Origin of the sequence: Haloferula sp. A504, assembly GCF_044385805.1 — a bacterium.
In the GTDB taxonomy this organism is placed as follows: Bacteria; Verrucomicrobiota; Verrucomicrobiia; order Verrucomicrobiales; family Akkermansiaceae; genus Haloferula.
The window spans coordinates 1-55,720 of record NZ_JBISBU010000007.1 but is presented as its reverse complement, the minus strand read 5'-3'; the positions used below and the strand labels follow the sequence as shown (position 1 = coordinate 55,720).

The 55,720-nt window shown below is 64.8% G+C and carries 51 protein-coding genes and 1 tRNA gene (2 of these 52 running past the window's edge); 26 read left to right on the top strand and 26 right to left on the bottom strand.

Features of this window, described 5'->3' with window-relative positions:
• Window positions 1-13 carry the 3' end of a deoxycytidylate deaminase gene (locus tag ACG2LG_RS05510; protein WP_396257056.1) on the top strand. 428 nt of this gene lie to the left of the window's left edge, so only the last 13 of its 441 coding nucleotides appear in the window; its start codon lies beyond the left edge, outside the window; its stop codon occupies window positions 11-13.
• Here the strand turns inward: ACG2LG_RS05510 and ACG2LG_RS05505 are convergent.
• The 5 genes from ACG2LG_RS05505 to ACG2LG_RS05485 all read right to left on the bottom strand — a co-directional run.
• Window positions 1-749, bottom strand: partial view of a tetratricopeptide repeat protein gene (locus ACG2LG_RS05505; protein ID WP_396257055.1) — the 5' portion only. It extends 4 nt beyond the left edge of the window; only the first 749 of its 753 coding nucleotides appear in the window; its start codon is at window positions 747-749; the stop codon falls past the left edge of the window. The genes ACG2LG_RS05510 and ACG2LG_RS05505 overlap by 17 nt on opposite strands.
• Window positions 750-812: 63 nt before the next feature.
• Window positions 813-1,388, bottom strand: coding sequence for a nicotinate (nicotinamide) nucleotide adenylyltransferase (gene nadD / locus ACG2LG_RS05500; RefSeq protein WP_396257053.1), 576 nt, complete (start codon window positions 1,386-1,388; stop codon window positions 813-815).
• 494 nt (window positions 1,389-1,882) lie between these two features.
• On the bottom strand, window positions 1,883-3,283 hold the full coding sequence (gene uxaC / locus ACG2LG_RS05495) for a glucuronate isomerase (protein ID WP_396257051.1): 1,401 nt from the start codon (window positions 3,281-3,283) through the stop codon (window positions 1,883-1,885).
• 62 nt (window positions 3,284-3,345) lie between these two features.
• Window positions 3,346-5,004 (bottom strand): arylsulfatase, encoded by a 1,659-nt coding sequence (locus ACG2LG_RS05490; protein ID WP_396257049.1) that lies wholly within the window; start codon window positions 5,002-5,004, stop codon window positions 3,346-3,348.
• Window positions 5,005-5,074: 70 nt separating this feature from the next.
• On the bottom strand, window positions 5,075-8,383 hold the full coding sequence (locus ACG2LG_RS05485; RefSeq protein ID WP_396257047.1) for a choice-of-anchor D domain-containing protein: 3,309 nt from the start codon (window positions 8,381-8,383) through the stop codon (window positions 5,075-5,077).
• 513 nt (window positions 8,384-8,896) lie between these two features.
• On the opposite strand from ACG2LG_RS05485, the gene ACG2LG_RS05480 reads away from it, so the two are divergent.
• On the top strand, window positions 8,897-10,465 hold the full coding sequence (locus ACG2LG_RS05480) for a putative Na+/H+ antiporter (RefSeq protein ID WP_396257045.1): 1,569 nt from the start codon (window positions 8,897-8,899) through the stop codon (window positions 10,463-10,465).
• Between the two features lie 85 nt (window positions 10,466-10,550).
• Here the strand turns inward: ACG2LG_RS05480 and ACG2LG_RS05475 are convergent, their stop codons facing one another.
• Window positions 10,551-14,027, bottom strand: a complete 3,477-nt coding sequence (locus ACG2LG_RS05475; RefSeq protein ID WP_396257044.1) for a pyruvate carboxylase — start codon at window positions 14,025-14,027, stop codon at window positions 10,551-10,553.
• 206 nt (window positions 14,028-14,233) lie between these two features.
• Window positions 14,234-14,464 (bottom strand): hypothetical protein, encoded by a 231-nt coding sequence (locus ACG2LG_RS05470; RefSeq protein WP_396257042.1) that lies wholly within the window; start codon window positions 14,462-14,464, stop codon window positions 14,234-14,236.
• Window positions 14,465-14,591: 127 nt separating this feature from the next.
• Here ACG2LG_RS05470 and ACG2LG_RS05465 point away from each other — a divergent pair, with 127 nt between their 5' ends.
• The 5 genes from ACG2LG_RS05465 (at window position 14,592) to ACG2LG_RS05445 (ending at window position 18,586) form a co-directional block, all read left to right on the top strand.
• On the top strand, window positions 14,592-15,020 hold the full coding sequence (locus ACG2LG_RS05465; protein ID WP_396257040.1) for a hypothetical protein: 429 nt from the start codon (window positions 14,592-14,594) through the stop codon (window positions 15,018-15,020).
• A 78-nt stretch (window positions 15,021-15,098) separates the two neighbouring features.
• A complete protein-coding gene (locus ACG2LG_RS05460; protein ID WP_396257039.1) occupies window positions 15,099-15,965 on the top strand; it encodes a prephenate dehydrogenase in 867 nt (288 codons plus the stop codon).
• Window positions 15,958-17,322: a 3-phosphoshikimate 1-carboxyvinyltransferase gene (aroA, locus tag ACG2LG_RS05455; RefSeq protein ID WP_396257037.1), complete on the top strand. Its 1,365-nt coding sequence runs from the start codon at window positions 15,958-15,960 to the stop codon at window positions 17,320-17,322. The genes ACG2LG_RS05460 and aroA overlap by 8 nt, the downstream gene beginning before the upstream one ends.
• The gene (gene cmk / locus ACG2LG_RS05450; protein WP_396257035.1) at window positions 17,319-17,978 is read left to right on the top strand and encodes a (d)CMP kinase; all 660 of its coding nucleotides are present in this window, start codon (window positions 17,319-17,321) and stop codon (window positions 17,976-17,978) included. Before aroA ends, cmk begins: the two co-directional genes overlap by 4 nt.
• Window positions 17,975-18,586: a lysophospholipid acyltransferase family protein gene (locus ACG2LG_RS05445; protein WP_396257033.1), complete on the top strand. Its 612-nt coding sequence runs from the start codon at window positions 17,975-17,977 to the stop codon at window positions 18,584-18,586. Before cmk ends, ACG2LG_RS05445 begins: the two co-directional genes overlap by 4 nt.
• A 4-nt stretch (window positions 18,587-18,590) precedes the next feature.
• Here ACG2LG_RS05445 and ACG2LG_RS05440 read toward each other — a convergent pair whose 3' ends face one another.
• From ACG2LG_RS05440 to rplM, 3 genes are all read right to left on the bottom strand, one after another.
• Window positions 18,591-19,352, bottom strand: coding sequence for an exodeoxyribonuclease III (locus ACG2LG_RS05440; protein WP_396257032.1), 762 nt, complete (start codon window positions 19,350-19,352; stop codon window positions 18,591-18,593).
• Between the two features lie 138 nt (window positions 19,353-19,490).
• Window positions 19,491-19,895 (bottom strand): 30S ribosomal protein S9, encoded by a 405-nt coding sequence (gene rpsI / locus ACG2LG_RS05435; protein ID WP_396257030.1) that lies wholly within the window; start codon window positions 19,893-19,895, stop codon window positions 19,491-19,493.
• Between the two features lie 38 nt (window positions 19,896-19,933).
• Window positions 19,934-20,365, bottom strand: coding sequence for a 50S ribosomal protein L13 (gene rplM / locus ACG2LG_RS05430; protein WP_396257028.1), 432 nt, complete (start codon window positions 20,363-20,365; stop codon window positions 19,934-19,936).
• A gap of 237 nt (window positions 20,366-20,602) precedes the next feature.
• On the opposite strand from rplM, the gene infA reads away from it, so the two are divergent.
• Complete coding sequence (gene infA, locus ACG2LG_RS05425; RefSeq protein WP_396257027.1) at window positions 20,603-20,914, top strand: translation initiation factor IF-1; 312 nt, start codon at window positions 20,603-20,605, stop codon at window positions 20,912-20,914.
• Window positions 20,915-20,935: 21 nt separating this feature from the next.
• Here infA and ACG2LG_RS05420 read toward each other — a convergent pair whose 3' ends face one another.
• Window positions 20,936-21,709, bottom strand: coding sequence for a segregation and condensation protein A (locus ACG2LG_RS05420; protein WP_396257025.1), 774 nt, complete (start codon window positions 21,707-21,709; stop codon window positions 20,936-20,938).
• Window positions 21,710-21,805: 96 nt separating this feature from the next.
• On the opposite strand from ACG2LG_RS05420, the gene ACG2LG_RS05415 reads away from it, so the two are divergent.
• Window positions 21,806-23,425: a hypothetical protein gene (locus ACG2LG_RS05415; protein WP_396257023.1), complete on the top strand. Its 1,620-nt coding sequence runs from the start codon at window positions 21,806-21,808 to the stop codon at window positions 23,423-23,425.
• Between the two features lie 37 nt (window positions 23,426-23,462).
• Here ACG2LG_RS05415 and metF read toward each other — a convergent pair whose 3' ends face one another.
• Entirely contained in the window at window positions 23,463-24,377 is a 915-nt protein-coding gene (gene metF / locus ACG2LG_RS05410) for a methylenetetrahydrofolate reductase [NAD(P)H] (RefSeq protein ID WP_396257021.1), read from the bottom strand.
• A 129-nt stretch (window positions 24,378-24,506) separates the two neighbouring features.
• Here metF and ACG2LG_RS05405 point away from each other — a divergent pair, with 129 nt between their 5' ends.
• The gene (locus tag ACG2LG_RS05405; protein WP_396257019.1) at window positions 24,507-25,328 is read left to right on the top strand and encodes an EF-hand domain-containing protein; all 822 of its coding nucleotides are present in this window, start codon (window positions 24,507-24,509) and stop codon (window positions 25,326-25,328) included.
• Between the two features lie 15 nt (window positions 25,329-25,343).
• Here the strand turns inward: ACG2LG_RS05405 and ACG2LG_RS05400 are convergent, their stop codons facing one another.
• From ACG2LG_RS05400 to ACG2LG_RS05390, 3 genes are all read right to left on the bottom strand, one after another.
• Window positions 25,344-27,314 (bottom strand): fumarate reductase/succinate dehydrogenase flavoprotein subunit, encoded by a 1,971-nt coding sequence (locus tag ACG2LG_RS05400; RefSeq protein WP_396257239.1) that lies wholly within the window; start codon window positions 27,312-27,314, stop codon window positions 25,344-25,346.
• A 12-nt stretch (window positions 27,315-27,326) separates the two neighbouring features.
• On the bottom strand, window positions 27,327-28,058 hold the full coding sequence (locus ACG2LG_RS05395) for a succinate dehydrogenase cytochrome b subunit (protein WP_396257017.1): 732 nt from the start codon (window positions 28,056-28,058) through the stop codon (window positions 27,327-27,329).
• Window positions 28,059-28,190: 132 nt separating this feature from the next.
• Window positions 28,191-28,535 carry a hypothetical protein gene (locus ACG2LG_RS05390; protein ID WP_396257016.1) on the bottom strand — a complete coding sequence of 115 codons (345 nt, stop codon included), beginning with the start codon at window positions 28,533-28,535 and terminating at the stop codon, window positions 28,191-28,193.
• 159 nt (window positions 28,536-28,694) lie between these two features.
• Between ACG2LG_RS05390 and ACG2LG_RS05385 the strand changes: the two genes are divergently transcribed.
• Window positions 28,695-28,771 (top strand) — tRNA-Asp (locus ACG2LG_RS05385).
• Between the two features lie 282 nt (window positions 28,772-29,053).
• On the top strand, window positions 29,054-29,314 hold the full coding sequence (locus ACG2LG_RS05380; RefSeq protein ID WP_396257015.1) for a hypothetical protein: 261 nt from the start codon (window positions 29,054-29,056) through the stop codon (window positions 29,312-29,314).
• Window positions 29,315-29,321: 7 nt separating this feature from the next.
• Here ACG2LG_RS05380 and ACG2LG_RS05375 read toward each other — a convergent pair whose 3' ends face one another.
• Window positions 29,322-30,872: a glycogen synthase gene (locus ACG2LG_RS05375; RefSeq protein WP_396257013.1), complete on the bottom strand. Its 1,551-nt coding sequence runs from the start codon at window positions 30,870-30,872 to the stop codon at window positions 29,322-29,324.
• A 120-nt stretch (window positions 30,873-30,992) separates the two neighbouring features.
• Between ACG2LG_RS05375 and ACG2LG_RS05370 the strand changes: the two genes are divergently transcribed.
• The 4 genes from ACG2LG_RS05370 to ACG2LG_RS05355 are packed head-to-tail and all read left to right on the top strand — an operon-like array spanning window position 30,993 to window position 36,063.
• Window positions 30,993-32,336 carry a dipeptidase gene (locus tag ACG2LG_RS05370; RefSeq protein ID WP_396257011.1) on the top strand — a complete coding sequence of 448 codons (1,344 nt, stop codon included), beginning with the start codon at window positions 30,993-30,995 and terminating at the stop codon, window positions 32,334-32,336.
• The gene (locus ACG2LG_RS05365; RefSeq protein WP_396257009.1) at window positions 32,329-34,008 is read left to right on the top strand and encodes a glutamine--tRNA ligase/YqeY domain fusion protein; all 1,680 of its coding nucleotides are present in this window, start codon (window positions 32,329-32,331) and stop codon (window positions 34,006-34,008) included. Before ACG2LG_RS05370 ends, ACG2LG_RS05365 begins: the two co-directional genes overlap by 8 nt.
• 2 nt (window positions 34,009-34,010) lie before the next feature.
• Window positions 34,011-34,373, top strand: a complete 363-nt coding sequence (locus ACG2LG_RS05360; RefSeq protein ID WP_396257007.1) for a (2Fe-2S) ferredoxin domain-containing protein — start codon at window positions 34,011-34,013, stop codon at window positions 34,371-34,373.
• A gap of 37 nt (window positions 34,374-34,410) precedes the next feature.
• On the top strand, window positions 34,411-36,063 hold the full coding sequence (locus ACG2LG_RS05355) for an NAD+ synthase (protein ID WP_396257005.1): 1,653 nt from the start codon (window positions 34,411-34,413) through the stop codon (window positions 36,061-36,063).
• Between the two features lie 97 nt (window positions 36,064-36,160).
• On the opposite strand, the gene ACG2LG_RS05350 is transcribed toward ACG2LG_RS05355, so the two are convergent.
• The 4 genes from ACG2LG_RS05350 to ACG2LG_RS05335 all read right to left on the bottom strand — a co-directional run bounded on the left by ACG2LG_RS05350 (window position 36,161) and on the right by ACG2LG_RS05335 (window position 40,086).
• The gene (locus ACG2LG_RS05350; RefSeq protein ID WP_396257004.1) at window positions 36,161-37,255 is read right to left on the bottom strand and encodes a glycoside hydrolase family 3 N-terminal domain-containing protein; all 1,095 of its coding nucleotides are present in this window, start codon (window positions 37,253-37,255) and stop codon (window positions 36,161-36,163) included.
• 74 nt (window positions 37,256-37,329) lie between these two features.
• Entirely contained in the window at window positions 37,330-37,716 is a 387-nt protein-coding gene (locus ACG2LG_RS05345; protein ID WP_396257002.1) for a DUF3293 domain-containing protein, read from the bottom strand.
• Window positions 37,713-38,705: an aldo/keto reductase gene (locus ACG2LG_RS05340; RefSeq protein ID WP_396257001.1), complete on the bottom strand. Its 993-nt coding sequence runs from the start codon at window positions 38,703-38,705 to the stop codon at window positions 37,713-37,715. Before ACG2LG_RS05340 ends, ACG2LG_RS05345 begins: the two co-directional genes overlap by 4 nt.
• 124 nt (window positions 38,706-38,829) lie before the next feature.
• Entirely contained in the window at window positions 38,830-40,086 is a 1,257-nt protein-coding gene (locus tag ACG2LG_RS05335) for a M48 family metallopeptidase (RefSeq protein ID WP_396257000.1), read from the bottom strand.
• 82 nt (window positions 40,087-40,168) lie between these two features.
• On the opposite strand from ACG2LG_RS05335, the gene ACG2LG_RS05330 reads away from it, so the two are divergent.
• The 4 genes from ACG2LG_RS05330 (at window position 40,169) to ACG2LG_RS05315 (ending at window position 44,132) form a co-directional block, all read left to right on the top strand.
• Window positions 40,169-40,783: a hypothetical protein gene (locus tag ACG2LG_RS05330; protein WP_396256999.1), complete on the top strand. Its 615-nt coding sequence runs from the start codon at window positions 40,169-40,171 to the stop codon at window positions 40,781-40,783.
• Between the two features lie 37 nt (window positions 40,784-40,820).
• Complete coding sequence (locus ACG2LG_RS05325) at window positions 40,821-42,812, top strand: penicillin-binding transpeptidase domain-containing protein (RefSeq protein ID WP_396256998.1); 1,992 nt, start codon at window positions 40,821-40,823, stop codon at window positions 42,810-42,812.
• A gap of 107 nt (window positions 42,813-42,919) precedes the next feature.
• Window positions 42,920-43,330, top strand: a complete 411-nt coding sequence (locus tag ACG2LG_RS05320; protein ID WP_396256996.1) for a DUF6941 family protein — start codon at window positions 42,920-42,922, stop codon at window positions 43,328-43,330.
• 4 nt (window positions 43,331-43,334) lie between these two features.
• Window positions 43,335-44,132 carry an SDR family NAD(P)-dependent oxidoreductase gene (locus ACG2LG_RS05315; RefSeq protein ID WP_396256994.1) on the top strand — a complete coding sequence of 266 codons (798 nt, stop codon included), beginning with the start codon at window positions 43,335-43,337 and terminating at the stop codon, window positions 44,130-44,132.
• Here the strand turns inward: ACG2LG_RS05315 and ACG2LG_RS05310 are convergent.
• From ACG2LG_RS05310 to ACG2LG_RS05295, 4 genes are all read right to left on the bottom strand, one after another.
• A complete protein-coding gene (locus ACG2LG_RS05310) occupies window positions 44,107-44,919 on the bottom strand; it encodes an MBL fold metallo-hydrolase (RefSeq protein WP_396256993.1) in 813 nt (270 codons plus the stop codon). The genes ACG2LG_RS05315 and ACG2LG_RS05310 overlap by 26 nt on opposite strands.
• Window positions 44,916-45,785 (bottom strand): 4-hydroxythreonine-4-phosphate dehydrogenase PdxA, encoded by an 870-nt coding sequence (gene pdxA / locus ACG2LG_RS05305; protein WP_396256991.1) that lies wholly within the window; start codon window positions 45,783-45,785, stop codon window positions 44,916-44,918. The genes ACG2LG_RS05310 and pdxA overlap by 4 nt, the downstream gene beginning before the upstream one ends.
• Entirely contained in the window at window positions 45,782-46,795 is a 1,014-nt protein-coding gene (locus tag ACG2LG_RS05300) for a peptidylprolyl isomerase (RefSeq protein WP_396256989.1), read from the bottom strand. The genes pdxA and ACG2LG_RS05300 overlap by 4 nt, the downstream gene beginning before the upstream one ends.
• Window positions 46,796-46,913: 118 nt before the next feature.
• Window positions 46,914-47,375, bottom strand: a complete 462-nt coding sequence (locus ACG2LG_RS05295) for a hypothetical protein (protein WP_396256988.1) — start codon at window positions 47,373-47,375, stop codon at window positions 46,914-46,916.
• Window positions 47,376-47,682: 307 nt separating this feature from the next.
• Between ACG2LG_RS05295 and ACG2LG_RS05290 the strand changes: the two genes are divergently transcribed.
• Window positions 47,683-48,678 (top strand): glycosyltransferase, encoded by a 996-nt coding sequence (locus ACG2LG_RS05290; protein WP_396256986.1) that lies wholly within the window; start codon window positions 47,683-47,685, stop codon window positions 48,676-48,678.
• A 244-nt stretch (window positions 48,679-48,922) separates the two neighbouring features.
• Here ACG2LG_RS05290 and ACG2LG_RS05285 read toward each other — a convergent pair whose 3' ends face one another.
• The gene (locus ACG2LG_RS05285; RefSeq protein ID WP_396256984.1) at window positions 48,923-49,765 is read right to left on the bottom strand and encodes a sulfite exporter TauE/SafE family protein; all 843 of its coding nucleotides are present in this window, start codon (window positions 49,763-49,765) and stop codon (window positions 48,923-48,925) included.
• A gap of 168 nt (window positions 49,766-49,933) precedes the next feature.
• A complete protein-coding gene (locus tag ACG2LG_RS05280) occupies window positions 49,934-50,677 on the bottom strand; it encodes a helix-turn-helix domain-containing protein (protein ID WP_396256982.1) in 744 nt (247 codons plus the stop codon).
• Window positions 50,678-50,749: 72 nt separating this feature from the next.
• Between ACG2LG_RS05280 and ACG2LG_RS05275 the strand changes: the two genes are divergently transcribed.
• Genes ACG2LG_RS05275 through ACG2LG_RS05255 form a run of 5 tightly spaced genes read left to right on the top strand, consistent with a single transcriptional unit; the run spans window position 50,750 to window position 55,629 of the window.
• Window positions 50,750-51,553 carry an SDR family NAD(P)-dependent oxidoreductase gene (locus ACG2LG_RS05275; RefSeq protein WP_396256980.1) on the top strand — a complete coding sequence of 268 codons (804 nt, stop codon included), beginning with the start codon at window positions 50,750-50,752 and terminating at the stop codon, window positions 51,551-51,553.
• A gap of 39 nt (window positions 51,554-51,592) precedes the next feature.
• Window positions 51,593-52,372: a sugar isomerase domain-containing protein gene (locus tag ACG2LG_RS05270; RefSeq protein WP_396256978.1), complete on the top strand. Its 780-nt coding sequence runs from the start codon at window positions 51,593-51,595 to the stop codon at window positions 52,370-52,372.
• A 7-nt stretch (window positions 52,373-52,379) separates the two neighbouring features.
• On the top strand, window positions 52,380-53,768 hold the full coding sequence (locus ACG2LG_RS05265) for an FAD-dependent oxidoreductase (protein WP_396256976.1): 1,389 nt from the start codon (window positions 52,380-52,382) through the stop codon (window positions 53,766-53,768).
• Window positions 53,765-54,793 (top strand): methionine synthase, encoded by a 1,029-nt coding sequence (locus ACG2LG_RS05260; RefSeq protein ID WP_396256975.1) that lies wholly within the window; start codon window positions 53,765-53,767, stop codon window positions 54,791-54,793. Before ACG2LG_RS05265 ends, ACG2LG_RS05260 begins: the two co-directional genes overlap by 4 nt.
• A 5-nt stretch (window positions 54,794-54,798) precedes the next feature.
• Window positions 54,799-55,629 carry an MBL fold metallo-hydrolase gene (locus ACG2LG_RS05255; protein WP_396256973.1) on the top strand — a complete coding sequence of 277 codons (831 nt, stop codon included), beginning with the start codon at window positions 54,799-54,801 and terminating at the stop codon, window positions 55,627-55,629.
• Window positions 55,630-55,720: the final 91 nt, after the last annotated feature.

Below are 55,720 nucleotides of genomic sequence, written 5' to 3'. Positions count from 1 at the left end.
TCCTCCTCAATAAGGTCGCCGCCGTAGAAGCTCTTGATGTAGCCGAACTCCATCAGGGTGTCGTGCCACGGGGCCAGCAGTTGCGGATTGCGGAAGACCCGTGAGGCGCGGGCGAGGGCCGCTTCGGCCTTCAGGTCGTCGCCATCGTGGTAGGCAATGGCGGCCTCGGCGTAGAAGGGGAACGGGGTGTCGACCATGAAGTCGTACTTGCCGACCATCTTGCGTGCTTCATCGAGCTTGCCGCTCTTGATCATGCACAGCATGAGCTTGAACTCGGTCAGGTGGTAGAGCGCCTTCTGCTTTTCGTCGTCTTCGACGAGGGCCAGGACCCGCTCGAAGTTGCGCTCGGCCTCGGTCCAGTTCTTGGTGACGAAGTGGACTTCCGCGATGTTGAAGAGCACGCTGGCATTCCCGGGTGACAGCGAGTTGGCGCGGTCGAAGTGCTCCATCGCCTTGTCGAAGGCACGGAACTCGACCTGGCAGGCGCCGAGCATGTTTTCGACGTCGGGGGAGTCGGCGAAGATCTTCTCGGCGGCCTTCAGTTCCTCGATGGTTTCAAAGATCCGCTTCTGTCCGAACAGCTCGCGTGCCTTGTTGATGCGTTCGGCGAACTCCTTGCGGCGATCTTCCGGAAGGTTGAGAAAGTCCTCTTCCCAGCCCTGGAGTCTTTTCTCGGGCTTGTCGTTGTCTTGGGCGGCCACCGGCGCGATGGCGGTGAGGAGAATCAGGAGCAGAGGCAGAAGTTTCATGGCTTTTTCGGGAATCGCTGGCGGGACTGTAGATGGCTGTGGCGAAAACCGCAAGAAGTGGCTTCAGGTGTAGAGACGGTGCCTGCGGACGTAATCGAGCACGCCTTGCGGAAGCCACGGCGGGATCTCGTCGCCCTGCCTCAGGGCCTCACGGATCCGGGTCGCCGAGGCCGGGTGGTCGCCGGCAACCCGCTGCATCCGCCAGCCCGGGCGTGGCACCGGAACCCCCTCCCGCGAAAAGACGAGGAACTCGAGGTGCGCGGCGAGGATCTCGGGATCGCGCCACTGTGGCAGGGCCAGCCACTGGTCCAGCCCGACGATCCAGAACAGCCGGGCATCGGGGAATTCCTGCCGCATGTGGAGCACGGTGCGCACCGAGTAGGAGGGTGCCGGGGATCGGAGGTCGAAGTCATCGACCACCGCCCACGGCAGGTCCGCGACGGCGATCTCCAGCATTCGCAGCCGGTCCTGATCGCTGGCCCCGGGCGCGGCCTTTTTGTGGGGCGACTGGCGGCAGGGGAGAAACCGGACCTGATCGAGGCCCGTCGCCTCCACCGAGCGCCGGGCGATTTCCAGGTGCCCGAGATGGACGGGATCGAAGCTGCCGCCGAAGAGGGCGATGGACTGGGGTGGGGTCATCGGCGCTGGTCTCGTGGGTCATCGCGGACGGCGACCGCCGCCCGGAGTCGGCAGGTCGGTTCTACCGCTCAGAGCGAAGCAGCGGCGGACCGCCCCGGCAATGCCGGAGAGGGAAATCGAGTGCCAACCGCTCTTCCTGCGTGGTTCTCTCCCGGGCCGACGCAGGCCGGCAGGGATCCCCGTCTAGACTGCGGCGATTCATCGCCGCTTTGGCGAAGCATTTCAATGCGAGCCGGGCCATTGGCGATGAATTGCCTCCATCAAAGCGGCGATGAATCGCCGCAGTCTAGATTTCCCGGAGGCTCGTCATCCGGGGCGGAATGAAGCGCGCGCTCCCTTCTCCAACCGCTCTGCCCACCACTTTCAGTCACATCGCACCGATCGGTGTTGCCGCGCCCCGACGAGCTGCCATAGTCGGGGTCGCCTCGTCCCGTCGGGGTGCCGGGTGATCTGGGGGGAGAGCCTGGTATGCTGCGGGGCGGGGTCTTTCGCTTTCAGTGGCCGCCGAAGTGTTTTTCGGCGTTACCGCTGCAGATCGCCCGGACCAGTTCCGCCAACAGTTCGAAGTCGTCCGGCAACTCGCCGCGATCCGCCTCGCTTCCGATCAGATTGCAGACAATGCGGCGGAAGTATTCGTGGCGTGGGTAGGAGAGGAACGAGCGTGAATCGGTGAGCATGCCGACAAACCGGGACAGCAGTCCGGTGGCCGACAGCGCGTTGAGCTGCATCTCCATGCCTTCTTTCTGATCCAGGAACCACCAGCCGGATCCGAACTGGATCTTGCCTGCCACCGAACCATCCTGGAAGGACCCGGCAAGCGTGGCGAAGAGGTAGTTGTCCGCCGGGTTGAGGTTGTAGAGGATGACCTTCGGCAGGGACTCCTCCGCTGCGAGGGCTCCAAGGTAGGCGATGATGCCCGGAGCCTGCCGGTAGTCGCCGATGTTGTCATACCCGGCGTCGGGACCGATGCTCTCGAAGCCCTTCGGATTGACGTTCCGTGCGGCACCCAGGTGGAGCTGCTTGGTCCACCCCCTGGCGGCATCGAGGCGGCCCAGGAAGAGCATGAGGTAGAGGGTGAAGCGGGCGCGGTCCTCGGCGGTCGCGGCCTTCCCGCCGCGTGCCTTCTCGAAGATGATCGCGGCATTCGCATCGTCGCAGCCCTCGGCGGGCAGGTTCTCCAGCCCGTGATCCGACAGGCGGCAGCCCGCCTCGTGAAATTCGTCATGACGCCGGCGAAGAGCCGTCAGCAGATCGCCGAGCTGGGAGATGTCGGTATTGGAAATCGCCTCGAGCCGGTCGATCCAGGCGTTGAAGGCGGTGGGTTGGTCGACGCAGAAGGCTTTGTCGGGGCGGAAGGTGGGCCGCACCCGGGTTTCGAGATCGGAGCTGGCGATGTTCAGGTGAGTGTCGAGGGGGTCCACCGGATCATCGGTGGTGCCGACCATGCGGACGTCGAATTTCTTGAGAATGCCGTGCGCGCAGAAGTCCTCGTCGGCAAGGCGCTCGTTGGCCCGCGCCCAGATCTCGTCGGCGGTCTCGGGGCTGATCAGCAGATCGATGTCGAAGTAGCGTTGCAGCTCGATGTGGCACCAGTGGTGGATCGGATTCCGCAGGGACTTGGGGACGGTCGCCGCCCATGCCTGGAACTTCTCTTCCGGTGTCCCGTCGCCGGTGACGTAGCGTTCGTCGACACCGTTGGCCCGCAGCAGGCGCCACTTGTAGTGGTCGCCGCCGAGCCAGATGTCGGCGAGATTGTCCCAGCGCCGGTTCGAGGCGATTTCCGCCGGATCGAGGTGGCAGTGGTAGTCGTAGATCGGGAGACCGTCCGCAACCTCGTGGAAAAGACGCCGGGCGGTGGGCGAGTGGAGCAGGAAATCCTGATCGGGGTAAGGCATGGCAGCGACAGCTTGGACCGGTCGCCCCGCCATCGGCAAGGATCCTTGTCGGCAGCTGCGGGCTACTTGCGCTTGTGCGGGGCGGGGAAGATCCGGGTGCGCCAGGCGTGATACTCCCACAGTTTGGCGAGTTCGGCGGCCTTCCCGCCGAGTTTCCCGCTTAGGTCGTCGAGCTCGCTGCGGTCCTGCTCGATGTCGTAGAGTTCCCACGGTTGGTTGATCCCCGCCCGCACGAGTTTCCATTTGCCCTGGCGGATGGCCGCCCGGCCGAAGTGCTCGAAGAGAAGGATCCGGTCCGGGTTCTCGTCCTTGGTGAAGCTTGGCACCAGGCTCAGTCCCTCGAGCGGCTGGATGCGGCGTCCTTTGAATTTCTGCGGGTAGTTGGCCCCCGAAAGTTCGGCGCAGGTTGCCATGATGTCGATCAGGTGGCCGGGTCGCTGGCGCAGTTCGTTGCGGGCTTTGATTCCCTCCGGCCAGTGGGCGATGAGGGGCGTGGCGATGCCGCCCTCGTGATTCTTCGACTTGTACTCGCGGAACGGGGTGTTGGAAACGTTCGCCCAGCTCTGGCCGTATCCGATGTAGGTCGTCGCCGGCCCGGGCATTTGTCCGGGACCGCTGATCACGGGCTCGCCGGCGCGGGTGTGTGTCGGGTTCATCTGGGTCTGGAGCTCGTCCCGGGCCATCGGTTCACGTGGCTTGGGCGTGTGCTTCGGTTTCTTCCGGCCCATCGCCTCATGACAGCCGCCGTTGTCCTGGAAGTAGAGGATCAGGGTGTTTTCGAAATGCCCCTCGTCCTTCAGCGCCTGAACGATGCGGCCGATGCCCTGGTCCATGTTGTCGACCATGGCCGCATAGACCTCCATGCACCGACTTTCCCACTCGACCTGGTCGTCCGGAACCTCCGACCATCTCCTGGGAGCGGGGCTCAGCGGCCAGTTCCCGATCACGCCGAGTTTCTGCATCTTCTCGTAGCGGGTCTGGCGGATGACCTCGTAGCCGGCAACGTAACGGCCCTTGTATTTCGCAATGTCCTTCTCCAGCGCGTGCATCGGCCAGTGGGCCGCCGTGTACGAGACGTACACGAAGAAGGGGCTTTCTTCCCCGTGCTCGGTGATGAACTTCACCGCGTTGTCGCTGATGGCGTCGGTGTAGTAATACTCCTCGGGTTGGTATTCCGGATCGTTCTCCGTCGTGATGGCCTGGTTGTCCCGGGTAAGCGTCCACGGATCGAAGAAGCTGCCGGCCCCGATGATGGTGCCGTAGAAGCGGTCGAAGCCGCGCTGTCGCGGCCAGTTGGACTTGTCGCCGTCGGGCTTGAGCTGCTTGGTGACATGCCACTTCCCCGACATGTAGGTGCGGTAGCCGGCGGTCTTGAGCAGCTCGGCGATGGTGACCGCGTTGTGGCTGAGGTCTCCGCGGTAGCCGGGCTGTCCGCCGTCGTGGATCATCTGGCCGATGCCGGCCTGGTGGGCGTAGAGCCCCGTGAGCAAGGACGCACGGGTCGGGCAGCAGCGCCCGGTGTTGTAGAACTGGGTGTAGCGCAGGCCCCCGCGGGCGAGCCGGTCGAGCGTGGGAGTGGCGATCTCGCCCCCGTAGCAGCCGATGTCCGAGTAGCCCATGTCATCGGACATGATGAGGAGGATGTTGGGCCGGTCGTCGGCGAGGACGAGGCCCAAGCAGGCGAACAGAACCGCCGGGGCGAGGGCGGGGCAGTGTTTCATGGAGGTGTTTTGCGGTGCCGTTCCAAGCACGACGCTTGCGATGTATGGGTGGGGGAAGTGGCGTTCGCGCTCAATCCACCTCCACCCGGTAGAAGCGGCGGGGATCGGTGACCGGATCCACGGAGAAGCTGAAGGTTGCCGGGTTGCCGTCGCCCGCCACCGGCGAAGTGCCCGGAACCGGTAGCCATGAACCGGGCAACAGGGTGGTTGAACTGGTCAGTGTGTAGGTCTTCCCTGCCTCGGTGGGGATTTGGACGCTGCCGGTGCTGCCGACGATGGAAAAATCCGAAATCGAGGGCGGGGCGGAATCGACCTGCAGGGCGATGGCGAAAGTGTAGGGGTCCTCGTTCGGATCGTTGCTGGCGATCGAGATCACCGCCTGCTGCAGGCCCGGGGTGGCGGGCGAAAAATCGACCGTGAAGCTGTCGGTGTCGCCGGGACGCATGGTGGCGGGCGCACCGGAAATCGAGACGTCCGGATGGCTGCATGTGACCTGAATGGAGGTCAGGTCGCCGCTGCCGATCGGGCCGCCGATGCCGCTGCCGAGGTTGCGCATGTCGAAGGTCCGCGAGACCGAGGCTCCACCGAGGACCGCACTGCCGAAGTCGGTGCCGTCGGCGGTGGCCGGACTGGTGTCGCCACTGCCGATGACGAGTCCGTTCCCTTTGACTTCGAGGTCGGGGGCAACCTGAATCCCCCGGGTGGCGGTGCCGGTCAGGACGAAGGTGAATGGATCTTCGTCCGGATCGCTCGAGTCCACCGAGAAGGTGACGGACCTCGTGCCGGTGCCAATGGGCGAGAAGGTGATGCGCAGGTCGTAGGATTCGCCCGGAGCGAGGGCCTCGTCATTGATCGGGGCGAAGCTGAAGCTCGTGGTGTCGCCGGTAAGTCCGGCGGCTCCCAGGAAAAGCACTGCGTTGCCCTGGTTGGTGATCGGGAACACCCGTGTAATCGAGTCGCCGGCAAGCGTCTGGTCGAAGTCGGTGCCGTTGGCGACGCTGGGCGTGGTGCTTCCGTCGGGGATGTCGATTCCATTTCCTGAAATGGCGATGTCCGGGGCGGTGCCGGTGGCCGCGAGGGTGAAGGTGAAGGGATCCTGGAGCGGATCGTTGGAGTCGAGGGTGAGGGTGGCGGTCTGGTCGCCGTAGGTGCCCGGGTCGAAGGTGACGGTGAAAGTGTCGGAGCCTCCGACGCCCACGCTCCCGCCGGCCCCGGCGGAAACCTGGAAGTCCGGGTTGTCGCTGGCCACGGTGTAGCTCAGCGTCGTGTTGCCCGCGTTTTCGACGTTGAACTCATGGACCCGCGGCGAGCCCACCGCGGTCGGCTGGTAGTTGAGCGCGGCGGAGCCGGTGAGGTGGCTTTCGCCGTTGGTAATCGCCACGGGAGTGTTGCCCGAAGCGGCTCCGGAGACGAGGATCTCGGGGATCGCGACGCCGTTTCCGCGGATCGCGAAGGTGTAGCTGCCTTCGTTGAAGTCGTCGTTGGCGATGGTGACGACGGCGGCGCGGGTGCCGAAGTCGCTGGGGTCGAAGGTCGCGTCGAAGCTCGCCGAGGACCCGGCGGGCACGGAACCGGAGAGAAACCCGGAAAGCGAGAAATCGCCGGGATGCAGGCCGCTGAGGCTGATCGACGACACGTTCAGCGGCTGGCTGCCGCTGTTCTGGATGCTGAAAGTGTGGGTGATGGTGGTGCGATCGACGTAGGCGCTGCCGAAGGAGGTGCCGTTGACCGTCGAGGTGTTGGTGGCCCCGGTGACGATGGGTGAGAGCGGGGTGCCGCCCAAGACGGCGATCTCCGGGCCGAGACCGGTGCCTTCGAGGGTGAAGACGAAGGGGTTCTCGTCGGCGTCGTTGTTGGCGAGGCTGACGGTGCGCGAGGCGAGGCCGCCGCTGAGCGGGATGAAGGTGATGTCGAAGTCATCGCTCTGTCCCGGTGCCAGCGAGGTCCCGAGGCCGGTGATGGCGAAGCCGAAGGCGCTGGAATTTCCCGGCAGGGTGAGGGTGTCGGTGCCGGAATTCGTGATCCGGAAGGGGTGGGTGACGCTGCCTCCGGGTGCCGTGCCGGGAAACAAGGTGCCGAACGGGGCGGACACGGGGGTGGCGCCGCTGGTGAGCGTCTGGTAGGTCACCCCGTCGCTGCTTCCCTCCACGGTGATCTCGGGGTCGCCGGTGGCGAGACCGCCGATGGCGAAGGTGTAGGGGTCCTCGTCCGGGTCGTTGTTTTCGAAAGTGACGGTCGCGGACTTCGGGCCGGCCGTGAGGGGATCGAAGCTGAGCGAAAACGGAACATTTGCTCCCGGGGCGATGGCGGTTCCGGGCGACAGGCCGCTGAGGGAGAAACTGCCGGAGTCCGGGCCGGTCAGCCCGAATTGATCGATGATCAGCGTGGCATTTCCCGAGTTTTCGATGCGGTACTGTCGGGTGAGTGCCGGATCATCGACGTGGACGGTTCCGAAATCCGTGAAGTTCGAGGGGCTCGGGATGGTCTGCCCATCCACAATATTGGTGATGAAGCTCGGCGGTCCGCTCTTGACCGCGATGTCCGGCTCGGTGCCGATGCCGGTGAGGGTGAAGGTGAACGGGTCCTCGTCGAGGTCGTTGTTCTCGATCGTGAAGGTCGCGGTCTTGGTCCCCGGCGTGGTGGGTTGAAAGGTGATGTCGAAGTTGTCGTTGATGCCGACGCTGACGCTCGAGCCGAGACCAAAGAAGCCGAACTGGTCGCTGTCGTCGGAGGCGGAAATCGTCAGCGGCCCGGCACCGATGTTGCGGATGCGGAACTGGTGAAGGCGGGTGGTGCCGGTGGGCACCGAGCCGAAGTCGGTGCCGTTGGCGGTCGAGGTCGAGGTGCTGCCAGCGACGATGTTGAGGTAGGAGGCGGTCGGGCTGGAGCGCCCCTCGACGACGATCTCCGGCGGGTCGATGACGCCTTTTCCGGAAACGGCGAAGGTGAAGGGGCTCTCGCCGCTGACGCCCGAGGTGTTGACGATCCCAATGGTCGCCGAGCGGGTGACCGTGCCGGAGGGATCGAAGGTGATCGTGAAAATGGCGCTTCCGCCGGGAGCAATGGACGGGTTGGTTGGCGGCAGTCCGCTGATGGAGAAATCGGTGGACCCACTGAACGTCGGATTGCCAACGATGAGCAGGTTCTGGTCGCCGTTGTTGCGGATGAGGAAGTTTCGCGCGAGAGGCGGCCCATCCATATCCACGACTCCGAAATCGGTGCCGTCGGCGGTGTTGGTGGTGGCCGCGCCAACGGTGATTTCCACATTCAGCCCGGCACCACCGAAAAGATCGAAGTCGGGCGCGGCCGTGGCCAGGGAGGGAAACAGACAGAGGCAGGCGGCGAGGCGGAAGCGGAGGGGAAGTCTGGGAATGGGCATCGAAACGGGAGGGCTCATTATTTGAGGGAAACTGCTATGGCAGGGATCATCGGAACGGGCCCTGCCGAAAGCCGTTAGTGCAGGCTGAGGGGTAAAAGCATGATTAGGAAAACTCTGAAATTCTGAAAACTCAAACGCTGAAATCGGATTTGTGAGGGATGGTGGCTCAAGGCCGCATGCTCCGAGAGCAACATGACCTGCAGCATGGCAATCGAAACTCGCACCGTCAAGAATGCGCAGAACGCGTGCCAGCTTGTCGGATGATCACGGCGGACCCACACGCCAGGCGGAGCCGGTGGTTTCCGTCGAAAAATCGAAGCACGCCGCTTTTCCGCTCGAAGCGCCACAGTGGGTTGTCAGGCCCGCCCCCGGCCTGGTTCCGTCTGCCCCGTCGGCATGCCGCCGCCCCGGGTGGCGGCGTTTTTCAGTTTGGAATCTCCCGTCCCGAAGATCAGTCTCGGGCCGATGCAACCAGGTCGCGCTCTGTTCGTCGTTCGGATTTCAGTTTGGTTGATGTTTTTCGTGCTCGCGGGCGGATGCCTTGCGGCAACCCATGCCGGAGCCGATGCGGGGAACGCCGTGGATTTTCCGATTTCGGAGATGTCCTATCAGAAGATCGAGGCCGGACACTTCGCCGACGCCGGTCACGATCCCACGCTCCGGGAACGACTGCTGCTCCGCATCGAGGAGGACCCCTTCAACCTGTTCGCCACCATCATCTTCTTCCTTGCGGTCCTTCACACCTTCGTGGCCCCGCGTTTCAACCGCATGGCACACGCCGCCGAGGAAGAGCACCGCCGCCGGTGGGCGGGCTCGGCGTCCGGCGTGCGCGAACCCGTGAGCTTCAAGGCGACGGTGTTTCATTTCCTCGGCGAGGTGGAAGCCATCTTCGGGATCTGGGTGGTGCCCTTGTTCATCGGCATGATCTTCAGCCAGCAGCACGGATGGGGGCACGCCGCCTACTACATCGACTCGCGGAACTTCACCGAACCGATGTTCGTGCTCGTGATCATGGCGATCGCTTCCAGCCGGCCGGTCGTGAGCCTCGCGGGAGGGGCGTTGCGGTTGTTGTCGGGCCTCGGCGGGCGGACGCCCGGAGCCTGGTGGCTGACCATCCTCTGCGTGGCCCCGCTGCTCGGCTCCTTCATCACGGAACCTGCCGCGATGGCCATCGCCGCGATGCTGCTGGGTCAGCAGTTCTACCGGCTCAATCCTTCGAGCGCCCTGAAATACGCGACCCTGGGGCTGCTTTTCGTGAACGTGTCCGTCGGTGGGACCCTGACCCATTTCGCGGCGCCCCCGGTGCTGATGGTCGCAACCGAGTGGCATTGGAACCTGCCCTACATGTTCACCCACTTCGGCTGGCGGGCGATTCTCGGCATCGGGATCTCCAGCCTGATCTATTTCTTCATGTTCCGGAAAGAGTTCCGTCGGCTGAAGGAGAGGGCATCCCGGGAGGAGACCGACTTGGAAGATGAGGATTCCGTCGACCGGGCACCCGCCTGGATCATGATCGTTCATCTGGTCTTTGTCGCCTGGACGGTGCTGACCTTGCATCATCCGGCGTTCTTCGTCGGGGGCTTCCTCTTCTTCATCGCCTTCACCATGGCGACCGAGCACCACCAGTATGAGATCCGCATCAAGGGTCCGCTGATGGTGGGGTTCTTCCTCGCCGGGTTGGTGATTCACGGCGGCCTGCAGGGCTGGTGGATCGCGCCGGTTCTCTCAAGCCTCAGTGAGTTCCCCCTGTTCCTCGGCGCGACCGTGATGACCGCGTTCAACGACAACGCGGCGATCACCTTCCTCGCCGCCCAGGTGCCGGAATTCAGTCCGGAGATCGTCCAGGACGGGGTCATGATCTCGAAGACCGGACTTCTCCTGGAGAGGGCGACGGCGCTGGAATATGCCGTGGTGGCGGGTGCCGTCACCGGCGGCGGGCTCACGGTGATTGCCAACGCGCCCAATCCGGCGGGACGCTCGATCCTCAACTCTCATTTCGAGGACGGGATCACCCCGCTGCGCCTGCTGTTCGGAGCCTTGTTGCCGACGGTGGTGATGGGAGTCGTGTTCATGGGATGGTGAGCGGGTCGACCGTGGGCTCCGCTCCTCATCGTCCGGGACTCCCGCCGGACGCCATTGCCTGATTCGGGCCGTTCGTTTTCCCGGCTTACTCGAGGATCACCAGAAGGTCGTCGCTGTCGACCTGGTCGCCCTTGGTGGCGAGCACCTCCTTGACGGTGCCGTTCTTGCCGGCGCTGACGGTGGTGAGCATCTTCATGGCCTCGAGGACCACGAGTTTTTCGCCTTCGGCGACGACCTGCCCGGGGGAGACGACGACTTCGGTCACCATGCCCGGCATGGGTGCGCAGGCGTGTTCGGGCTTGGAAGGGTTGCCTTTTTTCCTGGCGGGGCCGGCGCTGTGCGAAAGCGAGCGGTCGGCGATGGAGCATTCACGCGGCATGCCGTTCAGCTCGTAGAACAGCGTCCGGTCGCCGTGGGAGTCGGCTTCGCCGATCGAGACCAATTTGATGAAGAGCGTCTTGCCGTGGTCGATGATGACCTCGATCTCCTCGCCGGGCGTGAGGCCGTAGAAGAAGGCCGGGGTGGGGAGGCCGCTGAGGTCGAAGTAGGTCTCGCGGGTCTTGCAGAAGTCCTCGTAGACCTTGGGATACATCAGGTGGGAGTAGAGGGCGTCGTCCGATGCGGGATCGTGGATCTCGGACTTCGGGTAGCGGGAGGCGAGCATTTGCCGGACTTCCTCGAGGTCGACCGGCTCGGCGAGTTCGCCGGGACGCCTGGTGGTGGCCGGCTTGTCGTTGAGCACCACCTTCTGGACATCGGCGGGCCAGCCACCATCGGGCTGGCCGAGGCCGCCGGAGAGCATGTCGATGACGCTCTCCGGCCAGTCGATCGAGCCGGGTTTCAGCTTGGGAACGTCCGACGGCTTGATGCCGCGGGTGATCAGGAACATGGCCATGTCGCCGACGACCTTGGAGGACGGCGTGACCTTGACGATGTCGCCGAAGAGCTGGTTGACCTCGGCGTAGGTGCGGGCGATTTCGCGCCAGCGGTGCCCGAGGTCCATGGCGTTCGCCTGCTCTCGCAGGTTGGTGTACTGGCCACCGGGCATCTCGTGCTCGTAGACCTCGGCGGTGCCGGCGCGGGGCGCGGAGTCGAAGGGTTCGTATTGAAGGAGGGTCTCCTCCCAGTAGTCGGAGAGGTCGTTGAGTGTGTCGAAGTCGAGCCCCGGATCCTGCGGCGAGTTGGCAAGCGCGGCGCAGACCGAGTTGAGGTTCGGCTGCGAGGTCGAGCCGGACATGGCGGCCATCGCGAGATCGACGATGTCGCATCCGGCGCGCGCGGCGGCGATGACCGAGGCGGCGTTGAGGCCCGAGGTGTCGTGGGTGTGGAAGTGGATGGGGATGCCGATCTCCTGTTTCAGGGCGTGGACGAGATCGTAGGCCGCCTGCGGTTTGCACAGCCCGGCCATGTCCTTGATGGCAAGGATGTGGGCGCCCATCTTCTCCAGCTCGCGGGCCTTCTTGATGTAGTAGTCGAGCGTGTATTTCGTGCGACTGCCGTCGAGGATGTCGCCGGTGTAGCAGACGGCGGCTTCGCACAGCACCTTGCCGTGTTCGCGGGCGGCCTCCATGGCGACCTGCATGTTCGGCAGGTAGTTGAGCGAGTCGAAGATGCGGAAGATGTCCATGCCGGAGTCGGCCGAGTGCCTGACGAAGCCGGCGACGACGTTGTCCGGATAGTTCGAGTAGCCGACCGCGTTCGATCCGCGGAAGAGCATCTGGAAAAGGATGTTGGGCACCCGCTCGCGCAACTCGCGGAGGCGTTGCCACGGGCATTCCTTGAGGAAGCGCATGGCGGTGTCGAAGGTCGCGCCGCCCCACATTTCCAGGGAGAACAGGCCGGGCAGTCCGGTGGCGTAGGCTTCGGCGACGTTGAGCATGTCGCGGGTGCGCATGCGGGTGGCGATGAGCGACTGGTGGGCGTCGCGCATCGAGGTGTCGGTGATGAGCAGCCGCTTCTGCTCGAGGATCCACCGGCAGAATTCCTCCGGGCCCTTTTCCAGCAGTAGCTCGCGGGATGAAGGGCCGGAGAAGCGGGTGTCGGGACGGGGGTGGGGGATGCGGGGCAGGTGGATCGTCGACTTCGGCTTCCAGCCCTTGGCGGTCGGGTTGCCGTTGATGGTGACGTCCGACAGGTAGTTGAGCAGCTTGGTCGCGCGGTCGCGGCGCGGCTTGAAGAGCATCAACTCCGGCTTGGTGTCGATCAGCTTGGTGTGGGCCTGGCCGCTGCGGAAGGTGGGATCGGCGATGACGTTCTCGAGGAAGGGAATGTTGGTCTTCACCCCGCGGATCCGGAACTCGCGCAGGGCGCGGTCCATGCGCTGGCAGGCCGTTTCGAAGTTGCGTCCCATGGTGGTCAGCTTGACCAGCATCGAGTCGTAGAAGGGGGTGATCTCCGCACCGGCGTCGCCCGAGCCCGCGTCGAGGCGGACGCCGAAGCCGGCGGCCGAGCGGTAGTTGATGATCCGGCCGTAGTCCGGGGCGAAGTTCCGCTCGGGATCCTCGGTGGTGATGCGCGACTGGATCGCGTAGCCGTTGCACGGGATGTCGTCCTGCTGGGGAATTCCGAGTTCGGTGCCGTGGAGCGATTCGCCTTCCGCGACGAGGATCTGGGAACGGACGAGGTCGATGCCGGTGACGCATTCGGTGACGGTGTGCTCGACCTGGATGCGCGGGTTCATCTCGATGAAGAACCAGTCCTTGAGGTCCATGTCGTAGAGAAACTCGACGGTGCCGGCGTTGTTGTAGCCGATGCCCTTGGCCAGCCGCACCGCCGCGTCGCACAGCTCGCCGCGCACCACCGGATCGAGGTCGATCGACGGGGCGATCTCGACGACCTTCTGATAGCGCCGCTGGACCGAGCAATCGCGCTCGTGGAGGTGGACGACGTTGCCGTGCTGGTCGCCGAGGATCTGCACTTCGATGTGCTTGGCGCGCGAAATGTAGCGCTCGAGGAATACGGCGGGATTGCCGAAAGCCTTCTCGGCTTCGTTCTGGGCCTCACCGAGCAGGCCGGGAAGTTCGGCCGGCTTGTGGACGACCCGCATCCCGCGTCCGCCGCCGCCGAAGGCCGCCTTGATGATGAGGGGGAAACCGATTTCCGCGGCGATCCTGGCGGCCTCGCCCGGATCGGTCACCGGCTCCTCGGTGCCCGGCAGGACGGGAACATCGTAGCGCTTCGCGAGATCGCGGGCGGCGGTCTTGTCGCCCATCTGCTCGAGCAGTTCCGGCGACGGGCCGATGAAGGTGATTCCTTCCCGGGCGCAGGCGCGGGCGAAGTCGGGGTTCTCCGAGAGGAAGCCGTAGCCGGGGTGGATCAGGGTGACCCCCCGCGACTTGGCCAGCGCGACGATTCCCTCGTAGTCGAGGTAGGCGCCGACCGGGCCCTTGTCCTCATCGAGCTTGTAGGCTTCATCGGCCTTGAAGCGATGGCGGGAGAAGCGGTCTTCCTGCGCGTAGATCGAAACGGTGCGGAGGCCCAGTTCGGTGGCGGCGCGGAAAATGCGGATCGCGATCTCGCCGCGGTTCGCGGCCATCAGCTTGTGGAGAGTCATGGGACCCATTTCCTAGAGGGTGGATTCGGCCGGGGCCAAGGGGAATCGTGCCAAGCCGATCCGCTCCGACCACGGAAATTTTCGGGACTTGATCAAATCCGCTTGACCCGGGGGGCGATCGAAGCGAAAGGGGCGGTGTCGCGACACTAGTAGGCGGTCCGACTGAGACTCCCTTGGGTTTTGGGTTTTTCCCGGGGTTTATCGGTCGGGCCGCTTCATTTTCCGGCCTCGGGGTCGATCCGGGCGGTGATCCGGGCCGAGTCGAAGTCGAACGGGGTGAGCTCCAGGTGCACCCGATCGCCCGCCGCAAACGCGTCCGCTTCCCCGGCGAGGGATTTCGCAAGATGGGCGCAGGTGATCTTGCCGTTGGGCAGCCGCGCCCCGTAAACGCCGGGCTTTCTGACCTCGACGAGGGTGGCGACGGCCTTGATCGGGGACTCGTACACGCCGGGAGACTGGCGGGAAAGGGCTCGCGAGGCAAGTGGCGGGCTTGGCTTGACCTCGTCGGCGGGTGTGTGAACATTTCGGCTGCCCGGCGTCGCTGGGTAATCAGGAACCTCCACCGAAAGAATCATGAAACATCTTCTGATACCCGTGCTGATTGGATCGGCCGCCATTTTGCTCCCGACAGCCTGCACCCCTTATCCCGAGGGTCCTCCTCCGACTCCGGGTCCGGATGTCGCCCAGAACAACGCCCAGAAGACTCCTGAGGAACTCAAGGCCGAGGAGGAGCGTCTCAAGCGAGAGCAGGAGTCGCTCGCCAACGAGGGCGGCACCACCGATCGCGGTCCGCAGATTCCGGACACGATGGAGGATCCCGACGTGGCCAAGCCCACGACGAAGCCCTCGACACCGGTGGCCCGGCCGGTTCCCGGCAGGCCCGGCATGGTCTTTAGTCCCTTCAACAACAAGATGATCGATGTGAAGGACATCCCGAGCGGGACTCTCGTGGCGGATCCGACCTATCCCGCCTCGGAGAAGAAATACTTCCGCGTCCCCTGATCCCTTCGCTTTCGGTTCATCATTTTTCATACGAGCCGGACTCCGCGTCCGGCTCGTCCATTTTCAGATTGTCAGCTCATGGGTTTTTCCAAGGTTGCGGTGCTCGGGGGCGGCTTGCTTGGCGGGTCGGTCGCCCTGGCGCTGCGTGATCGCCTGGATTGCGTTCTGTGGGCCCGGCGGGCTGAAACCGTCGGGCAGGCCCGCGACGCCGGTGTGCCCCGTGCGACGACAAACCTGGAAGAGGCGCTGGACGAGGCGGAGCTGGTGATTCTCGCCGTGCCGGTCGGAGCGATGCCGGGCTTGTTGCGGCAGGCGATCGATGCCGGGATTCGGCCGGGGGCGGTGATTTCCGACGTCGGGAGCGTCAAGCAGCGGGTCCACGAGCAACTCGGGCCGATCGCCCGCGGCGGGAACCTGGCTTTCATCGGCGGGCATCCGATGGCGGGGTCCGAGCGCAAGGGTTTCGAAGCCGCCGACGCGGATCTCTTCGAGGGGTCCGTTTGCCTGCTGACGGATGACGAGGGGATCGGTGATCCGGCGGCGGCCCGATTGGAGGCATTCTGGACCTCGCTGGGCTGCCGCGTGACCTGGATGGAGGCCTCCGCGCACGACCAGATCGTCGCCCGGATCAGCCATCTGCCCCACGTCATGGCGGCCGCCACCGCGCGGGTGGCCATGAAGTCACCGGAGGATGCCCGGTTCGGCGGCGGGGGGTTGCGCGACACCACCCGGGTGGCGGGAGGCGATCCGGGGATGTGGGCGGAGATTCTCATGGAGAATGCCCCGGCGTTGCTCGGGCCGGTTCGTGAGGCGAGGGACCGCCTGAGTGAAATGCTTGCCATGATCGAACAGTCCGACCATGAAGCGCTCCGCCAGTGGCTGGAGCTTGCCTGCGAGCGCCACGCGGAGGGGAAGACCCGTCGAGAGAATCAAGGAGATGACTGACGCAGAAGAATTCCGGGTGCAGCGGATCGAGCGCTTCGATGTCGATCTCGAGGTGCCGGGCGACAAGAGCATCTCGCACCGGGTGGCCATGATCGCGGGGCTTGCCCGCGGAGCCTCGAACATCACCGGCTTCCTCCCGAGCGAGGACTGCCTCAACACCCTCAATGCAATGCGGGCCTGCGGGGTTGCCCATGGAGTCCGCGAGGAGATGCTTGGATTCGGGCCGACATCGCTCCGGATCGAAGGTCGTGCGATGCGTCTGGCGGCCCCATCGCAGCCCATCGATTGCGGGAATTCAGGAACCGGCATGCGTCTGCTCGCCGGCTTGCTGGCGGGGCAGTCGTTCGGCTCCGAGTTGTTCGGCGACGCGTCGCTTTCCGGAAGACCGATGGGGCGGATCACGACTCCCCTTCGCGAGATGGGGGCGGAGATCGAGACCCTGGGCGAGAAGGACGGCTGTGCGCCGCTGAAGATTCATCCCGCCGTGCTGACACCCATTCGCTACGAGCTGCCGGTCGCCAGCGCGCAGGTGAAGAGCGCCGTGCTGCTTGCGGGTTTGTTCTGCGAGGGGACGACCACGGTCGTGCAACCGGCCACGACGCGGGATCACACCGAACGAATGTTCGAGGCTTTCGGGATCCGTGTGGTCGAGGACGGCAACACGATTTCCATCGATGGTGGTCAGGTTCCGGTCGGGCGCGATTTCCATGTGCCTGGAGACATTTCAAGCGCCGCCTTCTGGGTGGTCGCGGCGGCGGTGCGACCGGGATGCAGGCTGGTCCTGCGGCGGGTCGGCCTGAATCCGACCCGCACGGCGATTCTTGATGTGATCGAGCGCATGGGGGCGACGGTCGTCCGCAAACCCGTCGTCGATGCGGTTGGCGAGCCCTACGGGGATGTGGAAGTTCACGGGGCGGATCTCCAGGGAACGGATCTGTTGCCCGAAGAGATTCCGAACCTCATCGATGAAATTCCGGTCATCGCAGTGGCGTCCGCCCTGGCAAGCGGGCGCACCCGCATCCGCAATGCGCGCGAATTGCGGGTCAAGGAAACCGATCGAATCGCGACAACCCTCGAGGGGCTTCGCGCGATGGGTGCTTCGGTCGAGGAGTTCGACGATGGCATGGAGATTGAGGGAGGAAGCCTGAATGGTGCCACGGTGAAAAGCTACGGAGACCACCGCATCGCCATGGCATTCGCCATGGCGGGTTTGCACGCCGCGGGGGAGACGCGGGTGATCGGCACCGCCTGTGTGCGGACCTCCTACCCGGGTTTCTCCCACCAGCTCGCAGCGGTCCAGGCCGGCAGGACGGACGCCGCCAGCTTCGACCTTCCCATCGTTCCCGTCGCTTCATGAAATCCCACATCGCCATCGCCATCGACGGCCCGGCGGCTTCGGGCAAGAGCACCCTGGCCGGTCGTCTGTCCGAACGCCTGAACCTGACCATGGTCAACTCCGGCGAGATGTACCGGGCGGTGACCTGGCGGTTGCTCGACCTGAGGGTCGATGTGTCCGATGCGTCCGCAGTGGTCGAAGCCCTCGGGGCGATGGACCTCGAATGCGGCGTGGAGGGCCGGATGTCGACGATCAAGGTCGATGGCCTGCATCCCGGGACGGAGCTTCGCAGCGAGGCCGTCAATCGCTCGGTCTCCACGGTTTCGGCGGTGCCGGAAGTGCGGCGGCGGCTGGTGGAACTCCAGCGCGAGTATCTTGATTTCACCGACGTCGTGATGGAAGGGCGTGACATCGGTTCCGTGGTTTTTCCGGACACGCCTTTCAAGATTTACATCGATGCCGACGCCGATGTGCGGGCGAAACGGCGCACGGACGTGGGGGAGGTGGATTCCGTGCTCGATCGCGACCGTGAGGACAGTTCTCGGAAGACCGCACCGCTGATGGTCCCGGATGGAGCGGCGCGGCTGGACACCTCGAAGCACACGATCGAAAGTGGCGTGCTGGCGGCGCTCGAAATTCTCCGGGGCCAGGGTCTCGATCTGGAAGAGCGATCATGATGCGTTGGATCTACTGGTCGGGATGGCTGATCTTCCGCAGCGCGTTTCGGTCGCTGTTCGGCCTTCGCGTGCGCGGCGCCGAAAACCTGATCGAGGACGGGCCGGTGCTGGTGGTGGCGAATCACCAGAGCTTTCTCGATCCGCCGCTGATCGGCACGCTATACGGCAGCGAGATGCATTTCCTCGCCCGCAAGACCCTCTTCAAGGAGGGGTTCCTCCGCTGGCTCTACGGCCAGTGGAATTCCATTCCGGTCGATCAGGAGAAGCCGGACATGAGCAGCCTCAAGACCATCATCCGGCGCCTGAAGGAGGGCAACCGGGTGCTGGTGTTCCCCGAGGGCGCGCGGACGATGGATGGGTCGCTCGGCGAGGCTCAGCCCGGGGTGGGATTGATCGCGGTGAAGGCCGGCGCCCCGATTCAGCCGATCCGGATCCGGGGCGCCCGCCGGGCCCTGCCGCGGGGCAGCGCCTGGATCCGCCTGGCCCGGATCGAGGTCCACATCGGCGAGCCGATCCGCTTGAGCAAGGCGGAGCTGAAGGAATTCACCGGCAAGGATGGCTACGCCCGGATGGCCAAGCGAATCATGGCCGAGATTGGCCGGCTCTGAGGTCTCACTTGAGGGTGAGTTCGACCGGGCAGTGGTCGGAGCCCGTCACCTCGGCGAGGATGGCCGCCGACTTCATTGACTTGGCCATGTCGGCATCGACCCCGAAGTAGTCGATGCGCCAACCGACATTTCGCGAGCGGGCCCCGCCGCGGTAGCTCCACCATGAGTAGGCGTTTTCGAGATCGGGGTGAAAACTCCGGAAGCTGTCGATGAATCCGGAGTCGAGCAGTTGCGTGAATCCCTCCCGCTCCTCGTCAGAGAAGCCGGCGCTGCGACGGTTCTGCGCCGGGCGGGCGAGGTCGATTTCCCGGTGTGCCACGTTGAGGTCGCCGCAGAAGATGACCGGCTTTCCTCGTCCCCGGAGCTCCCCGAGGTAGGCCCGGAAGGCCGTGTCCCAGTCCATGCGGTAAGGAAGGCGGCGCAATTCGTTCTGCGCGTTGGGCGTGTAGACGTTGACCAGCCGGAACTCGTCGAATTCCAGCGTGATCACGCGTCCTTCGCTGTCGTGTTCGGGTCGTTGCATCCCGACTTCGACGGACAGGGGTTCGGTGCGGCTGAAGACCGCCACGCCGGAGTATCCGGGTTTCTCGGCGGAGTTCCAGAAGCCGTGATAACCACCGAACTCCAGCGGCAGTTGCACCTGATCCGGCCGGGCCTTGGTTTCCTGGAGGCAGAGGACATCCGGCGCGGTGGTCTGGAGAAAGTCGCCAAGTCCCTTGCCGAGACACGCGCGGATGCCGTTGACATTCCAGGAAACGAGCTTCATGCGGCAAGGCTGAGGGTCGACCTTCGAACTGAGAAGTGCCAATTTCTCCGATGCGGCGCGGTGCCGGATCGAGCTCAAAAGAAAAAGACCGCGGCCGGAGCGGCGCGCGGTCTTTTCGAGAGGATGGTTTCAGGCGGATCAGCGCTTGGAGAACTGGAAGCGCTTGCGGGCACCGGGGCGTCCGGCCTTCTTGCGCTCCTTCATCCGCGGGTCGCGGCGCATGAAGCCACGCGGCTTGAGTTCCTTGCGAAGCTCGGGCTCGAAGATGGTGAGTGCGCGGGACACCGCGTGGCGGATCGCTTCCGCCTGGGCCTGGAGTCCGCCGCCCTTGACGATGACATCCATGTCGAAGCGGTTCAGGAGGTTGGCGGTCTGCAAGGGAGCGAGAACCGCGCCCTGAAGAGCAAGAGTGGGGAGGTAGTCCTCAAAGCCCCGGCCGTTGATCGTGATCTTGCCGCTACCTTCGGCGAGGCGGGCGTGGGCGACCGCGGTCTTGCGACGACCGGTGGCGGCGAGAGTTTGGGTGGCTGCTGCTGCGCTCATGTTTCAGTGGTGGAGAGTGGTGTCTCGGGGGATGAAATTCAGGCGACCTCGTAGGCCGCCGGTTGCTGGGCTTCGTGGGGATGCTCCGGTCCGGCGTAGACCTTGAGCTTGCCAAGCTGGGCCCGCCCGAGGCGGTTCTTCGGGATCATTCCCTTCACGGCCCGCTCGACGAGGAGCACCGGGCGGCGCTTGCGAACCATGCGGGGGGTCTCGACCTTCTGGCCGCCGACGTAGCCGCTGAAGCTGGTGTAAATCTTCTCCCGCTCCTTGTTGCCGCTCAGGCGCACCTTGTCGGCGTTGATCACGATCACGAAATCACCGGTGTCGATGTGGGGTGTGAAGATCGGCTTGTGCTTGCCACGCAGGAGGCGGGCAGCTTCCACGGCCACCTGACCGAGGATTTTGTTTTCGGCGTCGATCACGAACCACGTGCGTTCGACGTCGGAGGGCTTGGCGGAGAAAGTCTTCATGATGATCAATAGAAAGGCCTGCGGAAGGCGACAAAACCCCCCTGCTCGGAAGGGCGGGCAAGCTAGGGAGCCGGGTTCAGGGTGTCAATCGGAAATCCGTGGGTTTCCGCACCCCGGATTGAACTCACCGTTTTACCGGATCTCCAAGGAATTCCGGAGTTTTCCGATTGAAACGCCGCCGCCGATCCGCAAGCCTGCCACCGGAGAGGGCGCGAGACGTCCTGCCCACAGCAATTCATGAGTAATCGAGGAAGAGGGAGAGGCGGACGCCCGGGTGGTCGACGCCGCAGGCGCAACGATCTGGATCGTCGCAACAAGCTGGTCAATGATGACGGCGAAGAGAAGGCCGTCGAAGTCGAGGGCGTGATCACCTCGGTTCTGGCCGGCACCCAGTTTCGGGTGGAGTTGCAAAGCGGCCACGAGGTGCTCGCGCACATTTCGGGCAAGATGCGCAAGCGCTTCATCCGCCTGGTCGTCGGCGACCGGGTGAAGATGGAGATGTCGCCCTACGACGTCACCAAGGCCCGGATCGTCTACCGGCTGGGCTGAGGCGGTTGCCGGAGTCCGGGATCAGGTCGCGGCTTCGGTGAAGCTTTCCAGGGTCTCGGAGGCGGGGGCCTTGCCGCGGCGCTCGATTTCGATCTCGCCGAAGACTCCGGTCTGGCGCAGGACGAACTGGTTCATCTTCATCAGTTCCAGCACCGCCAGGAAGGTCACGATGACCTCGGACTTGGTCGTGGCATCCTCGAAGAGTTGGTCGAAGCGGCAGGCCTGACCCGATGCGAAGCGGTCGAGCAGCATCTCGATCTTGTCGGCCACGGTGAAGCGGTCGTCGACGATGTCACCCAGTTCGTGCGACTCCTCGAAGCGCTTGAGGACGTTCTGGAAGGCGCGGATCAGGTCGAAAATCGAGACTTCGGCGAGGGGGGGTGGCTCGGGATCCACCTCCGGCTTCTCAGGTTGCAGGGCGAAGCGGTCCGCCTGCTCCACTTCGCGCCGGCTGAGGATGCTGGCGGCGTCCTTGAATTTCTTGTACTCGATCAACTGCCGGATCAGCTCCCACCGCGGGTCGTCCTCCTCGGCCTCTTCGTCCGGCGGCTGTTCCTGGCGCGGCAGCAGCGTGCGGCTTTTCAGATACATCAGGTTGGCGGCCATGACGATGAATTCGGCAGCCAGATCGATGTTGAGAAGGCGGAACGTCTCGATGTAGCGGAGATACTGGCCGGTGATCCGGGTGATCGAAATGTCCTGAATGTCGACCTCGTCCTTTTTGATCAGGTAAAGGAGCAGGTCGAGCGGACCCTCGAAAATATCCAGCCGGACCTTGTAATCGTTGCCTTCCACGCCGAGAGAGCTAGGGGATGACCCCGGCTTGTGCTAGGGGAAATTTACCTCGCAAGCAAACATCGGGATCGCTCTAATTCGCGGGCCTTCAGTCTTATGGAAACGCAGAATCCCCAGGAATTCAACCAGCGCCTGAACCAGTGGATTGCCAGCCAGGGGTTCTGGTTCCAGCTGCGCCACTCGATGTCGAGCGGCGGGGGGTGGTCGGCGACCCTGTTCCACCTCATGCGGCTGCTTGTCCGGATCGCGATCGTGCTGGCATTGGTCGGGCTCGGATTCTTCTACTACCTGGTCAAGCGGGTGGATTCGGCCGGTTTTCGGACCTCGATTCGTGCCGGGTTCGAGGAAGCACTGAATGCCTCAGATGCCAAGATCTCCGGGTTTCGGAGGGTCCAAGGCCAGGCGATGGTCCGGCGGGTGGGTGCGACGGGAACGGAGGAGTCCTTCTTCCAGTCGCTGGAGGCCGGGAACCTGCAGTTCGACATGGGATTTCTTGACGGTGTGACCCACGGCTGGGAGGCCGGGGTGATCAAGATGAACTGGCTCGACGCCGAAATCCGCGCCGGGGCCAATTCCGAAGAGTCGGGAGCGGCGGGAATCGAGAGTGTTTTCGCGGAGTATCCGGGTTTTGTGGTGCAGGGGCTTGAGGTGACCAATGCCCGTCTGACCTGGGGGTATTCCGAACGGACCTTCGGCGGGATCACGGGAAGCCGCATGGTCGCAACCCGCACCGCGGGTGGCTGGCGGCTCCGCTTCCGGGGAGGATATTTTTCACAGAACTGGATCCGGAGGTTCGACATCGATCAACTGGTCATCTTCTGCAGCCCCGACGGCCTCGTGGTCGAGGAGGGAATGCTGAGTGCGGGTGACGGCACCGTGCGCTTTGAGAATGTCGAGGTGGGTGGCTCCAGCGAGCTGCCGGAACTCTCGGGGACTCTCATTTTCGAGAGGATTCCCCTGAGTTCGGTCCTCCCTCCCAATGTTCATGAGATGGTCGAGGGAAGCTTCTCCGGCGAGTTCGAGATCGGGGGGTCGACCAATTCCACCGAAGGACTGACATTTTCCGGATCGGGAAATCTGGACGGCCCGGAGTCGATCTCGATCCGCAGCGAGCTGCATCTGTTCGAGGCGCTTGACGTGGTCGACGTGTTCAACAGTTACAAGCGTGTCGATTTCGACCAAGGCAGCTTCGAACTCTACACGCAGTCCGGCGAGTTGGTGTTGTCGCAGCTCAACCTGGTGGCCCGCGACCTGATGGAGGTGCAGGGCCGGATCACGGTTCGCCGGCCTCAGGACGACGAACTCGAGCGGTTGTTCGGAGTCGCTGCCATGGCCGACGGTCTGGCCGGGGGACTCGCGGCCGAGAAGGAAAAGGAACTTCGGATGAGCCTGAAGAAAGCGGGTCAGGCATCCAAGGAGGATGAGGAGAACGAGGCCGTCGATCCGGAGGAGGTCGGTTTCTTCGACGACATTGCCGACGAACGCCGGCTCCGCCGGGATGCGATGGACCGTGCTCGAAATCTCTTCGTCTTCGATGGTGGTGTGAGGATCATGATCCCCGGCGACGCCTTCGAGAGATCCCGCGAGTTGCGCGAGCGTTTTCCGGTCGACCAGGCCAGCGGCCGGGTCGGGGTGGACGTTCCGCTGCAGGGGACGCTCGGCAACATCACGCTCGAACTCGCCGAGGAGATCCTCAGCCGGGGTGCCAGCGATTGATGGCCGGAGGGCCGACCTGCCCTGGCAGGCATCGCGACTACGCCGGATTTTTCCGCGGCGCGAGGCCCAGGCTGGCGTAGATCTCCCGCGTCGCGGCGCTCTTGTTGAGCGTGTAGAAGTGGATTCCGTCGACCCCTTCGTCGAGGAGACCGGTGGCCTGCTCGGCGGCGTGGTGGATGCCGACGCGCGCCACGGACTTCGGATCGTCCCCGGCCCGGTCGAGCGCCCGGAGCAGGCGGGCGGGAAAGCGTGCCCCTGCCGCGAGGTCGGCCATGCGGCTCATTCCCTTGGTACTCGTCACCGGCATCAGTCCCGCAATGACCGGGACGTCGATCCCGGCGTGGCTGCAGCGATCACGGAAGTCGAGGAAATCTCGGTTGTCGAAGAACAGCTGGGTGCAGATGTAATCGGCCCCGGCATCCACCTTCGCCTTGAGATGGTCGAGTTCCATCAGCCGGTTGGGGGTGGCGGGATGCCCTTCAGGGAAGCCCGCGACCCCGATGCCGAAGCCCCGCGGATCGGGATGGCGGCCGCTGGCATTGAACCGCTGGATGAACCTCACCAGGTCCGAGGCGTGGCGGAAGTCGGAGTCGGACCAGTCGTAATCCGGCTGGTCCTTCGGGGGGTCGCCCCGCAATGCCAGGATGTTGGCGACGCCCGCCTCGGCGTAGCGTTCGAGGATGGACTGGATTTCCGCCTCGCTGTGCCCGACGCAGGTCAGGTGGGGAATGGGCGGGATTCCGGTGGTTTCCTTGATGCGGACGACCAGGTCGTGCGTCGCGTCCCGGGTCGTCCCTCCCGCCCCGTAGGTCACCGAAACGAACGACGGGTCGTAGCTTTCGAGATCGACGATCGTCTGGTAAAGTTCACCCCACGCGGCTTCGGAGCGCGGTGGAAAAAATTCGAAGGAAAAGGACGGGCGGCGTTGGCTGAGAATGTCCGAAATGTGCATGAAGAAGGTGGCGGAGAATGAACTGGTCGATGCCCGCTCCGCGAACAAAAATTCCCGGGTGGGCCGCAACCATGAACGCTGCCGCGGGTTCACCCTGCTGAAACCGGCATGACCGGAATTTCCACTGCGATGAAGCTTCCGACACTGACTCTTGGTTTGTTGATCGTCTGCGCCCCGGCCTTTGCCAAGGTGGGGGACGGGGATCGGGACCGTGACCGCCCGCGAAACGGCGGGGGAGGGGGCCATTTCCTCCGGGGCGCCGACAAGGATGGGGATGGTGCCGTGTCGTTCGAAGAGTTCTCGAGTCTTGAGCGTTTGGCAAAGCTCCCGGAAGAGAAGCGCAGGGCGCTGTTCGCCCGCCTCGACAAGGATGGCGACGGATTCATCCGAAGGGGTGAGCTTCCCAAGCCGCCCGAGGGCAAAGGGAACCGGCCGCCGCTCGCCATGCGACAACTGGATACCAACCGCGACGGTTCGGTGGATTATGCGGAGTTCCTGGAGGGTCCGTTTGCCAAGCGGATGCCGGAAGAGCGCCGCCGTCCGTTTTTTGACCGACTGGACCGGAATGGAGATGGAAAAATCTCGCCGGAAGACCGCCCCCGCGGGGCGGATCGCGATGGCAGGGACCATCCCGGGCCACCGGACATGCAGGGATTGTTTCCCCGACTGGATGCCAACAAGGACGGATTCCTCGACTTCGAAGAGTTCCGCAAGGCCCCGGGAATCGAGCGCCTCGGCGAAGATGCGCAGGAGGACCGGTTCGAGGAAATCGACAAGAACGGCGACCTCAAACTGGATCCCTCCGAGATGGATGAAGCCCGCCCCGGGCCTGACCGCGGGCGGGGTCCCCGTGACGGCAAGCCGGATCGCCGACCGGACAAAAGGCCCGGTCCCCCGGATCGCCCCGGTCCCCCGGATTCCCATCCTCCGATGATGGAGGAAGGAGCCTGATGCCGGTGCCAGGGTTTACTTGTAGGAGCGCACCGACGGCTTGACCGTCTCCCACTCGAGCTCCTCCTTGTGGAGAACGGGTGCTTGGTCGGTGCCCTTGTATTCCCAGGCCGAGACGTGGCAGAACTCCTCGTCATTGCGCTTCGCTTCGCCGGCGGAGAGGTAACCAGACTTCACCACCTCGTCCTCTTCGGTGTATTGGTGCTCCTCGCGGAAGTGGCCTCCGCAGGATTCCTCCCGCTCGCGGGCATCGAGGCACATCACCTCGGCAAACTCCAGGAAGTCGGCCACCCGGCCGGCCTTCTCGAGTTCCATGTTGAGTCCGCTGCCGGAGCCGGTCACGCGGACGTTTTCCCAGAACTCCTCGCGGATGGAGGGAATCTTCTCAAGAGCCTCGTTCAAGCCTTCGCGATTCCGGGCCATGCCGCACTTGTCCCAGACCAGGAGGCCCAGCTCGCGGTGGAAGGAGTCGACCGAGCGCTTGCCCTGGATGCTGATCAGCTTCTTCGTCTGCGCGGTCACATCCTCGGTGACCTTCTTGAATTCCGGGTGGTCGGTCGTGACGGCTCCGGGCGTCTGGGTCGAAAGATAGACCGCGATGGTCGACGGGATGACGAAATACCCGTCGGCCAGGCCCTGCATGAGGGCCGAGGCTCCGAGCCGGTTCGCCCCGTGGTCCGAGTAGTTCGCCTCACCGAGGACATGCAGGCCCGGCACGTTGGACATGAGGTTGTAGTCCACCCATAGGCCGCCCATCGTGTAGTGCACGGCGGGATAGATCTGCATCGGCGTCTTGTAGGGGTTGGTGCCGGCGATCTTCTCATACATCGTGAAGAGGTTGCCGTAGCTGGCGCGGATCTTGTCTTCGCCGAGTCGCTGGATCGAGTCGCGGAAATCGAGGAACACGCCGAGGCCGGTTTTGGCCACGCCACGCCCCTCGTCGCAGACCTCCTTAGCCGAGCGTGAGGAAATGTCGCGCGGCGACAGGTTGCCGAAGGAAGGATACTTGCGCTCCAGATAGTAGTCGCGGTCCTCTTCCGGGACGTCTCCGGGATCGATTTCGCCCTTGCGGATCTTCTCGGCGGTGTCCGGCGATTTCGGCACCCAGATCCGGCCGTCGTTCCGCAGCGACTCGGACATCAGCGTCAGCTTCGACTGATAGTCGCCGCTGACCGGGATGCAGGTCGGGTGGATCTGCGTGTAGCAGGGGTTGGCGAAGAGCGCCCCCTTTCTGGCCGCGCGCCAGGCGGCGGTGACGTTGCAGCCCTTGGCGTTGGTCGAGAGGAAGAACACGTTGCCGTAACCGCCCGTGGCGAGAATCACGGTGTCGGCGGCATGGCTCGAAATCTCGCCGGTGACCATGTCGCGGACGACGATCCCCTTGGCGTGGCCGTCAACCATCACGATGTCGAGCATCTCGGTGCGTGGATACATTTCCACGCCTCCGTTGGCGATTTCCTTGTTGAGCGCCTGGTAGCAGCCGATCAGCAGTTGCTGCCCGGTCTGGCCCGCCGCGTAGAAGGTCCGCTTGACCTGCGCCCCCCCGAACGAGCGGTTGTCGAGCAGTCCGCCGTATTCGCGGGCGAAGGGAACCCCCTGGGCGACGCACTGGTCGATGATGTTGTTCGAGACTTCGGCCAGTCGGTAGACGTTGGCCTCGCGCGAGCGGAAGTCACCGCCCTTGATGGTGTCGTAGAACAGGCGGTAGATCGAATCGCCGTCGTTCTGGTAGTTTTTTGCGGCGTTGATCCCGCCTTGGGCGGCGATCGAGTGGGCACGCCGGGCACTGTCCTGGTAGCAGAAGCACTTGACCTTGTAGCCCAGCTCGGAAAGTGACGCGGCCGCGGCGCCGCCGGCGAGGCCGGACCCGACCACGATCACGGAAAACTTCCGTTTGTTGGCTGGATTGATCAGCGCCGAGTCCTGCTTGTGCTTCGACCATTTCTGGTCGATCGGGCCCGAGGGAACTTTGCTATCGAGAACAATGGACATGGAATTTTAGGAGCCGAATTTGAAGATTTGAATGGCGACTGGAATGGAGACGAAGCCGATCCAGATCAATGCCGCGTAGCCGACGCTGAGAACGTCCAGCGGCTTGGCGGTCTTCCTGGAGCGGAGTCCGAGCGTCTGGAACATCGACTGGACGCCGTGGGAAAGGTGGGAGCACAGCAGGGTGATGGCGATGAGGTAGAAAAGCGTCGCCGGCCACCAGTTGAAGCCGTCGATGACCATCTGCCATGCGTTGTGCCGCGTGATCTCCTCGCCGCCTCTGACCACGACTTCCTTGTAGCGGTCCGCGGTGTTGTACTCGTTGCCCCACCGCACGGTGAAGTGGAGGAGGTGATAGATCACGAAGGCCAGGATCGTGAGGCCGGTCCAGACCATGATGAGCGAGGACTTCTTCGCCTGGATCGTGCTCTTGAACTCGTACTGTTGCCGCGCGGCGCGGTTCTGTCGGGTCAGCGAGACCGTGGCCGCGATGTGGATCACGATCGCCGCCAGCATCACGATCCGGAAAATCCAGATCCCGGCACCGTGCAGCATGTCGTGGAGGAAATAGGCATAGTCATTGAAGGCCTCCGGACCCGCGTAGACGAGCAGGTTGCCGGTCAGGTGCCCGGCGAGGAAGAGGGTCAGGATGACACCGGTGACCGCGACGAGGTATTTGCGGCCGATGGTGGATCTCCAGACTCGGTCGATGATCTGTGAGCAGGAAGCGGTGGAACTCATGGGCGGGGTGGAATGATCGGAATCCGTCTACGCGGGAGATAACTAGGAAGCGCTCGGCATCCGCGCAAGAGGAGAGTCTGCGGATGCAGCGAAATGCACGGAAAAGCGTGCTCGGTGCGGATTGGCGGCACCTCAGAAAGGCTTGGCGAGTCCGAGGAAGGCGGCAACGGTCCCGAGGGCGAGGCAGATGCCGAGCAAGATGCCGGGAGGAAGCACCTTCCGCCGGGATAATGCGGGAGCGACGCCGAGGACCAGCCAAAGGAGGATTTTCACGTGCCACCAACCTCCGCTGCCGGTCAGTTTCAGGCTGAAAAGAAGGTGCAGCCCGAAGAGGAGAACGACGAGCAAGGAGGCGCCGTGAAGGATGGTGGCCATCTTGCGGTGCTTCTCGGAATCACCGAGGCAAATGGCACCCAAGGCGGCGAAAACCCCGAGGACGCCGGCCACATGGAGGGTCTGGAAGAGGAAGTAGCTCATGGGTGCAGGTTGGACAACGGACCTCACCGGGCAAGGCAAACCGGGGTTTTGAGCCGATGATTGCGGCATCGGGTCGGGCCCCGAAATTTCCGCAAAATTGATGTTGCACGGGGCGGAGTGGATTCCTAGCGTCCGCCCACGCCGCGAGGCGCGCTACCGGGAGCGGTAGTTCAGTTGGTTAGAACGCCGGCCTGTCACGCCGGAGGTCGCGGGTTCGAGTCCCGTCCGCTCCGCCACTTTTCCTCAATCAAGCTGTCCTTTCGGGACGGCTTTTTTGTTTTGGGCGGTGCGAGTCGCCCTGCGGACGGGACGAGAACCCCCGCCGACGCCATGCGAAGCATGGCACGAGGCGTTCCGGGTTTGAATGCAGGCAGCCGAACACCGGGAGGCGATCCGCTTGTCCGCGCGTGGCGCGGCCAGCTGGCATGGCCGGAGCGCAGCGGTGGCAATCCCGTCCGCTCCGCCACTTTTTCAATGCACTGGAACAATTTTCATTCCGGGCCAGACTGCCGCAAGCGATGAGCGATTGGAAACTCTGGAAGGCGACCGCGGCGGGTGTTCTGGCCGAGCGACGGCTGCGACGGCGTGCGCTCACGGGATTCGCGGCGACCTTGCTCGGGATGTTCGCGCTCGGGCTTTGGGGGATCGACGGTTGGTTGTCGGACTCCGTCTGGCGATTCGCCATCTACTGGCTCTTCTGCGCCGGTCTGGCCCTCTTCGTCATGCTGTTCGCGCTCTACGACGCCCTTGCGGCGCTGCGTGAGGAACGCGACCGGTGAGGGTAACCTACTCGTCTTCGGAGTCGACGATTGGATGGCCGACGATATCGTGACCGAGGATCTTCTCGTAGGTCCGGATGTATTCGGCGGCGGTCGCGTTGTGGTTGAAGCGGCCCTTGGCCTCGCGCATGATCCGCTGAATGTGCTCCTCCTTCTCGATCACGGGGCGGCGGTGGAAATTCATCGCCTGATCGATGGCCCAGCGCAGGCCGCCGGAGTCGAAGACATCGAAACGGAAGCCGTTGCCGCGGGCTCGCTCGAGGTCGAGCGGTTCGACGGTGTCGTGGAGCCCGCCGGTGTTGTGGGCGATGGTGAGCGCGCCGTATTTCGGGGCGATCATCTGCGGCAGCCCGCAGGGCTCGAAGGAGGAGGGCATGAGCACGAAGTCCGCCGCCGCGTAACCGAGGTGGGAAAGGCCCTCGTCGAAGTCGCGCACGGCGACGCGATCATGCAAGCCGTACATCTCGACGATCTCGTGGAAATAGCGCTGGTGAGCCCCGCTGGCGATCACCGCGATCTGCAGCAGGTCGTGGTCGTAGGCCTCGATGACTTCGTGAAGGATGTCGGTGACGAGTTGGCAGCCCTTCTGGACCGGGTCGAGTCGGGACGGCCAGAACAGCAGCGGCGAATCGGGGGCGTGCTTCAGGCCCAGTTCGTGTTGCAGGCGCATCTTGTTGGCCCGCTTTCCGGCCATCACGGTATCCACCGAAAAATGGTCCTCGATGTATTCGTCGCGGACCGGATTGAAGGTTGGGTCGGGCGCGTTGAGGATTCCCGTCGCGCAGCCGGCGTGGCACTTGGCTCGGAGTTCGTGCTGGATGTGCGCCGGAATGTGCGAATGCAATCCATCGACGACCTCGCTGAGAAACTTCGGGCTGACGGTGTTGACGTGGTCGGCGGCGAAGATGCCGCTGGTAAGCAGGTCGACGGCGTTGTGACTACGGCTTTCCTCGTAGTTGTAGGGAGGGCGCTCGAAGTAGAGGTGCTTCCAGAAGTCCGCGGCGTCGATGCCGCGGTCCTCGATCTCCTCCATCGTCGTCCTTTCGGTGTGGATGTTGTGGAGGGTGAAGAGCGACTTGATGCCGAAACGCTTGGCGACCGGGGGGATCAGGCCGGTCATCCAGTCGTTGCAGTGCACCAGATGGGGACGCACCTGGGGAAGGATGTGGTTGATGACCTCGCGCTGGAAGGCGAGGGCCACCAGGTGGTTCTCCGAGGCGCTGTAAACCCGTGAGCGGTGGTAGAACACCCGGTCTTCGGCGAGGTGGATGCGTTGCTCCGGGAGCGCCCGGCTGACCTTGCTGTACTCGAGGTCGTGGACCTGGGCGACGTCGAGGTGGAACATCCGGCGGTAGTTCGGCAGCGCCACATGGACGTCGGCCCCCTGGTCGTAGAGGGCCTTGACCAGGGATGCGGACACGTCCGCCATGCCGCCGGCCTTGGCCGACATCCGCTGGGCGAGGTTGCCCATGCCGGGTGGCAGGTAGGTGATCTCCGGAGTGACGACGAGGATTCGCGGACGCTCATTCGGGGAGGGGGATGTCGGAGCTTTGACCATGAAGCGGCGCGAAGATACGTGGGTGCGAAATACAGGCAAAGGTCAAAGCGAGCCCAGCCGAGGAATTTCCCGCTCCCGTTTGCTCTTGCGGGGCTGCGGGGCGGGCGGCATGGATGGCCCATGACTTCCGACCTGGAGCAACTTTTCGGCTTCTTGCGCTTTCCGAGCATCTCGACCGATTCGCGTCATTCCGCCGACGTCCGGGCCTGTGCCCGGTGGCTTGTGCGGACGGCCGAGGACTTCGGCTTCGAGGCATCCCTGCACGATACCCCCGGCCATCCGGTGGTGCTTGCCCGAAACGTGCATCGCGAGGGCCGCCTGAATGTCCTGATCTACGGCCACTATGACGTGCAGCCGGTCGATCCGTTGGACCTTTGGGAGAGCGCTCCTTTCGAGCCGGAGATCCGCGATGGCCGGATCTGGGCGCGGGGATGTGCCGACAACAAGGGTCAGATGCTGGCCCACCTGATCGGGGCGGGGAAGACCCTCCGGGAAAGTGGCGACCTTCCCGTGAACCTGACCTTCCTGTTCGAGGGCGAGGAGGAGATCGGCAGCCCCAACCTGGCACCGTTCCTCAGGGATCACCGCGAAGAACTGGCCTGCGACGTGATTGCCGTCTCGGACACCGGCATGGTGGCGCCCGGGGTGCCGACGATGGACTACGGCCTGCGGGGCATCGCCTGCTGTGAGGTCATCCTGCGGGGCCCGGAAAGGGACCTGCACTCGGGGCTTTTCGGGGGTGCGGTGGCGAATCCGGCGACGGCGGTGGGCCGGTTGATCGCCAGCCTGCACGATGCCGACGGGCGCATTCAGGTCGAGGGGTTCTACGACGATGTCCGCGAGCTTGAAGCGTGGGAGCGCGAGATGTGGGCGAAGGTTCCCGGGGTCTCGGACGGGGATTTTCTGAAAGTCACCGGCTCTCCCTCGCTCTTCGGCGAGAAGGGGTTCAGCCCGGCCGAACAGACCTGGGCCCGGCCGACGGCGGAGGTCAACGGGGTCGGGGGCGGCTACCAGGGCGAGGGCTCGAAGACGGTGATTCCGGCGGAGGCGATGGTGAAGCTCTCGTTCCGGCTCGTCCCCGATCAGGACCCGAAGGACATCATGGCCAAGGTCAAGGGCCACCTCGAGGCTCACTGTCCGGCGGGGGTCACCGTCGAGGTGGTGCCCGGCCACGACGGGAAGCCGTACCTGACCGACCCCAACAGCCGCTTCGGCAAGGCCGCGCAGGAGGCGCTCCGGAACGCGTTCTCGGCGGAACCCGTGATGATCCGCGGGGGTGGCAGCATTCCCATCGTGCAGGACTTCCGGGAGATTCTTGGAGCCGACACCCTCCTTCTTGGTCTTGCTTTGTCCGACGCGCAGATCCATTCACCCAACGAGAACTTTCCGGTCGAGAACTTCGAAGCCGGAATCCGCCTGAACCGGGCGTTGCTCGAAGCCCTTTCCAAGACCCGCGATGTCTGACACCACGAAATCAAAAAACGACTTCATCCGCGAGATCATTGCGGAGGATCTCGAAAGCGGAAAACATGCGACCACGATCACGCGCTTCCCGCCGGAGCCGAACGGCTACCTGCACATCGGTCACGCCAAGGCGATCTGCCTGAACTTCGGCATCGCCCGCGAGAACGCCGGCAGCGGCGCACGCTGCCACCTGCGCTTCGACGACACCAATCCCGAGAAGGAAGAGGTCGAGTACGTCGAAAGCATCAAGGAGGACGTCGCGTGGCTCGGCTTCGACTGGGGCGGGCACCTCTATTATGCCAGCGACTATTTCGAGTTCTTCCACGACTGCGCGGTGGCGCTGATCGAAAAAGGGCTGGCCTACGTCGACGAGCAGACCCCCGAGCAGATCAAGGAAACCCGCGGCAACCTCCAGACGCCCGGCACGCCCTCGCCTTACCGGGATCGTCCGGTGGCGGAGAGTCTCGACCTCTTCGCCCAAATGCGGGCGGGTGATTTCAAGGAAGGCGAGGCGGTGCTGCGGGCGAAGATCGACATGGCCTCGTCGAACATGGTCATGCGCGACCCGGTGATCTACCGGGTGATCCACTCGCCGCACCACAACACCGGCGACGCCTGGTGCATCTATCCGATGTATGACTTCGCGCATCCGCTCGAGGACGCGCATGAGCACATCACGCATTCGCTGTGCACGCTCGAGTTCGAGATCCACCGGCCGTTCTACGACTGGGTGATCGAGCATTGTCCGGTGCCGGCACGGCCGCGCCAGATCGAGTTCGCGCGGCTGAACCTGACCTATACGGTGATGAGCAAGCGCAAGCTGCTGACCCTGGTGAAGGAAGGACACGTCGAAGGCTGGGACGACCCGCGGATGCCGACGCTCAGCGGCCTGCGGCGGCGCGGCGTGCCGCCAGAGGCGATTGTGAAATTCTGCGAGCGGATCGGGATCACCAAGTTCAACGGGACGACCGATGTCGCGCTGCTCGAGTTCGAAATCCGCGATTTCCTCAACCGGGAGGCGCAGCGCCGGATGGCGGTGCTGGATCCGGTGAAGGTCGTGCTGGAGAACTACGAGGAAGGTCGTAGCGAGGAAGTGGACGTGGTCAACAACCCGGAGAAGCCGGAGGAAGGCAGCCGCAAGGTGAAGCTGGGCCGCGAGCTGTGGATCGAGCGTGACGATTTCATGGAGGATCCGCCGAGGAAATTCTTCCGTCTCGGTCCCGACCGCCACGTGCGGCTGCGCGGCGGCTACATCATCAAGTGTGTCGGCTTCGAGAAGGGCGAGGACGGCGAGATCACCGAGATCCGCTGCGAGTATCTTCCGGACACGGTGGGCAGGGACGCGCCCGAGGGGGTGCAGTGCAAGGCGGCGATCCACTGGGTTTCTGCGGAGTTCGGCGCCGAGGCGGAAGTCCGGCTTTATGACCGGCTGTTCACCGAGGAAGATCCCGATGGGGCCGAAGGCGGCTTTGTTTCGGTGCTCAATCCGGAATCGAAGCAGACCGTCATGGCGCGGGTCGAGCCCTCGCTGGCCGGGGTCGAGCCGGAGTGGCGCTGCCAGTTCGAGCGGCTCGGCTATTTCGTCGCCGACCGCCGGGATCACGTGCCCGGCGAACGGCCGGTATTCAACCGCACCGTCGGGCTGCGAGATTCGTGGGCGAAGAAGAAGTAGGCATGGTTCGCGACGAAGAATTGCAGGCGGCTGCCCGTGCGGCGGGCGTCGGCGAGGGCGAGCGGCACATCTTCCTGTGTGCGGACCCTTCGAAGCCGAAGTGCTGCAATCCGGTGGACGGAGTCCGGTCGTGGGATCATCTCAAGCGTCGGCTCGGCTCGCTGGGACTCGGCGCTCCGAGAATCCTCCGCACCAAGGCCGACTGCCTGCGGGTGTGCATCGCGGGCCCGGTGGCGGTGGTTTATCCCGAGGGTGTCTGGTACCACTCGTGCACGCCCGAGGCGCTGGATCGGATCATCGACGAGCATCTGGTTCAGGGCCGCCCGGTAAGGGATCTGATCCTCGACGGTGGAAATCGCGAGTGACGGCCCCGCCCGGCGTGGATAGAAGTCCGGCGACTTGATGAAGATCGGAATCGCGCAGATCAATGCGGTGGTCGGGGATTTCCCCGGGAACGCCAAGCGCCTGCTCCAGGCCTACCGGGAGTGCCTCGAGAAAGGGGCGGAACTGGTGGTGAGCCCGGAGATGGGCCTGGTCGGTTATCCGCCGCGCGATCTCGTCTTCAAGAGCCAGTTCGTGCCGAAGTGCCTGCAGGCGCTCGACTACCTGGCCACTGAGATCGGGGAGGTGCCCTTTCTCGTCGGCTACGTCGATCACCATGAGTCGGATCAACCCGGGAAGCCTTTCCGCAACGCGGCGGCGTGGTTGGAGAGGGGCGAGGTGCGGGCGAAGCGGTGGAAGACGCTGCTGCCGACCTACGATGTGTTCGACGAGCGTCGCTATTTCGAGCCGGCCGCAGCGTGTGAGCCCGTCGAGTGGCGCGGCCGCAAGATCGGCGTCACGATCTGCGAGGACATCTGGACCGACGATTATCTCGACCGGCCTTTCTACCGTCGGGATCCGGTGCGGGAGCTGAAGGAAGCCGGGGCGGAGATGATCGTCAACCTCTCCGCCTCACCCTTTCATCTGGGGAAGCCGGAGCAGCGGGAGGAGATGCTGGCATCGGTGGCACGCAAGGCCGCGCTGCCGCTGGTCTACTGCAATGCGATCGCGGCCCAGGACCAGTTGGTGTTCGACGGGCACTCGGTGGTCGTCGGGCCGAGCGGTGAGGTGGTGGCGAAGCTGCCGGGTTTTGAGGAGGCGTGTGAGGTTGTGGACCTGCGGCAGGATGCCGCAGAGACGGTCCCGCGGTCGCGGGTCAGGATGCCGCAGCCACCCTGCGAGCAGCTGTGGCGGGCGCTGGTGCTGGGGCTGCGGGACTATGTGCAGAAGACCGGCTTCGAGACGGTGTGCCTGGGACTCAGTGGCGGCATCGACTCGGCGCTGACGGCGGCGGTGGCGGCCGAGGCGCTGGGTGCGGACAAAGTCCACGGGCTGACGATGCCGAGCCCTTACTCGTCGGGCGGCAGCGTCGCCGATTCCTTCGCGCTGGCGGAGAACCTCGGGATCCGCTGCGACGAGGTGCGGATTTCCGACATCTTCGAAGAGGTGAAGCGCACGATGGCCCCGCTTTTCGTCGGCGAGGCCGAGGATGTGACCGAGGAAAACATGCAGGCCCGGATCCGCGGGTTGCTGCTGATGTCCCTCTCCAACAAGTTCAACCACCTGCTGCTGACGACCGGCAACAAGAGCGAACTGGCGGTCGGCTACTGCACGATCTACGGCGACATGTGTGGAGGTTTGGCGGTGATTTCGGACCTGCCCAAGACCCGGGTTTACGACCTCTGCCGCTGGCTCAACCGGGAGCGGGAGGTCATTCCGTGGAACACGATCGAAAAGCCCCCGAGCGCCGAGTTGCGGCCGGACCAGAAGGACCAGGATAGTTTGCCGGAGTATGATGTTCTGGATGAAATCCTGGAAGCCTACGTTGAACGTCACCTTTCGACCGATGAGATCGTGGATCTCGGGTACGAGGAGGACCTGGTGCGCTGGGTGCAGCGCCGCGTGGACTTGAACGAATGGAAGCGCCAGCAGGCGGCCCCGGGGATCCGGGTGACCTCGAAGGCCTTCGGGATGGGACGGCGGATGCCGATCGTGCAGCGGTTTACAGGGTGAGACGTGGGACCCCCTGAAGGGGGAACTACGAACAGAACAAGCGCGCCAGTGGCGTACGTAGTTCCTCCTTCAGGAGGTCTAATCGATACTCGCCGGCTCAGTAGTCCTCGACGGGCGAGCGGGCGGCGTTCTCGGGGCTTTGCTCGTCGGCGGCGGCCTCGCCGAGGGTGTCGATGCGGAGCTGGCGGACTTCCAGGTCGAGGGCCTGGTGCGCCGCAAGGGTGAAGTCGTCCGGCGGGGCGAGTCGTTGCTTGAAGCGGTCGAGGTTCTCCAAGGCCGGATCCAGTTCCGCGGCCCTGGTGGACTCGAGGGTTCTCAGCGCGTCCTCGGCGGCCTCGAGGCGGTGGCAGATCATGACGAAGTCGTTGCCGGCGCGAACGGCGCGGCGGATCGTTTCCTCCCAAGAGAAGGTGTTGAGGATGGCGCCCATGTCGAGGTCGTCGGTCATCACCAGCCCCCCGAATCCGAGATCGCCGCGGAGGCAGTCGCGGATGACGGCGGTGGAGAGCGACGCGGGGTTCTTCTCCGCGTCGAAGCAGGGGTAGTGGGCGTGTCCGATCATCATGCTGTCGACCTTGTCGGCGAAGTGCCGGAAGACGGCGAGCTCGGTGGCGTCGAGCTCGGCGCGGGAGCGGTCGATGCGCGGGAGGTCGTGGTGGGGGTCGAGGCCGGCGAAGGTGTAGCCGGGGAAGTGCTTGCCGCAGGAAAGGATGCCGTGTTCCGCCATGGCGGCGCGGAAAAGCTCGGCCTTGTCGATCGTTTCTCCGACCGAGCTTCCCCAGCAACGTCCCTTGAGCGAGTTGTCGGCCTCGTCGTCGAAGGAAATGTCGAGCACCGGGCAGAGGTCGAGGTTGAAGCCGAAGAGCCTGAGCAGTCGGCCGGTGAGATTGCCGTGGCGGCGGATGAGTTCGGGCTCGTCGCGGTCACGCAGCTGTTGGGCGCTGGGGGGTTCGTGGCCGATGAGTCGCAGGCGGGAGACGCGCCCTCCCTCCTGGTCGATGGTCACGACCGGTTCGACCGGCGACAAGTCGCGCAGGTCGTCGACGAGCTTCCGCAGTTGCACCGCGGACTCGATGTTGCGGCCGAAGAGGATGTAGCCGCCGGGCTGCAGTTTTTTCAGTCGCGTGGCGGTGGCGGGATCCAGTTCGGTGCCGGGGATGCCGATGAGGAGAAGTTGGTTGGGCTGGCTCACGGCGCGAGGCTGCGCCTCGAAGTTCCAAGTGAGAAGTTCCAAGTGCCAAGGAGGAGATCTCCGTGCGGTCCGGATCAGGCGATCCTCTCAGTAAAGGTACCGGGTATTTCGCGACGCTGGCGTGCCGAGGCGATAAGATGCAGCTCGTTGTCCTCGATCCACCACAGGGCGCGTTGCTTGAAGCGCCGCGCAATCGCGAGGGCGGTGCCAAGGTCCGTGACGATGGCCCAGCCGGGCTCGGCGTGGGAGTGGTCCGGCGCGTGTCCGGTGGCGCGGAAATGGGGGAGGAGCTTGCGCTCCAGGAGACGCCGCAGACGCTGGTCGGCGGTGGCGTTCATCCGCGGCGACCAAGGGCGGTCCATCGGGTTGTGGGCGGTGATGATGGCGAACCGCGGTGGTAGCGGATCGGGTGCGCCGACCAGAGTGAAACGGGTTTCGTAGTAGCTGGCGGGGAAGCTCACGCCGGGGCGATTTCGTCGATGCGCTTGAGCAGGTCCTCCGTCAGTGCCGGTCGGTCGAGCGCGTCGAGGCAGTCGTCGAGCTGGGCGACGGTGCGGGCACCGATCAATGCCGAGGTGACGCCCTTCTGCTGGAGGGCCCAGCGCAGGGCGAGGTGCTGGAGCGGCATGCCGGCCTCGTCGGCCACGGCACCGAGTTGGCGGATGCGGTCGAGCTGCTGCTCCACCTGCTCGGTCTGGAGGAACCCCTCGGGACGTCCCGCGCGGGACTCCGACGGGATGCCGTCGAGATACTTGCCGGTGAGCATGCCCTGGGCGAGCGGGCTGAAGACGATGGAGCCGATCCCCTTTTCGTCGAGCCACTCGTGGATGCCCTTCGACTCGGGCCAGCGCTGAAGGATGGAATAGGGCGGCTGATAGATCAGGCAGGGGGTGCCGAGGTCGGCGAGGATCCTGACGGCCTTCTTGAGTCGCTTGAGCGGGTATTTCGACAGTCCGACGTAGAGGGCCTTGCCCTGCTGCACGGCGGTGGCGAGGGCGCCCATGGTTTCCTCGATCGGCGTCTTCGGGTCGGGGCAGTGCGAGTAGAAGATGTCGACGTAGTCGAGGCGCAGGCGCTTGAGCGACTGGTCGAGTGAGGAGAGCAGGTGCTTGCGCGAGCCGAACTCGCCATAGGGTCCCTGCCACATCAGGTGGCCGGCCTTCGACGAGATCACGAGTTCGTCGCGGTGGGCGGCGAAGTCCTCGGCGAGGAAGCGGCCGACGTTTTCCTCGGCGCTGCCGGGCGGCGGGCCGTAGTTGTTGGCGAGGTCGAAGTGGGTCAGCCCACGGTCGAAGGCGCGGCGCAGGATGGCGCGGGCCTCGTGCTGGTCATCGACGTGGCCGAAGTTGTGCCAGCAGCCGAGGGAGATCTCGGGAAGCAGCAGGCCGGAGTGGCCGCAGCGGCGGTAGGGCATGCGGTCGAGGTAGCGGTCGGGATCGGCGGAGTGCATGGGGAGATGGGAGATGGGAGATGGGAGACTGGAGGCGGTGCTGAAGCCCCTTGGGGAAAGCGGCGCTGAAGCGCCGCAGTCTAGGTCTTCGGCCTTCGGTCTTCCAGTCTTCTGTCTTCGGGCCTCAGGCCCGGAGGGCGGCCAGCGCTCGCAGCCTTTCCGGGAGCGGGGGATGGGAATAGTCGAGGACGACCCGCAGGCGGTGCGGCGTGAGGTTGGAGAGGTTCTTGGCGGAGAGTTTCTTGAGCGCGCTGATGAGGGGGCCGGGGCCACCGACGGCGTCGGAGGCGAAGGCGTCGGCTTCGAACTCGTGCTTGCGGGACCAGGCGTTGGAAAGGACTCCGAGGAGGCGGCTGGCGGGGGTGAAGAGAATGCCGAACAGGACCAGCCCGACCGCCGGAGTGATCTTGCCCACGCCGAAGGCGTCGAAGAGCTCGCGGGCGAAGGCCCCGTCGCGATCGACCGCCAGACCGAGGAGGAAGAAGAGGACCGCGCTCTGGACAATCGAGACGGCGAGGCGCTGGACGATGTGGCGGCACTTGAAATGACCGATCTCGTGGGCGAGGACGGCCACCAGCTCGTCATCGGTCTGCTCCTCGACCAGCGTGTCGTAGAGGGCGATGCGCTTGGTCTTGCCGAAGCCGGTGAAATAGGCGTTGGCCTTGGTCGAGCGCTTGGAGCCATCCATCACCGAGATTTCGCCGATGGGGAAGCCGCACTTGGCGGCCATGGCCTCGATGGACGAGCGCAGCGGCCCCTCGGGCATCGGCTCGAACTTGTTGAAGAGGGGGAGGATGAGGGTCGGTGCCAGCCACATGAGGACGATCTGGACGACGGTGAAGAGGATCCACGCCCACAGCCACGCCATTTCGACGTTGCCGAAGATCCAGATGACCCCGGCGGCCAGCGGCAGTCCCAGCAGGGCGGAAAGGACGAGGTTCTTGATCTGATCGATGATGAAGGTCTTCGGGGTGGTGCGGTTGAAGCCGAAGCGTTCCTCGATGACGAAGGTGGCGTAGATCGAGAGCGGCAGGTGGATCAGGTAGTGGCCGAGGAAAATGATGCTCAGGAAGGCGAGGCCGGCCGGCAGGCCGTTGCCGAGAGCCGAGCGGGTGAGGTCATCGATCCAGCCGAAGCCTCCGGCGAACCAGAAGGCCAGCAGGGTGAACAGGGAAACGACGGACTCGATGACCCCGAAGCGGGCGTTGGTGCGCGTGTAGTCCTGCGACTTGGCGTATTTTTCCGCGTCGAAAACGTCGGCGAGTTCCTCCGGCGGCTCCGAGCTGAGCGAGCGGAGGTTGAGAATGGTGGCGACGAAGTCGAGATTCCACAGCGCGAAGAGCGCGATGAGGATGATGAGGCCAAGGGCGTTGGGTTCCATGGTTCGCCGTGAGAATGCACCCGGCGCGCGGCAGGGCAAGTGCGGGCTGGCCAAGCGCGTCGGGTGACGGGATGCTGGGTGGATGAAATGGCTGCTCCTCATCGCTCCGACCCTGACGCTGGTGTCGTGCATCGGCCTCAAGGCGACCAAGCACACCTACGCCGGTCCGGCCCGCGGCAGCGAGCTGGGCGGTGCCGAGGTCCGCGTGGCCTTTCGCCCCGAGGGATCGCGACCGGGTTCGTTCATGGTCAGTGCCATGGTGGTCGGTGGCGGCATGGCGACCCTCGACGGGCCGTTCAAGTGGCGGGTCGAGGCCCTGGGCGAGGCGGGCAGGCACGAATCATTCACCGTCCATCGCATCCGGACCCGGACGCTGAAGACGGGTCGCGACGAGTGGTTTCCCGCCGGTGAACTGGGTGCCGTCGCCGAATTCCGTCCGCTGAAGGACAAGCCCGGGGTGGTCCGGGCCCGCTATCCGATTCCCGGATTGCTCAAGGTCAAGCCCGAGGAGGACGGCGGGCTGGAGGTCTGGGTCGATGCCTCGGTGGCCGGCCCGGGCGGGCGCGCGCGGAAGATGCTGAGATTCCGGATGCAGGCGACCGAGGAGGATGCGAGCGAGGTGGTCTTCCTGCCCGTGGAGATCGCCGAAAGCATCGGCACCGACCCGGCGGATTGGGAGGATCCGATGTGGGATTGAGCGTTGCCGCCCGCCCCGGGACGCACTAGGTTTTCCCATGCTTCGGCAGATCTTCCTCGCTTCCGCTGCGGTCATTTGCATGGCCGGCGCCCAGGGTGTGCCGGTCGCGGCCGAAGGCGATGGCGGCACGGCCTCGGCGGACGATGCTTCGATCTTCGGCCGCAAGAACGCCCGGACGATCACGCTCAAGATCCCCGCGCCGAGGGGGCCGATCATCGACCGCGAGGGCCAGCCCTTCGCCCAGAACCGGGTGGCCTACCAACTGGTTCTCCAGTTCGAGCAGTTCGAGGTCGAGGACCGCGAGTCGGTGGTCGCCTGGGGGCGTGAGCGGATCGAGATGGCGAAGTTGCTTCATGAAGGCGTCCGCGAGCCGGATGACGACACGCTTTTCGACCACTACCGGCATCGTCGCTGGCTGCCGTATTACATCACCGAGCCGATGACTGCGGAGGAGGCGGATGCGATCCGGTCGAAGCTGACGCGGGGGCTGGAGTTGCGGGCGGTCTATGAGCGCTACTACCCCGAGAAGTCGCTGGCGGCCCACATCATCGGCTACACCGGCATTGCCGGGAAACTCCCGACCGGACCGATCTTTCCCGATGAGCCCCTGTGGGAAATGAGCGAAGGCCGCGCCGGCTTCGAGAAGATCTACGACGAGGAGCTGCGGGGGACGCCGGCCACGCTGCACCTGCTCTTCAACGAGCAGGGCCAGGAACTGCTCCGCGAACAGAAGGGGCAGCCGAGGGCCGGGGGGGCGGTCGTGACGACGCTCAACATGCGCTGGCAGAAGCGTGCGGAGAAGGTGCTGGATGATTACTCCAATCGCGGGGCTTTCGTGGTGATCGACGTGGCCACCGGCGAGGTGCTGGTGCTGGCCTCGAAGCCGAGCTTCGACCTGAACCTGTGGATTCCGGGCATCAGCCAGACCGAGTATGCCGAGCTGCGGGAAGATGAGGACAAGCCTCTCTACGCGCGGGCCTTCCAGGGAATCTACCCGCCGGCGTCGAGCTTCAAGCCCATCGTCGCGCTGGCGGCGCTCAACGACCACACGATCGAGGAATACACGACGATCAACTGCCCGGCCTACGTCCAGTACGGCAACCACAAGTTGTGGAACTGGTCGAAGTCGGCCTACGGTTCGCTCTCGGTCATTCCCGCCATCAAATGGTCGAACAACCCGTGGTTCGCCCAGGTCGGCAACAAGGTCGGCTCGGGGTCGTTCCTCGGGCTGGCACGGCGGCTGGGCATGGGCACCAGCACCGGCCTGCCGCTCATCGGCGAGGAGCCCGGGCTGGTGCCGACCGCCGCCTGGGTGCGCAAGCGCTACGGTCGCCCGATCACCGAGGGCGATGCGGCCAACTGGTCGATCGGCCAGGGCGCGGTGCTCGCCACCCCGCTGCAGGTGGCCCAGGCCATGGCCGGCATTGCCAATGGGGGCGCGCTTCCGAAGTTGCACCTGATGATGCAGGTTCAGGATTCCTACGGGCAGGTCATCCGCACCGCCCAGCCGGAGCGGCGGAACTGGCTGGGGCTCGACGCCGAGGCCGTCGCAACCGTCCGCGAAGGCATGCGGCAGGTCGTGGACGGGGGCACCGGAAGAAGTGCCGGGCTGAGTTGGACCCAGGTCTGCGGCAAGACGGGCACCGGTCAGTGGGGTCCGGAAAGCAAGCGGCAGGGTGTGGCGTGGTTTGCGGGATTCCTGCCGGCCGACGAGCCGCGCCTCGCGTTTGCCGCGCTCTATGAAGGCCGGCCCGGTCAGCGTGTGAGCGGTGGACGCAATGCCGGGGCGATGGTTCCGGCCTTCTTCAACAGCTTCAAGAGTGAGATCAAGGAGATGATCGCGCCGGCGCCGAAGGCGGTGCTGGTGGTCGCCGAAGTCGAGGAAGAGGAAGCATCCACCGAGGGGGTGATGCGGGCGATTCCGGTCGACCCCCTCGAGCTTGAGCAGTTCGATCCCGACGTGGATCCGGCGCCTCGTGCGCTACCCGTGGACCCCTCGGAGTTGGAGGGCTTTGAGGGGCAACCCTGATTCGGGGGTTTCAACGCTGGACCTTCCGCCGCTGAAGGCCCAAACAAAGCCCGCACCCGAGGCATTTTCCGCCCGGACCTTCCGACACCAACACGACTCTTCGACCCATGGACATCCAGATTGCATCCCTTTGTGACCACGCCGCCGACTACAACGGCAAGCTGGTGCTGACCGGCACCTTCGACACCCTCGGCGCTCGCTCTCTCCCGGTGGTTCACCCGATGTGCGCCCTTGCCCTGCGCCTTTGCTTCACCCAGGAGGACTCCGGCCGCCACAAGCTGTCGGTGAACATCATCAACGAGGATGGCGAGCCGCTTGACCCGAAGAACATGCCCATCGAGCCGGAATTCGATGTCCAGCTTCCCAATGATGCGCCGTTCCTGACCCGCAACCTGATCATGAACCTGCAGGGGCTGCGGTTCACCGAGGCCGGGATCTACTCGATCGACATCGGCTACGACGGGGAGCTCGTGATGCGCCTGCCCCTGCGCATCGTTCACGTCGAGCAGAAGAGCTGAGAAGGTGTCGGCCATTCTTCACCGCTGCGCGCTGATCACCGGGGCTTCCTCGGGGATTGGCGCCGAATTCGCGTGCCAGCTTGCGCCGGACTGCGGGCGGCTCGTGCTGGTGGCCCGGAGGGCGGGACGCCTCGAGAAAATGGCGGCGGCATTGGCCGCGGATCATCCGGGTTTGGAAGTCAGCACCTTTGCCGCCGATCTCATCGACTCCGGCGATCGCAACCGCCTGGTCGCGTGGCTTGCCAAGGAGCGCCTGATTCCCGACCTGCTGGTGAACAATGCCGGCATGGGGGACTATGGCGAGGTGGCCACCGCCGACTGGCCGAAGCTGGAGGCGATGATCCGGCTGAATGTCGAGTCGCTCACCTGGCTGACCCATGCCGTGCTGCCGGCGATGATCCAGGCCGGGGGCGGTGCCGTGTTGAATGTCAGCTCGCTGGCCTCCTTGCTGCCGATTCCGGATTTCGCGGTCTATGCGGCGACCAAGGCCTACGTGACCAGCTTCTCCGAGGCATTGCGTCTCGAGGTGGCGGAGCACGGGATTCAGGTCACGGCGCTCTGCCCCGGGCCGGTGCATACCGAGTTCGGGGACGTCGCCCGCCGTGAGGACGGCGCAGGGGGACCGCTCAACGAAGCATTTTACGTCGACTGTGCCCGGGTCGTCTCGGATGGCCTTGCCGGGCTTCGACGGAATCAGGCCCGCGTTTTTCCCGGCTGGAAAATTGCCGGTGCGGCGGTGCTTCTTTCACTGCTGCCGATGGTGGCGATCCGCGGCCTCATGGGCCGGCGTCCCCGCCGCTGAGCCACACGGCGAGGAAAGGATTCTCCATGCGTTCGCGGCCAAGGGTGGTCGCCGGCCCGTGGCCGGTGAGCAGGATCGTTTCATCCGGAAGATCCGCGAGGGTGCCGACGATCGTGGCGCGGGCCCGGCGATAGGCATCCGGTCCGGGACAGCCCCCGATCGAACGGGCGAAGACCGCGTCGCCCACCGCCACCACGGGATGGTCGAAGCCGCCGATCCGGTAGCCGACCGCCTGGGGATGGTGTCCGGCGAGATCCATGACGGAGATCCTCCGCCCGGCGGCTTCGAACTCATCTCCGGGCTGGACGACCACCGCCTCCCGGAGATCGACCGGAGCCCGCAAACGATGCAGGCCCCGGACCGCTTCGAGACCCCCGAGGTGATCGCGATGCGGGTGGGTGATCAGCAAATCCACCGTCCGGTCTTTCGGCAGCCGGCGGGCGAGGTCCTCCGGGCCGAACCCGGCATCGATGACGAGCAGCGAGGAACCGCCATCGATGGACCAGGCGTTGACCGTTTCATCCTCGAAGGGGAGTTCGATTCGCCGGATGTCGGCGGGCAGCTCGATCGGAGCCGGCGGATCGTTGAAGGAGGCGAGCGCATCCGGATCAAGACCGAGCGGGAGGGCGAGAGGGCGGGCGGTGCCGGGCTCGGCGCGTCCTTGGAGAAAGGCACCCATCGCTTCGAGCTCCACGCCAGCCTCGCCGGCCACGGTTGCCGGACTCAAGCCCAGCCCCCGGAGAGCCTTGGCGACGACTTCCGCGGCCGTGTTGTAGAGTTCGTTCATTCGTTCAAGGCGAGTTCGGCGGCGAGTTGCATCGCGCGGAGCATCGACTGGTGGCGGGCGATTCCCTTGCCGGCGATGTCGTAGGCGGTCCCGTGGTCCGGACTGGTTCGCGGCCTGGAAAGGCCGAGGGTGACATTCACGGCGGTGTCGAAATCGAGCAACTTGAGGGGGATCAGTCCCTGGTCGTGGTACATCGCGAGTACCGCGTCGAACCGCCCGCCGACCGCCTCGCGAAACACGGCATCCGGAACCGCAGGGCCCGTGAAGTCCGCGATGTCGAGCGACTGAAGCTGCGCGATGGCCGGCGCGATGACCAATGACTCCTCCTGCCCGAAACGCCCGTCTTCGCCGGCGTGGGGGTTGAGGCCGGCGACCGCGATGCGGGGTCGCCTGCCCGTGCGCCGCCGCACGAACTCCGCCAGCAGGCTCCCGCTCTCGACGATGCCCTGAGGGGTCAGCGACCCCGGCACCGAGCTCAGGGGCACGTGGATGGTGGCAAGGCCCACCGTGAGCCGGTCACCGCTCAGGCACATCGCGTAGCGGTCGCAGCCGAGTGCGGCGGCGAAGAACTCGGTCTGCCCGGGGAAGGAGAAACCAACGCGTTCGAGGGCGCTTTTCGAGGCCGGACCGGTCACGACTGCGGCCACCTCGCCGCTCTTCAGTTTTTGTGCGGCGTCCTCGAGCGCCCGCAGCGACTCCCTGGCGGAAGCTTCATCGGGCTTGCCGGGCACGCCGCAGGAGGGGTCGCCGAGCACGATGAAATCCACGTCGCCGGGAAGCGCGCCGCTTTCGAGCGCGGCGGCGATCACTTCGGGACCGATGCCGGCGGGATCGCCCAGCGTGACGGCAACCCGGGGTCGGCTCACTTGATCTTGATGTCGATCAGAGCCTTCTTTCGGAGGCCTTGGATCCATTCCTCGTAGCGCTTCGAGGTCTTTTTCACCCGGACCCGCTGCTCAATCAGATCGCGCACCTCGGAGAGGGGGGGTGCCGGGCCTTTCTCGATGGATTCGACCCGGGCGATGGTGAAGCCAGCCGGGTCCTCGAGGGGGCCGATGATCTTCCCGGTTTCCGAGTCGAAGAGAATTGCGGCGAACTCGGGCGACAGATCCGGGCGGGCGACATCCTCCTGGAGCCCGCCATTGTCGGCAAAGGCATCGGCCGAGTGTTGCTTGGCCAACTCGGCGAAATCAGCGCCCTCCCGGAGGCCCTTGGCGAGTTCCTCCGCCAGCGCAAGCTGCGTTTCCGGAGTGGCGAGGGGGTTGGTGGCGTCCATCCGGGGAATGAAGATCTTGCGATAGTCGAGCCGGTCCTTGCTGGTGTCACGGAGCGCGTCCTTGGCCTCGTTGTATTCGGACTGGATTTCCCCGGGCAGCGGAGGCGGCGCATCCTTGAATTTCTCCTGCCGCATCGCCTGAACGATCATCTTCTCGCGCGTCATCTCCCGGTAGCGGGCCATGCCCATCCGCGATTTCTCAAGTTCCTCGCGCAGCTTCGACACGTCGCCGTTGTAGAGTTCCTGAACCTGGCGATCGATCTCGCGGTCGACCAGTCGGTCGTCGAGGCGGGCACCTTTCTTTTCCCGCTTCCGGAACTCGCTCATGATGAGCTCGCGATCGACCAGTTCCTGCACGATCCGGTCGCGCGACTCGCGCAACTGCCGCTCGAATTCAGGTCCGCGACGGGGAAACTCAGCCATCAGGCGGGCCACTTCCGGCCCCAGCGTGACCCCGACCTCCTGGGCGGTGATCGGGCGGGCGTTGACGGTGGCGGCGATGCGGTTGACCTCGACCAGCCCGCCGCTGTTCGGGCGTTGCTGGGCATCAGCGGCGAGTGCTCCGATGAACAGGATGGGAAGGAACTTGAAGTACTTCATCGATTCGACTGCGAAGGATCGTCCTTTGGGAACGGCATGATTGCAAGCGGCGAGTCGCCAACGAAAAACCCCCGGTCTCCTCGTCGGAGCCGGGGGCGGGAGAATCAATCGGATCGGATCAAGGTTCGGTCGGCTCTTCGGCGGCTCCGCCGAGCACGGCACCCGCGGCCGCTTCAGCGGCGCCGGTTGCCTCCTCGGTGGCTTCCTCAACCGCCGAGCCGGCGTCTTCAACCGCTTCTTCGACGGCGCCCTCCGTGGCTTCGGTGGCCTCTTCGGCCGCTTCTTCGGCGGCCGCGCCGGCTTCCTCGACGGCGGTTTCGGTGGCTTCGACCGCTTCTTCAGCCGCTTCGGTGGCTTCTTCGGCCGCTTCCTCGGCGGCTTCGGTGGCCTCTTCAGCAGCGGCGGCGGTGCCTTCGGATGCAGCGGCGGCGGCTTCCTCGGCAGCTTCAGCGGCTTCTTCAGCAGCGGCGGCAGCCTCTTCGGCGGCTTCTTCGATCTTCACTTCGGTGGTTTCGGTCTTTCCGCAGGAGGCGATGAAGAGAGGCAGGCTGGCAAGCAATGCGTAGTGGCGAATTTTCATGGCAATAGTGTTGTTGGGATCTGCGATGCAAGTCGCTGACAAGCGACGTTCGTGCCAAGCTAAACCCGGATTCAGGGCAAGGTCAAACCCGGCCTTGTCGCTGGCGCGGGAGAAGACCGCCGTTTAGCCTCCATTTCATGGAAAGCCACCCCGTTCAGTGCCCGACCTGCTTCGAGTGGTTCGAAGTCGCCGAGCCTCCCCCCGGAGAGGTGCCGTGTGAGGTGGATTACGATTGCGAGGTGTGCTGTCGCCCGATGTTGATCGGATTCGACGAATCGGGAGCACGGGCCCGAGGTTTGGGCGAAGGATGATGATTTCGGTCCTGCTGCCCTTCCGGAACGCCGCGGAGACCATCGTCGGGGCGATCGACAGCCTGCTCGCTCAGCGCGGCGTCGATTTCGAGGTCCTCGCGGTGGATGATGGATCAAGCGACGGATCGACGGAGCGGGTGCGCGGATTTCAGGATCGACGCCTGCGTTTGGAGCAAAATCGGGGTCCCGGGGGCATCGTGGGAGCGCTGGAAACCGGTCGGAAACTCGTGAAATCGGCGTGGATCGCCCGGATGGATGCCGACGACCTGGCTCATCCGGACCGCCTCGCAAGGCAACTGGAGCGCGCCATGCAACCGGATCGACCGGAGGGCGTGGCCTGCCGGGTGCGGCTTCTCAATCCATGGGGTGAAGGGATGAAGCGCTACGTCGAGTGGGTGAACTCACTTTCCGATGCCGACGAGATCTCCCGCGCCCGGTTCATCGAAAGTCCGCTGATTCATCCCAGCATGCTGATCCGGGCCGAGTCATTGGATCGCGCCGGCGGCTGGCGCGAGGTCCCGTGGGCCGAAGATCACGACCTGTGGCTGAGAATGCTGGCGCAGGGATGCCGCTTCACCCGGGTGCCCGAGGTGCTGCTGGATTGGAGGGACGGTCCGGAGCGCCTCACCCGGAATGATGCCCGCTACGGCGACGAGGCGCGGATGGCGATGCGCTGTCATCATCTGGCGCGCCTGCCCGGACTGGCGGCACGCGGGGTGTCGATCGCCGGCGCGGGGCCGATCGGGAAACGGCTTGCCCGCGGGTTGATCGACGAGGGGGTCGCCTTGCATGGTTTTTTCGAGGTGAACCCGCGCCGGATCGGCGAGACCATCCACGGAGTCCCGGTCGTCGGATCGGAAGAGATCGCAACCCACTGGCGGGACAGCGTGCTGCTGGGGGCGGTCGGCATCCCGGGTGGCCGCGAGCAGGTGGGAAGGGTCGCCGCCAGCGCCGGGCGCGAGGAGGGCGTGGACTTCTGGAGCGTGTGCTGATACCAACTCACGGAATACCCTGGTAGAATGGAGAATTTGGAAAGGTCTGAGAATCAGTCGCTTCGCGATGGGGGGAGTGGTCCGGGCGCTTTTGCGCAATCTCGGCGTTGTTCGTCGGTTGCGGTGCCCGCACCGCGCCCTCCTCTCGCCTTGACCTTGCGCAAAATCGCTCCGGCCATTCTACCAGCTTATTCCGTTCATTGGTATGAGTGAGTCGCCTGAACTCCGGCCGCCCCCGGGCTGCTCAATGGAGCGCCTTGTAGATGGTAAGCCCGCCCATCAGGACCGTCACAACGCCGATGACGACCTTGAGGTGATGCTCCCGGGTCTTGCTGATCGCGAACACCGAGAAGGGAACCGACACCAGTGCTCCGGCACACATCGGGATGAGCAGTGGCAGATTGAGGTAGTCCCCTTGCACCATGAAAAGGGCAACGGCGACCAGACAGGTGAACGCCTCGGCGAAGGAGGTGATGCCGACGGCCGCCTGCCCGCGGATGCCGGTCAGGATCTGCCCGCTGGTGACCAGCGGCCCGTAGCCTCCGCCGCTCAGCGCCTTGTTGAACGAAGCGACGCCGGCGAGTGCGAGAATCTTCCAAGTCCGGAACGCGACAACGCGCTTCGAGAGGAGGATCACGCAAAGGCCCGAGGACAGGATGATGAGCCCGATCACGAGGCTCAGCCACTCACTGCTGAGGTTGACGGCGAGGGCAACCCCGACAGCGACCCCGGCCACGCTGCCACCGGCGAGGAGCAACGCTGGCTTGAGATCGGCACCCGACGGCCGCAGGTCGACATTGCGGGCCTGGTGGTGGAAGAAACTCGCGGTGAGGCCGCTCAACAGCTCGGAAAAAAGGATCGTCGGCACGATCTCGTGCGGACGGAAGCCGAGCAGCAGCAGGGTCGGCGTGAGGATCGTCCCGTAGCCCATGCCGAGCCCGCTATCGACCAATTCACAGGCGAAGCACAGCGCGAAGATCATCAGCGCTTCCTCCGCCCCGAGTCCGTTCTTCGACCCCAGCATCAACGCCGTTGCGAGAACCACCAGAATCCAGGCGGAACTCTTGCGCAGATAGCTGATCTGCATGGCGTCGGGGGGTTGAACAGTGATCCACCGAACCAGATCACCCACATGGAAAATAGCGTCCACCACCCGGCCTGTGCAAGCCCACGATCCACCCGGATCGGCATTCCACCATCAAATTGCTTCTCCCTCTTGGATAGGATCTTGGTGGGTTGAGGCTGGTGCCGGCCTTCAGCCCCGGTGGGCCTCCCGATAGGCCGCCGGGCCGACGCCGGTGAGCCGCCGGAAGGCATGAGAGAAGTGGCTGTGGTCGTAGAAGCCGCTGGCAAGCGCGACGTCGGAGACGGTGCGGTCGGTGGTTTCCAGCAGGCGGCGGGCGTGGCGAACCCGGACCCGGAGCAGGTAGTCCTTGGGAGGGACCCCGAGGACGCTCTTGAAGCGCCGTGAGAACTGGCTGTGGGACAGACCGGTGCGGCGCGCCAGATCGACGATGCGGAGGTCCTCGGCAAAGGCGGTATGCATGCGTCGGACGGCCGGGAAAAGGGGGCCGAGATGGGTCGGGCCGGTAGCGGATTCCTCCACGAGCCGGTGAATGCCGGCCACGCCGATGACCCGGCCGCCGGCATCCCGCACCGGGAACTTGCTGTAGAGCACGAGGTTGTGCGAGCCCGCCTCCTCCGGTGCCGGGGCGATCTCGTTGAGGATGGGTTTCCCGCTGCGGATGACCTGCTGGTCGCCCTCTTCGTAGATGGCCGCCCTTTCCCGGGAAAAGAAGTCGGCGTCGCGCTTGCCCAGGGTCTCGTCCTCGCTGCGGGCGTTGCAGTATTCATACGCCCGTCGGTTCTGCAGGATGAAGCGGCCCCGGGTGTCCTTGATGAAGAACGCATCCTTCTCGAGCAGCGATCCGAGCTGGTGAACCACCTCCCGCCAATCGACCTTTTGGAGTTGGGTTTCGGCATCGAAGGAATCGGGCATGCCGAATTTTTACACACGAAAGCGCAAGGCTTACAAGACGGGGCGTGGCGGATGGTGGATGCTCCGGGGGTCATGGAATCCGGCATTTTGACGGGGCAAGGGGTGGTGATCATCGGTGGAACCACCGGGCTCGGTCTTTCGGCCGCCCGCGCCTGTGTCCGCGAGGGCGCAGGGGTGGTGGTCGTCGGCAGGAACCCGGAGAACGTTCAGAAGGCCGTCGCCGGGTTGGACGAGTTGGCCCCCGGTCGGGCGGCCGGGTTTGCGGGCGATGCCGTGTCCTCCGAGACCTCGCTCGAGGCGATCGCCCGTTGCGTGGAGAAATTCGGGTCGCTTGGCGGCCTCTACCACGTGGCCGGCGGCAGCGGTCGCTCCTTTGGCGACGGCCCCTTGCACGAGGTGACCGACGAAGGCATCGACGCCACGCTCGACCTGAACCTGAAGTCCCTCATCCGCAGCAACCGCGCCGCGGTTTCGCAGTTTCTCGACCAGGGGACCCCCGGCAGCGTGCTGAACATGGGCTCGGTGCTCGGCTGGTCGCCCTCGCCGAAGTATTTCACCACTCACGTCTACGCGGCGGCGAAGTCGGCGATCGTCGGCTTCAGCAAGTCGGTCGCGGCGCGCTACGCGGCCGATGACATCCGCGTGAACGTCATCGCCCCGGCGCTGGTCGAGACCCCCATGGCGAAGCGCGCGGCCGGCGACGAGGTCATCCAGTCCTTCATCAAGACCAAGCAGCCGCTCGACGGAGGCCGGATCGGCCGTCCGGAGGACCTCGACGACCTGGCGGTCTATCTCCTTTCCCGGCGCAGCCGCTTCGTGACCGCCCAGGTCATCGCCGTGGACGGAGGATGGACGGTTTCGGAAGGCCAGATCTGAGTGGTCGGTCCGCTTGCTCATTGGTAATCAACAACATTCATGACTCCTTCGCTCCAGTATCTCGAAAAATGCCGCGCGCTCATCGATGCGGTCGAATCGCAGCAGTCGCTCATCGAGGAGACGGCCGATCTGTTCAGCCGGACCATCCTCGGCGGTCGCATGGTCCATCTCTTCGGTTCGGGCCACAGCCGCATCATGACCGAGGAAATGTGGCCGCGTTATGGCTCGTTCCCCGGCTTCAACCCGATCGTCGAGCTGTCGCTTTCCTTCCACAACCTGGTCGTTGGTGCCAACGGGCAACGCCAGGCGATGTTCCTCGAAAATGTTCCGGGCCTGGCCGACCGCATCCTGCGCAACTTCGACCTCGGCGAAGGCGACTCGGCCCTCGTGGTCTCGTCGAGCGGCTGCAATGTAGTGCCCATCGAAATGGCCGAAATCTTCCAGAAGCGCGGCGTGAAGGTGGTGGCCCTGATCAGCCGGCAGCATGCCGAGGCGAGCACCAGCAAGCGCGGGGATGGACGCAAGTTGCAGGATTTCGCCGACATCGTGCTCGATACCGGGGCGCCGGTCGGCGATGCGATGGTGACCATCGAGGGTCTCGACACGCCGGTGGCCCCCGGGTCGACCGTCGGCGGGTGCCTGATCGTCAATTCGGTGAAGGCCGAAGTGGCCAAGCGCCTCACCGACGCCGGACAGCCGCCGAAGGTCCTGAGTGCCGGAGCAATCGTCGGTGCCGATCGGGCTGTCGAGCTGTTCGAGGCCGCCTACGACGAACACGCCCACCGCATCGCGAAGTACTACGAGAATCTGGGTTCCTGATGGATCGATGGACATCCTCGACCACGACCGCATCCCGCTGCATCACGAGACCGACGTGCTGGTTCTCGGAGGTGGCTCGGCGGGTTGCAGTGCGGCGCTGGCGGCGAGGATGTCGGGAGCGGCTTCGGTCACCCTGGTCGAGCGCGCGGGCTTTCCGGGCGGGATTTCGACCCAGGCGCTCGACACCTTCTACGGCTTCTTCACGCCCGGCGATGAACCGCGAAAGGTCGCGGGCGGCATCGGCGACCGGGTGGTCGACGCACTCGATGCGGTGGGCGCGATTTTCCTCCGGCCGAACACCTACGGGGCCGGCACCGGCGTGAACTACAACCCGGAGCGCTTGAAGCTGGTGTGGGACGAACTTCTCAACGAAGCGGGCGTGCGCACCCTGCTCCACACCCATCTGGTCGATGTCGAAGGCTCGGCCGACTCGCCCGAGGCCGTGGTCGTCTGGAGCAAGGCCGGCTTTTCCCGGATCCGGGCCCGGGTGTTCATCGATGCCACCGGCGACGCGGATTTCTGTCATCGCTCCGGCATCGCCTGCGAGACGGCGGGTGAGAAGGAACCGGCGCAGACGATGACCACGACCTTCCGCATGGCGAATGTCGATCTCGAGGCCTACCGGCAGGCCGGCGGGAAGCAGATGCTGATGAAGGAAATGGCCCGGGCGGTGGACGAGGGGGTGCATCCCTTGCCGCGAAAGGAAGGCAGCGTGCACCGCATGAACGTGCCCGGCTGCATTTCGACGGTGGCGGTGCGCGTGGCCGGGTTTTGTGCAACCGATCCGGAGGACCTCACCGCCGCGGAGCAGGAAGGTCGACGGCAGGCCTTCATCTACGAAGCTTTCCTGCGCGACCGGGTCGTGGGCTTTGCCGAGTCGCGGATCATCGGGCTGTCGTCGAGCATCGGGGTGCGCGAAAGCCGGCGCCTCGAAGGTCGCTACCGTCTGACCCGCGGGGACTGCCTGGGTCGCGCCACGTTCGACGACAAGGTGCTTGTCTGCGGTGCCCCCATTGAGGATCACCGCCGATCCGAAGGGGGAGGGGAGGAGACTCACTGGGCTTACATCCCGGACAACGGGGTTTACGAGGTGCCTTACCGCTGCTTCCTGCCGAAGGAAAATGCCCGCACGCTGGTCGCCGGGCGTTGTTTCAGCGCCACCCACGATGCCCATGCCTCCTGCCGATCGATGGCGCAGACGATGGCCATGGGGCACGCCTGCGGGGCGGCCGCCGCGCTCTCGCTTGAGGACGACGTCGCTCTTCCCGATCTTTCCATGCCCCGGCTGCAGGACCTGCTCCGCCGCCAGGGTGCCGTTCTCGAAATGCCCGAATCCGTGGCCGACATCCGCCCCGACGGATGGGCCGGCAACCAATCCACCCCAACCATCCCATGAAAGACAATCCGCTCCGCACTTCCGTCATCGGAAGTTATCCCTTCCCGTCCTGGCTCGAGTTCGCTTCGGCCCACCTTGATCAGTTCGGCTCGTCCGAGATCGAGGAAATGCAGGACGATGCCGTCGTCACCGCGCTTCACGACCAACTCACCGCCGGGCTCGACGTGGTGACCGATGGCGAGCAGACCCGCTTCGATTTCAACCTCTCGTTCTACGGCTACCTGACCGGCATCGAACTCGAGTCGAAGAGCCCGCGCCTGCACGGCCCGCCGGCCCACGACCAGCGGGGCAAGCACCGCATTTCCGGCGAACTCACCGCGCCCGACGGACTCGGGGCGGTGGAGGAATACGAGCGCCTCAAGCGACTCGCCCCGGAAGGCGTCACGCTCAAGGCCTCGGTGCCCGGCCCCTACACACTCAGCGGCCGGCTTCTTCCCAATGACCGGTATCCGGACCGCATGGCGATCACCGAGGCCCTGCTGCCGCTGGTGCGCAAGGAACTCGAAGGCCTGGTGGCCGCGGGTTGCCAGGAGATCAGCGTCGATGAACCGTCGATGAGTTGCTACGCCTACAAGGAGGACACTGCGAAGTTCGTCGACATCTTCAACCGCACCGTCGAGTCGGTGTACGGAAAGACCCGCCTCTGCACCCACCTCTGCTTCGGCAACTTCAAGGGTCATGCCGTCGGGTTGCGTCGCATTGCCCCGATGATTCCCGCATTCCTCGACTTCAAGGCCGACGAGATGCACGTTGAAATGGCCAGCCGCGAGTTTGCCGAGATCGAATTGATCGCGCCGATCGCCGAGCGCATGGATGTCGCCGTCGGCATCGTCGATGTGAAGAGTTACTACATCGAAACGCCCGAAGACATCAGCGACCGCGTGCGCCTGTGTCTCGAACACGCCCCGGCCGACAAGTTGGTGTTCGCGCCCGACTGCGGACTCAGCCAGACCGCCCGCTGGGCCGCCAAGCGCAAGCTGGTCAACATGGTGGAAGGCACCCACGCCGTTCTCCGAACTCTTTGAGATCGATGATTCGACCCGTTCTTCAAGACGAGGCCCTGCTGGCTGATGTCGCCAATGCGTCACCGGATCAAGTCCACATCTGGTGGCTGGGTCAGAGTGGCTTCCTCGTCCGGCATGGTGCGACGCATTTCGTCTTCGATCCCTACCTCTCGGACACGCTCACCGAGAAGTATGCCGCCACCGACAAGCCCCACGTGCGGATGACCGAGCGGGTGCTGGATCCGGCGAAGCTCGACTTCGTGTCCTTCGCCACCTCCACCCACGCCCACACCGATCACCTTGATCACGGCACGCTGCGGCCGATGCGCGAGGTGAATCGCGACCTGAAGCTGGTGTTGCCGCGGGCGATCACGGCGATGGCGGCCGAGCGCCTGGGTGACTGGGGAGGGAACTTCCTGCCGATGAACGCCGGTGAGGCAATGGAACAGGTGAAAGGTCTTCGAATCGAGGCCGTGCCCGCAGCCCACAACGAACTGGACCGTGACGGGAACGGCAACCATCTCTATCTCGGCTACGTGGTGACGGTCGGGGAAAAACGCATCTACCACAGCGGCGACACCCTGCTGTATCCGGGCATGGAGGAGGCGATCGGGACACCCGTCGACGTGGCCCTGCTGCCGATCAATGGCAACAAGCCCGAGCGACGCGTCTCGGGAAACCTCGACGGCCGCGAGGCGGCGGAGCTGGCGCGTCGGCTCGGCGCGGGCGTGGTGGTGCCCTGCCACTACGAGATGTTCGAGTTCAACACCGCCTCACCCGAGTTGTTCGAAACCACCTGTCGCGAGCTGGGCCAAACCTGCCGCGTGCTTCGCGCCGGGGAGCGATTGACGATCTAGTGTCCCGCGCGGCAAGTTCGTCACCTTTCGAGATGATGGGAGTTATTTTGAAATCAGCTCGCTGCGCTCGTCCGCCGGACGGGGCGCGGAT

Bases quoted from the DNA above. Each gene is read 5' to 3' on its own strand.
- nadD (WP_396257053.1), bottom strand. From the start codon at position 1,388: ATGACCCCACCCCAGTCCATCGCCCTCTTCGGCGGCAGCTTCGATCCC.
- uxaC (WP_396257051.1), bottom strand. From the start codon at position 3,283: ATGCCTTACCCCGATCAGGATTTCCTGCTCCACTCGCCCACCGCCCGG.
- ACG2LG_RS05490 (WP_396257049.1), bottom strand. From the start codon at position 5,004: ATGAAACACTGCCCCGCCCTCGCCCCGGCGGTTCTGTTCGCCTGCTTG.
- ACG2LG_RS05485 (WP_396257047.1), bottom strand. From the start codon at position 8,383: ATGCCCATTCCCAGACTTCCCCTCCGCTTCCGCCTCGCCGCCTGCCTC.
- ACG2LG_RS05480 (WP_396257045.1), top strand. From the start codon at position 8,897: ATGTTTTTCGTGCTCGCGGGCGGATGCCTTGCGGCAACCCATGCCGGA.
- ACG2LG_RS05475 (WP_396257044.1), bottom strand. From the start codon at position 14,027: ATGGGTCCCATGACTCTCCACAAGCTGATGGCCGCGAACCGCGGCGAG.
- ACG2LG_RS05465 (WP_396257040.1), top strand. From the start codon at position 14,592: ATGAAACATCTTCTGATACCCGTGCTGATTGGATCGGCCGCCATTTTG.
- ACG2LG_RS05460 (WP_396257039.1), top strand. From the start codon at position 15,099: ATGGGTTTTTCCAAGGTTGCGGTGCTCGGGGGCGGCTTGCTTGGCGGG.
- aroA (WP_396257037.1), top strand. From the start codon at position 15,958: ATGACTGACGCAGAAGAATTCCGGGTGCAGCGGATCGAGCGCTTCGAT.
- cmk (WP_396257035.1), top strand. From the start codon at position 17,319: ATGAAATCCCACATCGCCATCGCCATCGACGGCCCGGCGGCTTCGGGC.
- ACG2LG_RS05445 (WP_396257033.1), top strand. From the start codon at position 17,975: ATGATGCGTTGGATCTACTGGTCGGGATGGCTGATCTTCCGCAGCGCG.
- ACG2LG_RS05440 (WP_396257032.1), bottom strand. From the start codon at position 19,352: ATGAAGCTCGTTTCCTGGAATGTCAACGGCATCCGCGCGTGTCTCGGC.
- rpsI (WP_396257030.1), bottom strand. From the start codon at position 19,895: ATGAGCGCAGCAGCAGCCACCCAAACTCTCGCCGCCACCGGTCGTCGC.
- rplM (WP_396257028.1), bottom strand. From the start codon at position 20,365: ATGAAGACTTTCTCCGCCAAGCCCTCCGACGTCGAACGCACGTGGTTC.
- infA (WP_396257027.1), top strand. From the start codon at position 20,603: ATGAGTAATCGAGGAAGAGGGAGAGGCGGACGCCCGGGTGGTCGACGC.
- ACG2LG_RS05415 (WP_396257023.1), top strand. From the start codon at position 21,806: ATGGAAACGCAGAATCCCCAGGAATTCAACCAGCGCCTGAACCAGTGG.
- metF (WP_396257021.1), bottom strand. From the start codon at position 24,377: ATGCACATTTCGGACATTCTCAGCCAACGCCGCCCGTCCTTTTCCTTC.
- ACG2LG_RS05405 (WP_396257019.1), top strand. From the start codon at position 24,507: ATGAAGCTTCCGACACTGACTCTTGGTTTGTTGATCGTCTGCGCCCCG.
- ACG2LG_RS05395 (WP_396257017.1), bottom strand. From the start codon at position 28,058: ATGAGTTCCACCGCTTCCTGCTCACAGATCATCGACCGAGTCTGGAGA.
- ACG2LG_RS05390 (WP_396257016.1), bottom strand. From the start codon at position 28,535: ATGAGCTACTTCCTCTTCCAGACCCTCCATGTGGCCGGCGTCCTCGGG.
- ACG2LG_RS05380 (WP_396257015.1), top strand. From the start codon at position 29,054: ATGAGCGATTGGAAACTCTGGAAGGCGACCGCGGCGGGTGTTCTGGCC.
- ACG2LG_RS05375 (WP_396257013.1), bottom strand. From the start codon at position 30,872: ATGGTCAAAGCTCCGACATCCCCCTCCCCGAATGAGCGTCCGCGAATC.
- ACG2LG_RS05370 (WP_396257011.1), top strand. From the start codon at position 30,993: ATGACTTCCGACCTGGAGCAACTTTTCGGCTTCTTGCGCTTTCCGAGC.
- ACG2LG_RS05365 (WP_396257009.1), top strand. From the start codon at position 32,329: ATGTCTGACACCACGAAATCAAAAAACGACTTCATCCGCGAGATCATT.
- ACG2LG_RS05360 (WP_396257007.1), top strand. From the start codon at position 34,011: ATGGTTCGCGACGAAGAATTGCAGGCGGCTGCCCGTGCGGCGGGCGTC.
- ACG2LG_RS05355 (WP_396257005.1), top strand. From the start codon at position 34,411: ATGAAGATCGGAATCGCGCAGATCAATGCGGTGGTCGGGGATTTCCCC.
- ACG2LG_RS05340 (WP_396257001.1), bottom strand. From the start codon at position 38,705: ATGCACTCCGCCGATCCCGACCGCTACCTCGACCGCATGCCCTACCGC.
- ACG2LG_RS05335 (WP_396257000.1), bottom strand. From the start codon at position 40,086: ATGGAACCCAACGCCCTTGGCCTCATCATCCTCATCGCGCTCTTCGCG.
- ACG2LG_RS05330 (WP_396256999.1), top strand. From the start codon at position 40,169: ATGAAATGGCTGCTCCTCATCGCTCCGACCCTGACGCTGGTGTCGTGC.
- ACG2LG_RS05325 (WP_396256998.1), top strand. From the start codon at position 40,821: ATGCTTCGGCAGATCTTCCTCGCTTCCGCTGCGGTCATTTGCATGGCC.
- ACG2LG_RS05320 (WP_396256996.1), top strand. From the start codon at position 42,920: ATGGACATCCAGATTGCATCCCTTTGTGACCACGCCGCCGACTACAAC.
- ACG2LG_RS05310 (WP_396256993.1), bottom strand. From the start codon at position 44,919: ATGAACGAACTCTACAACACGGCCGCGGAAGTCGTCGCCAAGGCTCTC.
- ACG2LG_RS05300 (WP_396256989.1), bottom strand. From the start codon at position 46,795: ATGAAGTACTTCAAGTTCCTTCCCATCCTGTTCATCGGAGCACTCGCC.
- ACG2LG_RS05295 (WP_396256988.1), bottom strand. From the start codon at position 47,375: ATGAAAATTCGCCACTACGCATTGCTTGCCAGCCTGCCTCTCTTCATC.
- ACG2LG_RS05290 (WP_396256986.1), top strand. From the start codon at position 47,683: ATGATGATTTCGGTCCTGCTGCCCTTCCGGAACGCCGCGGAGACCATC.
- ACG2LG_RS05285 (WP_396256984.1), bottom strand. From the start codon at position 49,765: ATGCAGATCAGCTATCTGCGCAAGAGTTCCGCCTGGATTCTGGTGGTT.
- ACG2LG_RS05280 (WP_396256982.1), bottom strand. From the start codon at position 50,677: ATGCCCGATTCCTTCGATGCCGAAACCCAACTCCAAAAGGTCGATTGG.
- ACG2LG_RS05275 (WP_396256980.1), top strand. From the start codon at position 50,750: ATGGAATCCGGCATTTTGACGGGGCAAGGGGTGGTGATCATCGGTGGA.
- ACG2LG_RS05270 (WP_396256978.1), top strand. From the start codon at position 51,593: ATGACTCCTTCGCTCCAGTATCTCGAAAAATGCCGCGCGCTCATCGAT.
- ACG2LG_RS05265 (WP_396256976.1), top strand. From the start codon at position 52,380: ATGGACATCCTCGACCACGACCGCATCCCGCTGCATCACGAGACCGAC.
- ACG2LG_RS05260 (WP_396256975.1), top strand. From the start codon at position 53,765: ATGAAAGACAATCCGCTCCGCACTTCCGTCATCGGAAGTTATCCCTTC.
- ACG2LG_RS05255 (WP_396256973.1), top strand. From the start codon at position 54,799: ATGATTCGACCCGTTCTTCAAGACGAGGCCCTGCTGGCTGATGTCGCC.